At 33.9% G+C, this 52332-nt stretch carries 47 protein-coding genes and 2 tRNA genes; 28 read left to right on the top strand and 21 right to left on the bottom strand.

Translation table 11 applies throughout. The features are described 5' to 3' along the window. Nucleotides 1-183: 183 nt before the first annotated feature. Nucleotides 184-1545 (bottom strand): hydroxymethylglutaryl-CoA synthase family protein, encoded by a 1362-nt coding sequence (locus FLACOL7796_RS12015; RefSeq protein ID WP_173971020.1) that lies wholly within the window; start codon nt 1543-1545, stop codon nt 184-186. A gap of 357 nt (nt 1546-1902) precedes the next feature. Here FLACOL7796_RS12015 and FLACOL7796_RS12010 point away from each other — a divergent pair, with 357 nt between their 5' ends. The 3 genes from FLACOL7796_RS12010 to FLACOL7796_RS12000 are packed head-to-tail and all read left to right on the top strand — an operon-like array spanning nt 1903 to nt 5373. After that, nucleotides 1903-2568: a succinate dehydrogenase cytochrome b subunit gene (locus FLACOL7796_RS12010; protein WP_173971019.1), complete on the top strand. Its 666-nt coding sequence runs from the start codon at nt 1903-1905 to the stop codon at nt 2566-2568. Nucleotides 2569-2579: 11 nt separating this feature from the next. Continuing rightward, nucleotides 2580-4580 carry a fumarate reductase/succinate dehydrogenase flavoprotein subunit gene (locus tag FLACOL7796_RS12005; protein WP_173971018.1) on the top strand — a complete coding sequence of 667 codons (2001 nt, stop codon included), beginning with the start codon at nt 2580-2582 and terminating at the stop codon, nt 4578-4580. Between the two features lie 46 nt (nt 4581-4626). After that, nucleotides 4627-5373, top strand: a complete 747-nt coding sequence (locus FLACOL7796_RS12000) for a succinate dehydrogenase/fumarate reductase iron-sulfur subunit (protein ID WP_083692564.1) — start codon at nt 4627-4629, stop codon at nt 5371-5373. 64 nt (nt 5374-5437) lie between these two features. On the opposite strand, the gene FLACOL7796_RS11995 is transcribed toward FLACOL7796_RS12000, so the two are convergent. Continuing rightward, on the bottom strand, nt 5438-7741 hold the full coding sequence (locus tag FLACOL7796_RS11995) for a family 20 glycosylhydrolase (RefSeq protein WP_173971017.1): 2304 nt from the start codon (nt 7739-7741) through the stop codon (nt 5438-5440). Between the two features lie 191 nt (nt 7742-7932). Between FLACOL7796_RS11995 and FLACOL7796_RS11990 the strand changes: the two genes are divergently transcribed. Then, a complete protein-coding gene (locus tag FLACOL7796_RS11990) occupies nt 7933-8712 on the top strand; it encodes a DeoR/GlpR family DNA-binding transcription regulator (RefSeq protein WP_173971016.1) in 780 nt (259 codons plus the stop codon). Here the strand turns inward: FLACOL7796_RS11990 and FLACOL7796_RS11985 are convergent. The 8 genes from FLACOL7796_RS11985 to FLACOL7796_RS11950 form a co-directional block, all read right to left on the bottom strand. Continuing rightward, entirely contained in the window at nt 8709-9779 is a 1071-nt protein-coding gene (locus FLACOL7796_RS11985) for a dipeptidase (RefSeq protein WP_173971015.1), read from the bottom strand. The two genes, FLACOL7796_RS11990 and FLACOL7796_RS11985, sit on opposite strands and share 4 nt — an antisense overlap. Before the next feature lie 129 nt (nt 9780-9908). Beyond that, on the bottom strand, nt 9909-11024 hold the full coding sequence (locus tag FLACOL7796_RS11980; RefSeq protein WP_173971014.1) for a D-TA family PLP-dependent enzyme: 1116 nt from the start codon (nt 11022-11024) through the stop codon (nt 9909-9911). Nucleotides 11025-11028: 4 nt separating this feature from the next. Beyond that, nucleotides 11029-11676: a bifunctional 4-hydroxy-2-oxoglutarate aldolase/2-dehydro-3-deoxy-phosphogluconate aldolase gene (locus tag FLACOL7796_RS11975; protein WP_173971013.1), complete on the bottom strand. Its 648-nt coding sequence runs from the start codon at nt 11674-11676 to the stop codon at nt 11029-11031. A gap of 9 nt (nt 11677-11685) precedes the next feature. Continuing rightward, nucleotides 11686-12714, bottom strand: a complete 1029-nt coding sequence (locus FLACOL7796_RS11970; RefSeq protein ID WP_173971012.1) for a sugar kinase — start codon at nt 12712-12714, stop codon at nt 11686-11688. Nucleotides 12715-12888: 174 nt separating this feature from the next. After that, nucleotides 12889-13356 (bottom strand): RidA family protein, encoded by a 468-nt coding sequence (locus FLACOL7796_RS11965; protein ID WP_089478791.1) that lies wholly within the window; start codon nt 13354-13356, stop codon nt 12889-12891. Between the two features lie 4 nt (nt 13357-13360). Further along, on the bottom strand, nt 13361-14680 hold the full coding sequence (locus FLACOL7796_RS11960) for a GntP family permease (RefSeq protein WP_173971011.1): 1320 nt from the start codon (nt 14678-14680) through the stop codon (nt 13361-13363). A gap of 219 nt (nt 14681-14899) precedes the next feature. Next, nucleotides 14900-16429: a SusD/RagB family nutrient-binding outer membrane lipoprotein gene (locus FLACOL7796_RS11955; RefSeq protein WP_173971010.1), complete on the bottom strand. Its 1530-nt coding sequence runs from the start codon at nt 16427-16429 to the stop codon at nt 14900-14902. Between the two features lie 34 nt (nt 16430-16463). Next, complete coding sequence (locus FLACOL7796_RS11950) at nt 16464-19619, bottom strand: SusC/RagA family TonB-linked outer membrane protein (protein ID WP_173971009.1); 3156 nt, start codon at nt 19617-19619, stop codon at nt 16464-16466. 234 nt (nt 19620-19853) lie between these two features. Here FLACOL7796_RS11950 and FLACOL7796_RS11945 point away from each other — a divergent pair, with 234 nt between their 5' ends. After that, nucleotides 19854-20621, top strand: coding sequence for a nitrilase family protein (locus FLACOL7796_RS11945; RefSeq protein ID WP_173971008.1), 768 nt, complete (start codon nt 19854-19856; stop codon nt 20619-20621). Here FLACOL7796_RS11945 and FLACOL7796_RS11940 read toward each other — a convergent pair. After that, complete coding sequence (locus tag FLACOL7796_RS11940) at nt 20618-22306, bottom strand: Ig-like domain-containing protein (RefSeq protein ID WP_173971007.1); 1689 nt, start codon at nt 22304-22306, stop codon at nt 20618-20620. The two genes, FLACOL7796_RS11945 and FLACOL7796_RS11940, sit on opposite strands and share 4 nt — an antisense overlap. Nucleotides 22307-22480: 174 nt before the next feature. Here FLACOL7796_RS11940 and FLACOL7796_RS11935 point away from each other — a divergent pair, with 174 nt between their 5' ends. The 5 genes from FLACOL7796_RS11935 (at nt 22481) to FLACOL7796_RS11915 (ending at nt 27091) form a co-directional block, all read left to right on the top strand. Then, the gene (locus FLACOL7796_RS11935; protein WP_173971006.1) at nt 22481-23485 is read left to right on the top strand and encodes a hypothetical protein; all 1005 of its coding nucleotides are present in this window, start codon (nt 22481-22483) and stop codon (nt 23483-23485) included. After that, nucleotides 23445-25817 carry a hypothetical protein gene (locus tag FLACOL7796_RS11930; protein ID WP_173971005.1) on the top strand — a complete coding sequence of 791 codons (2373 nt, stop codon included), beginning with the start codon at nt 23445-23447 and terminating at the stop codon, nt 25815-25817. The genes FLACOL7796_RS11935 and FLACOL7796_RS11930 overlap by 41 nt, the downstream gene beginning before the upstream one ends. 12 nt (nt 25818-25829) lie before the next feature. Then, nucleotides 25830-26234, top strand: coding sequence for a methylmalonyl-CoA epimerase (gene mce / locus FLACOL7796_RS11925; RefSeq protein WP_173971004.1), 405 nt, complete (start codon nt 25830-25832; stop codon nt 26232-26234). Nucleotides 26235-26380: 146 nt separating this feature from the next. Further along, nucleotides 26381-26454: transfer RNA gene (locus tag FLACOL7796_RS11920), tRNA-Ile, on the top strand. A 379-nt stretch (nt 26455-26833) separates the two neighbouring features. Beyond that, entirely contained in the window at nt 26834-27091 is a 258-nt protein-coding gene (locus tag FLACOL7796_RS11915; protein ID WP_173971003.1) for a hypothetical protein, read from the top strand. Between the two features lie 34 nt (nt 27092-27125). On the opposite strand, the gene FLACOL7796_RS11910 is transcribed toward FLACOL7796_RS11915, so the two are convergent. Beyond that, complete coding sequence (locus FLACOL7796_RS11910) at nt 27126-27716, bottom strand: riboflavin synthase (RefSeq protein ID WP_173971002.1); 591 nt, start codon at nt 27714-27716, stop codon at nt 27126-27128. A 57-nt stretch (nt 27717-27773) separates the two neighbouring features. Here FLACOL7796_RS11910 and pdxA point away from each other — a divergent pair, with 57 nt between their 5' ends. The 12 genes from pdxA (at nt 27774) to FLACOL7796_RS11850 (ending at nt 36459) form a co-directional block, all read left to right on the top strand. Next, a complete protein-coding gene (pdxA, locus tag FLACOL7796_RS11905; RefSeq protein ID WP_173971001.1) occupies nt 27774-28823 on the top strand; it encodes a 4-hydroxythreonine-4-phosphate dehydrogenase PdxA in 1050 nt (349 codons plus the stop codon). 106 nt (nt 28824-28929) lie between these two features. After that, the gene (locus FLACOL7796_RS11900) at nt 28930-29481 is read left to right on the top strand and encodes a YceD family protein (RefSeq protein WP_173971000.1); all 552 of its coding nucleotides are present in this window, start codon (nt 28930-28932) and stop codon (nt 29479-29481) included. Nucleotides 29482-29490: 9 nt separating this feature from the next. Next, entirely contained in the window at nt 29491-29685 is a 195-nt protein-coding gene (gene rpmF / locus FLACOL7796_RS11895) for a 50S ribosomal protein L32 (RefSeq protein ID WP_007137315.1), read from the top strand. 172 nt (nt 29686-29857) lie between these two features. Next, entirely contained in the window at nt 29858-30856 is a 999-nt protein-coding gene (locus FLACOL7796_RS11890) for a beta-ketoacyl-ACP synthase III (protein ID WP_173970999.1), read from the top strand. A gap of 23 nt (nt 30857-30879) precedes the next feature. After that, nucleotides 30880-31365 carry an acetyl-CoA carboxylase biotin carboxyl carrier protein gene (gene accB / locus FLACOL7796_RS11885; protein ID WP_083692582.1) on the top strand — a complete coding sequence of 162 codons (486 nt, stop codon included), beginning with the start codon at nt 30880-30882 and terminating at the stop codon, nt 31363-31365. 107 nt (nt 31366-31472) lie between these two features. Then, nucleotides 31473-32822 (top strand): acetyl-CoA carboxylase biotin carboxylase subunit, encoded by a 1350-nt coding sequence (gene accC / locus FLACOL7796_RS11880; RefSeq protein ID WP_173970998.1) that lies wholly within the window; start codon nt 31473-31475, stop codon nt 32820-32822. Between the two features lie 521 nt (nt 32823-33343). Then, nucleotides 33344-33640, top strand: coding sequence for a hypothetical protein (locus tag FLACOL7796_RS11875; RefSeq protein ID WP_065448665.1), 297 nt, complete (start codon nt 33344-33346; stop codon nt 33638-33640). An 85-nt stretch (nt 33641-33725) separates the two neighbouring features. Continuing rightward, entirely contained in the window at nt 33726-34022 is a 297-nt protein-coding gene (locus FLACOL7796_RS11870) for a hypothetical protein (RefSeq protein ID WP_173970997.1), read from the top strand. Nucleotides 34023-34050: 28 nt separating this feature from the next. After that, on the top strand, nt 34051-34341 hold the full coding sequence (locus tag FLACOL7796_RS11865) for a hypothetical protein (RefSeq protein ID WP_173970996.1): 291 nt from the start codon (nt 34051-34053) through the stop codon (nt 34339-34341). Between the two features lie 26 nt (nt 34342-34367). Continuing rightward, on the top strand, nt 34368-34664 hold the full coding sequence (locus FLACOL7796_RS11860; RefSeq protein WP_173970995.1) for a PepSY-like domain-containing protein: 297 nt from the start codon (nt 34368-34370) through the stop codon (nt 34662-34664). Between the two features lie 16 nt (nt 34665-34680). After that, nucleotides 34681-34977 (top strand): hypothetical protein, encoded by a 297-nt coding sequence (locus tag FLACOL7796_RS11855; protein WP_173970994.1) that lies wholly within the window; start codon nt 34681-34683, stop codon nt 34975-34977. A gap of 129 nt (nt 34978-35106) precedes the next feature. Beyond that, a complete protein-coding gene (locus FLACOL7796_RS11850) occupies nt 35107-36459 on the top strand; it encodes a sigma-54-dependent transcriptional regulator (RefSeq protein ID WP_173970993.1) in 1353 nt (450 codons plus the stop codon). On the opposite strand, the gene FLACOL7796_RS11845 is transcribed toward FLACOL7796_RS11850, so the two are convergent. Together FLACOL7796_RS11845 and FLACOL7796_RS11840 are read right to left on the bottom strand one after the other, a co-directional pair. Continuing rightward, on the bottom strand, nt 36456-38897 hold the full coding sequence (locus FLACOL7796_RS11845; protein ID WP_173970992.1) for an ATP-binding protein: 2442 nt from the start codon (nt 38895-38897) through the stop codon (nt 36456-36458). The two genes, FLACOL7796_RS11850 and FLACOL7796_RS11845, sit on opposite strands and share 4 nt — an antisense overlap. 179 nt (nt 38898-39076) lie before the next feature. Continuing rightward, nucleotides 39077-40978 (bottom strand): S9 family peptidase, encoded by a 1902-nt coding sequence (locus tag FLACOL7796_RS11840; protein WP_173970991.1) that lies wholly within the window; start codon nt 40976-40978, stop codon nt 39077-39079. A gap of 284 nt (nt 40979-41262) precedes the next feature. Between FLACOL7796_RS11840 and FLACOL7796_RS11835 the strand changes: the two genes are divergently transcribed. The 4 genes from FLACOL7796_RS11835 (at nt 41263) to FLACOL7796_RS11820 (ending at nt 45471) form a co-directional block, all read left to right on the top strand. Further along, a complete protein-coding gene (locus FLACOL7796_RS11835) occupies nt 41263-42375 on the top strand; it encodes an NAD(P)/FAD-dependent oxidoreductase (protein ID WP_173970990.1) in 1113 nt (370 codons plus the stop codon). Further along, nucleotides 42375-43166, top strand: a complete 792-nt coding sequence (gene mtgA, locus FLACOL7796_RS11830) for a monofunctional biosynthetic peptidoglycan transglycosylase (protein WP_173970989.1) — start codon at nt 42375-42377, stop codon at nt 43164-43166. Before FLACOL7796_RS11835 ends, mtgA begins: the two co-directional genes overlap by 1 nt. Next, nucleotides 43156-44112 (top strand): lipid A deacylase LpxR family protein, encoded by a 957-nt coding sequence (locus tag FLACOL7796_RS11825; protein ID WP_173970988.1) that lies wholly within the window; start codon nt 43156-43158, stop codon nt 44110-44112. The genes mtgA and FLACOL7796_RS11825 overlap by 11 nt, the downstream gene beginning before the upstream one ends. Nucleotides 44113-44265: 153 nt before the next feature. Then, the gene (locus FLACOL7796_RS11820) at nt 44266-45471 is read left to right on the top strand and encodes a hypothetical protein (protein ID WP_173970987.1); all 1206 of its coding nucleotides are present in this window, start codon (nt 44266-44268) and stop codon (nt 45469-45471) included. 183 nt (nt 45472-45654) lie between these two features. Here the strand turns inward: FLACOL7796_RS11820 and FLACOL7796_RS11815 are convergent, their stop codons facing one another. The 5 genes from FLACOL7796_RS11815 to FLACOL7796_RS11795 form a co-directional block, all read right to left on the bottom strand. Next, nucleotides 45655-46434, bottom strand: a complete 780-nt coding sequence (locus tag FLACOL7796_RS11815) for a DUF2185 domain-containing protein (RefSeq protein WP_173970986.1) — start codon at nt 46432-46434, stop codon at nt 45655-45657. Between the two features lie 231 nt (nt 46435-46665). Continuing rightward, the gene (locus FLACOL7796_RS11810) at nt 46666-47694 is read right to left on the bottom strand and encodes an oxidoreductase (RefSeq protein WP_173970985.1); all 1029 of its coding nucleotides are present in this window, start codon (nt 47692-47694) and stop codon (nt 46666-46668) included. A 45-nt stretch (nt 47695-47739) separates the two neighbouring features. Next, nucleotides 47740-48093 carry a hypothetical protein gene (locus FLACOL7796_RS11805; RefSeq protein ID WP_173970984.1) on the bottom strand — a complete coding sequence of 118 codons (354 nt, stop codon included), beginning with the start codon at nt 48091-48093 and terminating at the stop codon, nt 47740-47742. Between the two features lie 14 nt (nt 48094-48107). Beyond that, nucleotides 48108-48515 carry a hypothetical protein gene (locus FLACOL7796_RS11800; RefSeq protein ID WP_232067364.1) on the bottom strand — a complete coding sequence of 136 codons (408 nt, stop codon included), beginning with the start codon at nt 48513-48515 and terminating at the stop codon, nt 48108-48110. A gap of 185 nt (nt 48516-48700) precedes the next feature. Further along, on the bottom strand, nt 48701-49138 hold the full coding sequence (locus FLACOL7796_RS11795; protein WP_173970982.1) for a hypothetical protein: 438 nt from the start codon (nt 49136-49138) through the stop codon (nt 48701-48703). A 290-nt stretch (nt 49139-49428) separates the two neighbouring features. Here FLACOL7796_RS11795 and FLACOL7796_RS11790 point away from each other — a divergent pair, with 290 nt between their 5' ends. Next, complete coding sequence (locus FLACOL7796_RS11790; protein ID WP_173970981.1) at nt 49429-49605, top strand: hypothetical protein; 177 nt, start codon at nt 49429-49431, stop codon at nt 49603-49605. A gap of 5 nt (nt 49606-49610) precedes the next feature. On the opposite strand, the gene FLACOL7796_RS11785 is transcribed toward FLACOL7796_RS11790, so the two are convergent. Next, entirely contained in the window at nt 49611-50981 is a 1371-nt protein-coding gene (locus tag FLACOL7796_RS11785) for a hypothetical protein (protein WP_173970980.1), read from the bottom strand. A gap of 239 nt (nt 50982-51220) precedes the next feature. Then, nucleotides 51221-51294 (bottom strand) — tRNA-Ala (locus FLACOL7796_RS11780). A 137-nt stretch (nt 51295-51431) separates the two neighbouring features. Between FLACOL7796_RS11780 and FLACOL7796_RS11775 the strand changes: the two genes are divergently transcribed. After that, nucleotides 51432-52196 (top strand): enoyl-CoA hydratase/isomerase family protein, encoded by a 765-nt coding sequence (locus FLACOL7796_RS11775; RefSeq protein WP_173970979.1) that lies wholly within the window; start codon nt 51432-51434, stop codon nt 52194-52196. The last annotated feature ends 136 nt before the right edge of the window (nt 52197-52332 follow it).

Raw genomic sequence — 52332 nt, 5'->3', positions numbered from 1 at the left:
AGGTTATAAGGAATATAAAAATGAAAGAAGAGTTATGGTAAATGAAGAAAAAAAATCTGCAGAATATGTTGGAAATAAAGACAAACTACGATAGGGAGTGAAAAATAAACATAAAAAACCCGAAGCAAATTTGCTTCGGGTTTTTATTGGAATTTGGATTTTCTGAAATTTGGAATTTAATTTTTAGTCAATCCATTTATAATATCTCGCTCCAATCAAAACAGGAATTTCTTTTTCGATTCGATCTAAAACCCATTCGTTTTTAGGAGTTCTGATGCTTTGGTTTTGTTCTTTTTTGTGAAGGCTTTCATAAGTTTCAAAACCAATTTCTGTGCTTTCTTCTAAGTTTTCAAAAAGCTTTGTTTTGGCTAAAGCCGATTGCCATTCCGGTTGAATTGTTCCTTCAAAAACTTTCGATTTAGATCCGCTTCCGTAAGCCAGGAATCCAAATTTAGTTCCGGCAACTTCTTGTTTGGTATCGTAATAATGGGCCAAAGTCGATAATAATCCCATGAAAATAGATCCTGTGTAAAGGTTTCCTATTAAAGAAGAAGCCAATTCAGCAGGTTGCAATTTCTCGGTTACAAACTTTCTGTACTCATCAGATTTTCCAACTTCTTTAATTTTAGTTTGATAATCTGCGGGTTCGATATTTTCTGCAATAATTTTATCAGCGTGATCTAAAGCGTAAATTTCAGACAACATTCTGCGTCCCTGAAAAGAATACGGAAGATGCATGATAATGCTGTTCCAGGTATTGTATAAAGTTTCGGTAGTATTTTTTAATTTTTTGAATGAAAAGTAAGCATTACGGGTACGATCCATATAACATTGATTCGAATATTGACCATCAAAAACCGGTTGATCTTTATGAATTTCAATTTCGGCTTCTAGATTATCAAACCAGGGATCGTTATTTTCGTTTTGAGTAATCGCTTCTTTTGAGATAGTTCTGTAAGGTTTGAAAAAATCAAAAACACCTTTTGTAGATGTTGCCCAATTGTCATCAAAAGCAATAATTCTAGGATTCGAAGTTACAAGCATTGCCAGAGCTCCGGCGCCTTGAGTATATTCTCCTGTAGAGTTTAAATCGTATTTAGCAAAATCAGTCGTAACCACAATTGCTTTTTTGGTTGGATTTAATTTTACAAAATCAATGCAGTTTTGCAAAGCGTCAACACCGCCAATACAAGCAAAGGTAAAATCGACAACGTCGCATTCTGCAAGGGAATCTTCTCCAAATTTCTGTTCCATTAAGCTTATTAAGAACGAGCTTATTGGTTTAGAACTGTCGATTCCGCTTTCGGTTCCAACATAAATCCGGCTAATTTCGTTTAAGTTTATTTCGTTCTCAAGAATCAGTTTTGTTAAAGCATTTGCTCCAAAAACAACAGCATCCTGATGAACGTCCGGCAAAGTCATTTTTATTAATCCTAATCCCTTTTCTAATTTTTCGGGTTCAATATTTCTGGCGATTGCCAAAGTTTTTATGGGTAAATGTATGTTGGCTACATCAAAAGAGATAGCGTCAATTCCTGTTTTCATTATATTTTTTTTGAAGCCGATAAAGGTAAAATTATGTTGCGGAATGACAATTTTTTAATCCTATAAAATTGCAATGGAGAGAAACTTTTAAAGAAAACAAATTAAAAGTTTGATTAAAATAGTAATATGACAAACTTTACAAATAAGTTTGCTCGTTATAGCGCGTAAAATCTCGTCAAAAGATGTTTTGAAAAAATCTTATAATAAAATAATTTGGGATAGAGTGCTTTTTATACGTAAAAGTACGTATTACGTAATGTATTTTAAAATCATTATAAATAACAGCGAAATGGTTGTAGTTCTTTGTTAATTGAGTTATTTTTGTGTAATTTTTTAATACAAACTACTTAAACAATTATGGCACAATCTGCACTATTGAATGCTTCCATCTTAAAGAAAGTGGCTATGGCTCTTTCGGGAATATTCTTAATCACGTTTTTAGCGCTGCATGTTTCCTTAAATTTTATTTCTATTATTAGTGAAAATGTTTTTAACGAAGCATCTCACTTTATGGGATACAATCCGCTGATTCAATATGTAATGCAACCAGTTTTGGCAATCGGAGTAATCTTCCATTTCGTTATGGGGTTCGTATTGACTGCTCAAAATACTGCTGCAAGACCAATTGCATATGCAAAATACAACGGAGCCGCAAATGCTTCCTGGAGTTCTAGAAATATGATTATTTCTGGATTAGTTATTTTGGCTTTCTTAGGATTGCATTTTTATGATTTCTGGTTTCCGGAGGTTAATTACAAGTATATTGCAGGAGCTACTCCGGATGCTACAAGGTATTATGGAGAGTTAGTTCATAAATTTCATGATCCAATTCGTACAGGATTGTATTGTGTATCATTTGTGTTATTAGGTTTTCACCTTTGGCACGGATTCGGTTCATCTCTTCAGTCAATGGGGATGCACAACAAGTATTCAAGATTTTTAAGTAAAGTAGGTTATGGTTTTGCAGTTGTAGTACCGGCACTTTTCGTAATTATCGCATTATTTCATCATTTCAATAATTAATATAAATTATAATGGCATTAGATTCAAAAATTCCACACGGCCCAATATCGGACAAATGGACAGATTATAAAGATCATATTAATTTAGTAAACCCGGCAAACAAACGTAATTTAGATATTATCATTGTTGGTACAGGTTTAGCTGGAGGTTCAGCTGCGGCAACTTTGGCTGAGCAGGGATATAACGTAAAAGCATTTTGTTTTCAGGATTCACCTCGTCGTGCGCACTCTATTGCAGCACAAGGTGGTATCAATGCAGCAAAAAATTATAAAGGTGACGGTGACTCAGTTTACAGATTATTTTATGATACTGTAAAAGGAGGTGACTACCGTGCACGTGAAGCAAACGTTCACCGTTTGGCTGAAGTTTCTGCTAATATTATCGACCAGTGTGTAGCTCAAGGTGTACCATTGGCTCGTGAATATGGTGGATTATTAGATAACCGTTCTTTTGGAGGAACTTTGGTTTCTCGTACTTTTTACGCACAAGGACAAACCGGTCAACAATTATTGTTAGGAGCTTATTCTGCAATGAACCGTCAGATTGGTCGTGGTAAAGTAAAAATGTACAACCGTCACGAAATGCTTGACATTGTAATCGTAAACGGAAAAGCGAGAGGTATTATCGCTCGTAACTTAATCACCGGAGAAATAGAAAGACATTCTGCTCACGCGGTAGTAATTGGTTCTGGAGGATACGGAAACGTATTTTTCTTGTCGACAAATGCTATGGGAAGTAACGCAACAGCAGCTTGGAAAATACATAAAAAAGGAGCGTTTTTCGCAAATCCTTGCTACACACAAATTCACCCAACTTGTATTCCGGTTTCAGGAGATCACCAGTCAAAACTGACTTTGATGTCTGAATCATTACGTAATGACGGTCGTATTTGGGTTCCTGCAAAACAAGAAGATGCAAAAGCAATTCGTGAAGGAAAGAAAAAAGCAACTGATTTAACTGAAGCAGAAAGAGATTATTTCTTAGAAAGAAGATATCCTGCTTTTGGTAACTTAGTACCTCGTGACGTTGCGTCTCGTGCTGCAAAAGAAAGATGTGATGCTGGTTTTGGTGTTAACAAAACAGGAGAAGCAGTTTACTTAGATTTCGCAGCAGCAATCAAACGTTACGGAACTGAAGAAGCTTTCGTAAAAGGTTTAGATGCTAACGATGCTACTTTGGTAACTAAATTAGGAGCTGAAATTGTGAAAAGTAAATACGGAAACTTATTCCAGATGTATTACAAAATCGTTGACGAAGATCCGTATACAACACCAATGATGATTTACCCGGCAGTTCACTACACAATGGGTGGAACTTGGGTTGATTATAACTTAATGACTACAATTCCGGGATGTTTCTCTATTGGAGAATCTAACTTCTCTGATCACGGAGCAAACAGACTTGGAGCTTCTGCTTTAATGCAAGGTTTAGCTGATGGATATTTCGTATTGCCTTATACTATTGGAGATTACTTAGCTCCGGATATTAAAATGGGAGAAATTTCTACAGATTTACCGGAATTCTTAGCAGCAGAAAAAGAAGTAAAAGATCAAATCGACAGATTCATCAATAATAACGGAACTCATTCTGTAGATTATTTCCATAAGAAATTAGGGAAAATCATGTGGGATAAAGTAGGTATGGCTCGTAATGCTAAAGGATTAGCTGAAGCGATCGAAGAAATTGCCGCTTTACGTGAAGAGTTTTATAAAGATGTAAAAGTTCCTGGAAGCGCTAACGAATTTAATCAGGAATTAGAGAAAGCGACACGTGTTGCCGATTTCTTAGAGTTAGGAGAATTATTCGCGAAAGATGCATTACACCGTAATGAGTCTTGTGGAGGTCACTTCCGTGAAGAATACCAAACAGAAGAAGGAGAAGCACTTCGTGATGACGAAAACTTTGCATATGTTGCAGCTTGGGAATACAAAGGAAAACCAAGTGATGCAGTATTACACAAAGAACCTCTGGTTTACGAAAACATTAAATTAGTTCAAAGAAGCTACAAATAGTATTTAAAAAGTTGCTATACTTTTTGATACTTAAAACTTATACAAAATGAAACTTACATTAAAAATATGGCGTCAGAAAAACGCCCAAGATAAAGGGGGAATTGTTGATTACCCAATCGACGGAATCGAACCAGATATGTCTTTCCTTGAAATGCTTGATGTTCTTAACGAACAATTAATCAACAAAGGAGAAGAGCCAGTAGCATTTGACCACGATTGTCGTGAAGGAATCTGCGGAATGTGTTCATTATTCATCAACGGAGAAGCGCACGGGCCAGACAGAGGAGTAACTACTTGCCAATTACACATGCGTATGTTTAAAGATGGTGACACGATTTTTATCGAGCCATTTAGAGCAAAAGCTTTCCCTGTAATTAAAGATTTAGTTGTTGACAGAAGTTCTTTTGACAGAATTCAACATGCAGGAGGATTTATCTCGGTAAATACTTCAGGAAATACTATTGATGCAAATACAATTCCGATTAACAAACATGATGCAGATAAATCATTTGATGCTGCAGCTTGTATTGGTTGTGGAGCTTGTGTTGCAACTTGTAAAAACGGATCAGCAATGTTGTTCGTTGGAGCAAAAGTATCTCAATATGCATTATTACCTCAAGGTAAAGTAGAAGCAGTTGATCGTGTTTTAAACATGGTACACCAAATGGATTTAGAAGGTTTTGGTAACTGTACAAATACAGGAGCTTGTGAAATCGAATGTCCAAAAGGAATTTCACTTGAAAATATCGCGCGTATGAACCGTGAATATTTATCTGCAAGTTTGAAAGGATAATTTGAATTACTTTTAGTTTTAAATAAAAAAAAGGTTCCGATACCTCGGAACCTTTTTTTATGCTTTATTCGTAATACAATTGCGAAGCACTTATTTCTTGTTTTTCTTTTCCTTCCTGTTGAATGTAGCATGTTAAAGTCGTTCCTCCAATCTGATCAAAATAACCAATGTTTATTTTATGGAAACCTTTTTCGAGTTTTACAGCTCCATATGCTTCGTTGAGCCAATGAATTCCATCGTTATTTACCACTAATTCATTATCGATAAAAAGCTTCGATCCGTCATCTGAAAGCGTCGAAATTGTATAATTTGCCGTTTCAGGAATAAAGATGTATCCGTTGAATTTTAAGCCGATATAACGCTCTGTTTTCGATTTCCATTTTTCACTGCTTATGGCGCCTTCAAAAATGCCTGAATTAACAGGTTTTGCTAAATCTAAATCCTGAACTTGCTGGAATAAGGTTCCAGTATAATAATCGAATTTTAAACCTTTTTTAGTTGGTTTTATGGCCAAAGCCGATTTTAGTTCCGGATTTCTAACTAATATTTTACTAATAGAACTTCTTCTGCCGCTTGGACTAATCTGAACGGTTTTTATAATTCTGAATTCTCCTTTTGGGATATTTATCGTTACCGGTTTGGTGTAAAGTTCAGCTGTTTCATCTGGATTATATCCATCAATTGTGTAGAAGATTTGTCCGCTTTTGATCGTTGGTTTTAAATCCAAAACATATTTTGAAGCAATTAAAGCTGTTTCATTAGAACCAAAAGGACTCGGAACTTTGTACAATCTTTTTTGTGCTTCCAGTTTTTCTAAATGATATGGAATTTGATTTAAAATGAAATGATTGTAATTTTTATTTTGAGGTTGCGTCCAGGCAATTTCAGCTAAAGCAAATACGCGCGGATAAATCATGTAATTTAATTTCGCCGGACTTGTTAAGTATTCAGACCAAAGATTAGATTGCACACCTATAATATACTTTTGCTCTTCAACGGTTAAACTATCAACAGGTGTTGGATTATAGTTGTACATTTTTTCAACCGTGGTTAATCTTCCAATTGTTAAAGGCTCTTGCGGAGAATATCCCTGGTTATAATCCAGATACAAAACTTGTTCGGGATTCATGATTACATTATGTTTTTGTCTTGCAGCGCTAATTCCGCCAGCTTCGCCTCGCCATGACATTACAGCCGCATTTGGCGCAAGCCCGCCTTCAAGCATTTCGTCCCAACCGAGGATTTGTCTTCCGTTTGCATTCAGGAATTTTTCGATTCGGGTTGTTAAATAACTTTGCAATTCGTGTTCATCTTTCAATCCTAAATCTTTGATTCTTTTTTGACAATTCGGACATTCTTTCCATCTTGTTTTCGGGCATTCGTCTCCTCCAATATGAATGTATTTACTTGGGAATAAAGCCATGACTTCGGTTAGAACATCTTCTAAAAAAGTAAAAGTTTCTTCTTTTCCTGCGCAGAAAATATCATCAAAAACACCCCAATATTCTATCACTTTATATTGACGATCGGGAAAACAGGATAAATTAGGATAAGCCGTAACCGCTGCAGTTGCATGACCGGGCATTTCGATTTCCGGAATAATATTCACATAATGGTCTTCGGCAAATTTTACAACATCTTTAATTTCTTCCTGCGTATAAAATCCTTCGTATGGATTTCCGTCAAAAAAATACGGGAATCTTTCGAATTTATTTCCCACCAAAGTCTGTGCTCTTTTTGAACCTACTTCAGTCAGTTTTGGATATTTTTTTATCTCAATTCTCCATCCCTGATCGTCTGTTAAATGCCAATGAAAGTTATTTAATTTATAACTAGACATTTGTGCGATAAAATCTTTTATAACATCAACGGAGAAAAAATGACGGCAAACATCGAGGTGAAGTCCGCGGTAATCGTATCTGGGCTCATCTTCGATGGTAACACAAGGCAATTTTATTTCCTGATTTTTTGGTTTATTAGGTAAAAGCTGCAATAAACTTTGCACGGCATAAAATAATCCTTCTTCGCTACCCGTAACCGTAATTTTTTTTGGAGTAATAGTTATTTTATACGCTTCTTTTTTTAAAGATACCGATGGATTTTTAGCAATGAATAAAACTTCGATGTTACTTTTTTTATTTGAAGTAGTAGAATTTATAGCCGATTCGAAAATTTGTGCAGTTTTGAGTTCTCTTGCACTGAATTTATTTTTTTCGAAAGTAAATTTTATCTGTCCGTTTAAACGAATGCTATCTCCGGTTGCTTTGTATGAATTGGGAGCAGGAATGATGCTATTGTTTACGAAAGAGGTTTGGGCATTTCCGAAAGAAAAACAAAATATTAAAAAGAGGAATAGGCTTTTTTGCATGGTTGTTTTTTTTGATTTGTTAAACAAATTTAAGGTTTGTAAATTAGTTTGCATTTTTTTTGCAAAATGAATTTATGCTTAAATGTCTTTAAAATAGACGAATTAACTTTTTTATTACTTTGTGTTATAATTTGTTTCGCAATAATATTGCATTTATTGTTTACATTTGTCCATAACAAAAATGAATTTGCATGAGTAATGATAATGAAGTGGTAAATTACACTAAGGAAGAACGTAAAAATCTTATTTTAAAAGAGATAAACTTGCATACTCGTGTAAGTTTTGAAACGCTTTCTGCCAAATTATTTGTTTCAGAAGATACTGTGAGACGTGATATAAATGAACTTGAATCAGAATCTTTATTGATTAAGGTAAAAGGCGGTGCGATGACAAAAGCCTATCACCATTCTTCGGCCAATAATCAAACTTATGCAGGCGAATCCAAACAAATCATTGCGCAAAAAACCTTAGGTTTACTTCATGACGGAATGGTTTTATTAATTGGCGGAGGAACTACAATTCGTGAATTCATCCGTTTAATTCCTGATGATTTAAATCTTACTATTTTTACTGTTACCGTTTTATCTGCGGTTGAACTTCTGGATAAACCTAATGTTAAAATTATCATGATTGGCGGCAGCATTTCATCTTACAGCCAAATGTGTGTGAGCGGCGATGTTTATAATCAGTTGGCGAATATTAAAGTTGATTTATTAATATTAGGAACTAATGCTTTAGATATCGAAGGTGGTTTCTCAGATTCTGATTGGGAAACCGTTCAGGTGAAAAAAGCTATGATTCAGGCTTCTGAAAAAACAGCGATTCTGACTATTTCTGAAAAACTCGACACGGTTCTAAAAATGAAAATTGCCAACTTATCCGAGGTTAATTATGTAGTTACAGAAGTTGATCCAAACGACGAAAAATTACAGTCATATAAGAAGGCAGTTCCAAGTTTAGTTTTTATTTAATCCCAATTTTTCATTAAGAAATTGATCCAGTTTTGGTGAAAGATTTTATTTAAATCTTCATCAGAATAGCCGTTGTTTTTAAAGATCAAAACCAATTTTTGCAAATCGGCAATCGTATCTAAATCATACGGACCTTGTTCTGTACCAAAAGCGCCATCCAAATCGGATCCCACACCAATATGATTGGCATTTCCGGCCAATTGACAAATATGGTCCATGTGTTTGAAAACGGTTTCAAGATTGCAATTGGTACCTTTTGGCGTCGAAACACCTCTTTCCCAATCCGGAACTAGCATCCAGGCATCTAAAGCACCGCCAATAACGGCTCCGCGAGAAATTAATGCTTGAATCATTTCATCGCTATATTGACGATTGTGATCCACCAGACTTCTGCAATTGTTATGACTTGCCCAAACTGGTCCTTGATAATGATCTAAAGCTTGCCAGAAAGCATCATCGCATAAATGTGTTGCATCAAGAATGATATTCAAACGCTCCATTTCTTTTAATAAATCAAGACCATTTTGGTTCATTTTTCCGGTTGCGTCTGTTCCGTTTGCGTAACGCCCGGGTCCATAATGCGCAGGACCAATGGCACGCAATCCGTAATTGTATGCTTTTTCTAAATATGAAACATTAATAATGGAATCTGCGCCTTCTAAACTCAAAATATAACCAATAGGTTTTTTATCGTTTGGAGTTCCATCATTCCATAAATCAATTTGTTTTAAAAGCGATTTTTTATCGGTAATTGCTGTGATTTCTCCGGCTTCTTCCATGGCTTTGTACCACGCAAGCTGCCCTTGAGTTTGTGCCCAGGCTTGTTCAGGAGAATTCCACCCCGGAATAATACTGTCCGGTTTTACAAATCGTGCAATTTGAGTCGCGACTACAATACCAATATTGCCGCGTCGTAAATCCGGAAACGAAACCGTTGCGCGTTCGCGATCAGGTTTGTCCGTCATTCCTTTTTCGAGATGACGCAAAGTTGGTACGTCATTTCTTAAATCTCGATTCCATTCCATTGCATTCATGCTCAGGTCTAAATGGGCGTCTATTATAAACATATTATTTTTTTTAAGGCACAAAGGTCCAAATGCTCAGAGGTTCTCTAGACAAGTGTTATTATGAGGTCTATTCTCTTTCTTCTTCGATCTATTTTCTATTCTTTTTTCTTTATTCTGCTTTTTCTGCTGCTAGATATTAATTTTTCTGCTGCGGGCAACCACTTGCCATTGATTGCAAATTTCATGTGCCGAATTCACGACCTGAACCGAATCGTAAAGGGCGCAAGTAGGGCAAACATGATATGGCTGAGCATAAATGGTATCGCCAATTGCATACTCGTTTTTTCCTCGGTTTTCTATAATTAAATGTTCTTCTGAATGTGCCGTTGGGATTAGGTTTTCATCATTTAAAATGACTAATCTTTTATCGATTGGATTTTCAGAAGCTACGGCTTTGTATCCAATATCAATACAAAAAGTATCACTTGTTGGTTTTGAAATTATGGTTCCAACAATAACCAAAGCCGGCTCAAAATGCTGTTCCGGTAAATGAATCTGGTAATTCGAATCCCAAAAAACAAAAGTTCCGGGACTGCATTCTACGTTTTCCTGAGTGGCATAAAACGGAAAAGTGTTCGATCCGCCAGCGACAATTTTTAATTCGTAACCCAGTTTTTTATTAATCGCCTGAATTTCTTCGTTTATGCTAAAAAATAAATTGGAAGCGGTATCAAATCGATGTTCTAAATCTCCTTTTAAATGACCATCATAAATGTGAATTCCTGCAAAATGAATGTTTTTCAGTAAAACAATTTCATCAATTAAAGCTTTCCAGTTTTTAGAAACCGAAATTCCGGTTCTGTTCATTCCGGTATTTAAATCCAGATAAACGGTAAGTTTAAGATTGTTTTTCTCGGCACTTTCATTTAAGGCTTTCGCCGAATCAAAATTGTCAACAATAGTCGAAAAAGCAACATTTGGATATTTCTGAATCAAGGCAATCCATCTGTCTTTTTTAGCGCCAACAGGTTGATAGGCGAGAAGCACGTCTTGAATTTCATGTATCGCGGCTAATTCAGCTTCGGCAATTGTGGCGCATTTTATTTTACTGATGTTGTAGGTTTTAAACAAATCCAGAATTTCACCTATTTTATGCGTCTTGATGTGTGGTCTTAATTTTTGAGTTTCGCCTTTTACTGCTTCAATCAAGCGCTCAATATTTGCCTGAATACGATCTTCGTAAACGGCTAAAAATGGCGTATCAATGCGGAGTTCGGAATTAATTTTCCACCAATTGTTTTGCATAACTTTAGTTTCTGGTTTTTTCTACAACTTCAATTAAATTTTGAAATGCCTTTAAAGATTGCTCATAATTTAAATTCAAAAGCATTTCTTTCGAAAATAAATTAGAACCAATTCCCACGCAGACAACTCCGGATTTGAACCATGATTTTAAATTGCTTTCTTCGAGCGTTACGCCTCCTGTTGGCATTATTTTCAAATTTGGGAAAGGCGCTCTTATTGCTTTTACATATCCTGGACCACCAATTTTATCAGCTGGAAAAAGTTTTACAATTTCGGCACCTAATTTATTGGCTTGCAATATTTCGTTTAATGTTGCAGCTCCGGGAATCCAATAAATATTATTTTTGAAACAATAATTTCCAATTTCCAGATCTGTATGCGGGCAAACAATGCAATCTGCTCCAAGAAGATGAAATGTTTCGGCATCATCTACACTTAAGATAGATCCAACGGCTATTTTTACATCTAAATTATTTGCTTTTTTAAAGGCTATCATTTGGCTAAAAACTTCTTTAGCATCATTTGCACGAGCAGCAAACTCGATAATTTTAATGCCAGCATCAGCCGCTGATTGCAATACTATTTGGGCTGTTTCAATGTTGATTTGGGTTACTAACGGAAGTACACCTTGCGTTTTTAATATGCTGTACATTTTCTTATTTTATCTATTAATTCTATTACTTGAGCCATTTTTGATGAAATGACTTATTTCGTTTTCATTTGTGATGGCGAAATCTCCGTGAATGCTCTGTTTGATTACGCCACAAGCTGTTGCCCATTCGATAGATTCCTGTCCGGAAAATTTATTCGATAATCCGTATAATAATCCAGCGTTGAAAGCGTCTCCGGAACCAATTTGATCCGTTACCACATGTATTTTGTGTTCTTCTGTCTGATAAAAATTATCATCATGAATTAGTAATCCTTTGTATAAATGCGCCGGCCCATCAGATTTTCTAAAACTCATTGCTAATGTTTTTAGATGAGGCATTTTTACTTTTAATAATTCGAATGTTTTCTGAAAACGAGCTTCATCTGATTCGTTTTTATCGGTTTTGATTCCGAAATAAATTTCAATGGCATCCAAATCAGCAACGGTAATCGTGCTATATTGAAGTAAATCCGGCATGATTTCAGACGGATGTTTTCCGTATTGCCATAATTTGGATCTATAATTAAAGTCAGACGAAATAGGCAAACCTTTTTTATGTGCTGCCAAAATCGCTTCTTTACAAGCCAAACCTGCTTCATGAGAAACTCCCGGACTTATTCCTGACCAGTGAAAGTGCGTAACATCGGCGAAAGCCAAATCCCAATTGATCTGATCTTTTTCGATAGTTGCAAAAGATGAATTGCTTCGATCGTAAATAACTTGTGATTGTCTGATTTGATTTCCGGCTTCGACAAAATACAATCCCAAACGTTCTCCGCCATAAACACATTTTGAAGTATGTACTTTGTATTTCTGAAGTTCGTTTAAGGCGAGTTGTGCCAAATCATTTTCGGGTAATCGGGTAATATAATCGGTTTGAATCCCGAGTTGAGAAAGTAAAACACAAACATTTGCTTCGGCACCTCCAACATGAATTTTTATTTCATTGGCCTGCGTAAATCGGTTTCCATTTGCAACGCTCATTCGAAGTAATAATTCTCCAAAAGTTGCAATTCTAGTTTGTGGTGTTGTATTCATAATTTTTTGTTTTTTGCCACAGATTAAATGATTTAAAAAGATTAAAAATTTTGTTTGCCACGAATTACACTAATTTACACAAATCAGTATGTGAAAATTAATTCGTGAAAATTTGGGTAATTCGTGGCGAAAAAAAATCATTTTAATCTGTGAAATCTGTGGCATAACTTTTTTTTAATATAATTCGAAAACAGCTTCAACTTCAACAGGAATATTGTCCGGTAAAGAACCCATTCCTACGGCGCTTCTTACTCCAATTCCGTTTTCTTGTCCCCAAACTTCGGCAAACAATTCGCTACAACCGTTTATAACGTACGGATGTCTCAAGAATTCGCCATTGCAATTGACCATTCCTAAAACTTTTATAACACGTTTTACTTTATTCAGGCTCCCGAAATTGGTTACAATTGTAGAAAGCATGGTTAATCCGACTTGTCTTGCTGCTAATTTTCCTTCTTCGATATCCATGTCATCGCCAATTCGGCCAATGATTAAGGATTTGTCGTCGTTAACAGGCCCGTGACCTGAAAGATATAAATATTTACCATCAACTAAATACGGTTTATATATTCCTAATGGCTGAGGCGCCGGTGGAAGAGACAAACCAAGTGTTTCAAATTTTTCTTGTGGTAATAAATTCATGATATTAATGTATTATAGAGTTTAAAATAAAAACGAAAATGATTCCTAAAACAGATACTAGAGATTCCATGACGGTCCATGATTTGAACGTGTCTTTTAGGCTGATATTAAAATATTCTTTGAACATCCAGAAGCTTGGATCGTTTACGTGCGAACACATTAAACTTCCTGCTCCTACTGATAAGACTAATAGGTTAGGGTCGAGCCCGGTGGTTTGTAGTAAAGGTAATAAAACGCTTGCAGTCATTAATCCGGCTGCTGTAGCAGAACCTACACAAACGCGTATGATTGCCGCCATCATCCAGGCCAATAAATATGGATGAATGTTTATTTGTGTTAAAGTTGCTACGATAGTTTCGTTTACGCCGCTTACGATCATTACTTCTTTTAAACCTCCGGCTCCACCAACAATTAGAACAATCAAAGCGACATCTTTTATTGCAACGGCATAATCATCCATTACTGATGTGATGCTTCTGTTCATTCTGATTCCTAACGTATAGGTACAAATCAATAAAGAAATCAGCATAATCATACTTGGTTCTCCAACCGTTTTGCAGATATTAACCAGAGTTTCATTTTTAGAAATCATGGGTAATATCGAGGTCAGTGTTAATCCGAAAACCGGAAATAAGGCGGAGAATAAACTAAGAGAAAAACTAGGTCGTTTCCCTTCATTAACTATTTCTTCGACGTTTAGAATTTCATGGTCTGATTCGGTTTTGATGTTTTTGAGTAAATTCGAAAATAACAATCCTGCAATAAATATAGTTGGAATCGCAATGATGATTCCGTAGACTAAAACGAGTCCGATATCAGCTTTTAAAATACTGCTTAAAGCCATTGGAGACGGATGTGGAGGCAAGAAACCGTGTGCTACTGAAAGCGACGCCAGCATTGGAATACCGAGATATACTTTTGACAGTTTAAATTGATGGGCTACTGAGAAGATTAATGGAACTAACAAAACAAATCCAACGCTATAAAATAGTGGTATCCCAACAATAAATCCGGTAATCATTAAGCCAAGGCGAACGTATTTTTTGCCCGTCCATCCCATAACTGTTTTGGCAATAACATTGGCAGCACCTGATGAAACGGTAAGTTTACCAATACAGGTTCCGAAAACAATAATCAAAGTGATAGATCCTAACATTTCGCCCAAACCTTTTTGTACGGTTTGAGACAAAGTTTCTATTGGCAGCCCTAAAAAAAGACCTGCTAATAAAGCTGTTATGATAAAGGCAATAAACGGATTGATTTTAAGCCAAGCTATCTGAATGATTAAAAACGCAATGCATGCCGTAAGAATTAAAATGCTCATTTATCTTTTGTATTATTAACTCCGTTGAGAGTAATTGGTGAAAATTTGATTAAACACATAGAAACATAGTTTTTTGGAATTTAAAAAGGCGTTTCACTTATAATAAATATCATAGCGATATGTGAAATGCGGTTTCATAGTTTTTAATTTTTAATTCTCAATTTTTAATTAAAACTAGGTTTCTATATGTTTAAATAATTATGTCAACGGTTATTATTTTTATTTATCCCACCACATTCTGGTTGTAAAACTATCTTCTCCCTGACGTTTAACCGCTTCTGCTAAGTTAGCTGAATTCACTGAGTATTCGCTGGTTGGGTATTTGAAACGTCTTGGAATTGTGCCATTTGTAACGTTGCCCGGAAAATTTACCGGTGTTAAAACCGGATATCCTGTTCTTCTCCAGTTGGCATAGACTTCCTGTTCGTCTACAAATAAAGCAATATAAATCTGAGTATGAATCTGGTTCATTTTTGCTTCAAAAGATCCCGCAGCATTAAACGGATTTAAGGTTAAATAAGCAGTTGCATCTGTTATAGCATAACTTATTCCGTAGATTCCCATGTTTAAGAAAGAGGCTTTTACACCATTTTCATAAAGATTTTTATCTGTATCTCCGGTATACCAGCCTCTAGCGGCAGCTTCGGCTAAATAAAAATTCGTTTCGGCATTGCTTATCAATACAAGTGGAGCATCATATTTAAAAACGGTACTTTGGTTAGGTTCAGAATAAGTCGCTTGTTCAGCCGCTGTTGGAGCTGTTTTAGTTCCGTTAGGAAAACCTTTTTGAATTGCAAGAGTCGTGTTTTGTACTGTTCCTTGCCAAACACCTGAGTAAACACTAATTCTGGGATCAGCAGTAGATTTTAATAAATTAATAAAAGTTACCGCAAGTTTTCCGCCTTCAACATTTTTTTGACCATAAGAGCCTGCTGTAAAATCTTGTCTTCTCGAATCAAGACCAACAGGATTTCTGTTAAAGTCATTTGGGCCGTCGGTATATTTCATGATCGCATTGTCAGAAGTATTCAGGATTACGCCTCCGGCAATGGCTTTGGTTACCCAAGTTTTTGATAAAGCAGGATCTACTTTACTTAATCGCAATCCTAAACGAAGCATTAAAGAGTAAGAGAATTTTTTCCATTTGGCAACATCTCCATCATAAATAAAATCGGCTTTGCCAAAACTTGGTTTCGCAGGATCTAATGCTGTTGCAGCTTCATCTAATTCTTTTAGTAAATCTTTGTAGATGAATTCCTGAGAATCATATTTTGGAATAAAAATTTGCGTACTGTTTGCTTTTGCAGCTTCTGAGTACGGAATGTCTCCGTATAAATCTGTAATTTTATGATACAAATACGCTTTCCAGATTCTGGCAATATTAAGTCGGTTACTTTCGTTTGGACTATTTTTTAAAGCATCGATTACAATTTGTGTTTCGGCAATCCCGGTTGGATAAGCCTGATTGAAATAAGCCGAATAATAAACTTCGTTGCTTAAATATTTATCTCCCACACCAGAAGCTTCTTTGTATGTAGCATAATGCTGTATCATACCGCCGCATTCTAAAATATTGATTAAGAAATAATTGTTGTTTAAACCGTCCAGCTGTGCTTTACTGAAAACAAAATTCGGGTTTGGTTTATCAACGGAATTTGGGTTAGTATTGATTTCTTCAAAATCATCAGTACAGGATGCCATACTTCCTAAAAGTATTCCTGCGATATATAATATGGTTAACTTTTTCATGTCTTTTAATTTAAAAATTAGCAACTAAGTGAGTTTAAAATTTAACATTTAAACTTAAACCGAAACTTCTGGTTTTTGGCACTCCAAATTGTTCTACACCCTGAGCATTTCCTGCACTAAATACAGATTCAGGATCTACGTTTGGTGTTTTCTTGTAAAGAATGAATAAGTTTCTGGCGATAAATGAAACAGAAGCTCCCTGAAGTTTTGATAATCCTTTGATTCTTTGAATAGGTAAATCGTACCCAAGAATGATTTGTCTTAATTTTACAAAACTTGCATCATATACAAATGTTGATGAAATGTTTCTTAAACCATCATAGTATGTTCTTAAGTTTTCAGGAGCAATTACCATGTCTACAGGATTTCCGTTTGTATCAACTCCTTTTATTGGTAAACCGTTTTCACGACCTTCAAGCGTTAATTTTGTTAATCCCATACGAGTTCCGTATAAATCCGTTCCTGAATATAAACTTCCTCCAAATTTACCATCGATCAAAAAGCTGAATGAGATATTTTTGTATTTGAATTCGTTGCTAATTCCCGCTGTCCAAGGGTGAACTCCCTGACCTAATTCTTCAAGCGGACCTTGCGCGATAGTAGCAGAACCTCCGCTTACATTATAAACTGTATTTCCTTTTGCATCTACGCGAGGTTTGTATCCTTTTATAATACTATATGGGCGTCCAACATCACTTGTTATCGTTACATATCCGTTTACAGAAGTTGCCATTGTAATTGAGTTTAACTGATCTGTAAGGGCTTCAACTGTGTTTTTGTTGTAAGATCCGTTAAAACTTGCGTCCCATGAGAAATTTTCTGAATTGATGATTTTTCCACTCAATAAAACTTCAACCCCTTTATTTCTCATTTTTCCAAGATTCAATAAAGCGGTGCTAGATCCTGAAGCGTTTGAAATCGTAGTTTCGACAATGTCATTTGTTGTAGCACGGTTATAGTAAGCAAAATCAAGATTCAAACGATTATTGAAAAATCCTAAATCAGTTCCAATCTCAAATGTTGTAGAAGTCAACGGACTTAAAGTAGGATTTGGAACTCTTGAACTTGTTGGTCCTTGTAATTGCTGACCGTTGTGTCCGCCCTGAATCATCGAATACGATTGGTTCAATGCATAAGGATCCGGAGTTGCTCCACCCACTTGTGCCCATGAACTTCTTAATTTTGCAAACGAAATAAATTCTGGCATTTTCACAATATCCGAAACAATAATACTTGTTCCTACCGATGGATAAAATACAGTATTGTTGTCTTTTGAAAGCGTAGAAAACCAATCCTGACGTCCGGTAACATTCAAAAAGACGATATTTTTATAGTCGAAATCTGCCGCCGCGTAAACCGAATTTGTTTTTGTTTTTCCGTAAGGATAACTGTAAGTAAGAGTCGATAAATTGCTTATGGCATAAAAATCATCCAATACAAAGTTAGAACCCTCAAATCTTGTTTCGTCTCTTAAATTGGTGCGTGAGTTTACTCCGATTAAAGCATTTAAAGAGAAATTATCAACGATATTTTTCTTGGTATAATTAAGAATTGCTTCAGAATTCAAATTCGATATTTTAACTCTTGAACCTTGAGCATAACCTACAGGATTGTTTAAAGTTGTTTTTGGGATGTATCCAAAGAACTGATAATCTGTAAAATCCTGACCAATTCTACCCTGAAGGAATAATTCTGGTGTAAAGTTTAATTTTACATTCAACATTCCGATAAAACGATTTTTGGTATCGTTGTTTTTAATTTTATTAACCACAAAATAAGGGTTTGTAGCTACCGCAACAGGATTCCATGCTTCTTCTACGCCATTTTCATCATACCCGGGAGCAAGATTTCTAATGTCTACAGTATTTGCAATCATGTAAGTTCCCCAGTTTGGATTTGCCTCAGCATCAGAAACCGTAACTCTGTTATTTGATTTTTCGATATTGTACTGTGCTACAACATCAAATTTTAACCAGTTTGTTAGGTTTACGTTGCTGGCAATATTGATGCTTTTTCTATTAAAATCTGAGTTTGGTACCACGCCCTGATTGTCCATGTTCGAAAAAGAAAGACGTCCTGTCGCTTTTTCATTTCCGCCAGACAAAGCCAATGAATTGATGAAAGTCGTTCCCGTTTCGTAAAAGTTCTTGATATTATTTTTTTGAGCAACGTAAGGTCTCGCTACTCCGTCAAATTGTACCACATTTGTTCCGTCCATTTTAGCTCCCCAAGACCAACGTCCTGCTGCTATAGCTTCGGCTTGTGTTGTAGGTTTTTTTCCAAGTGCTCCAGAACCATATTCATATTGCCAATCTGGTATGATCGATGGCGTTTCAAAAGTAAAAGAAGTATTATAATCTACTCCAATTCCTTTTTGAGCGGCACCTCTTTTAGTCTGAATCAAGATAACACCATTCGCAGCATTCGCACCGTATAATGCCGCTGCCGTTCCACCTTTTAAAACAGTGATGGTTTTAATGTCATCCGCGTTGATAACAGATGTTCCGTCACCTCGGTCAACGTTTATTCTGGTAGATCCTGGTCCGTTGCCAATTCCAGGTAAGTTTAGTTGCGTATTGTCTATCGGTAAATCGTTAACCACATACATCGGCTGGTTATTTCCGTTTAGCGATCCGTTACCTCTTATTACAACTCTGCTTGAACCGTTAGGGCCAGTTGCGGTGCTGCTCACGTTTACACCTGCAATTTTACCTACTAATGCATTAGCGATATTGGTTTCTTTCGCTTTTGTAAATTCAGTTCCTTTTAGTTCTGTTACGGCATAGGCAACAGATTTACTGCTTTTTTTAACTCCTAATGCTGTTACCAAAACCTGATCTAAAACATTTTCGGCAGGTTTTAAGCTTATAACTAAGTTTTGTGTATTGTCTAATTTATATTCTAAAGATGCATAACCCATGTACGTAACGATGATGTGAGTTTCGTTTTCCGGAACATTTAGTTTGAATTTTCCGGTTTCGTCAGTTATGGTAGCTATTTTATTATTGCCTTTTGCATAAATCGTTGCTCCGGCAATTGGCATTCCGTCATCCTGACCAACTACTTGGCCTGAAATTTCTGTCTGATTGCTTTTTTGTTCAAAGAGATGCTTTTTAATTGCAGCCTCTTTTGCATTTGCTGAGAAGATCATCCCCCCAATAAACACTAATGAAATTAGCTTTGTTTTCATAATTGTTTGGTTTTCATGTTTTCTTTTGGTTTTTATTGGCGATCAAATATAAAAATTTATTTTTCACATTTGCATATTTTTTGCACAAAGCGCATATTTTTTGCAATATTTTTTCGTGAAGCATTTTTAATTCTTAAAAGAAGTCTGATTTTTGGCGGTGTTTTGAGAAAATTTTGCAGATAATGCTTTTTTGATAAAAATATATTTTAATCTTAAAATTCGTATTTTTGAAATATGAAAATCGCAATTATACAATCAGATCTTTATTGGGAAGACGCTTCGAGAAACAGAAAAAACTTTGAATCGAAAATAAATCAGATCGATTCTGAGGTTAATTTGGTGGTGCTTCCGGAAATGTTTTCGACAGGATTTACTATGAATGCTGTTGAAGTTGCCGAAACTATGAAAGGCGAAACCGTTTTGTGGCTGCAATCTTTGGCAAAACAAAAAAACTTCGCCATTACGGGAAGTTTGATTATTGTCGAAAATGAGAAGTATTATAACAGAATGCTGTTTGTTTTTCCGTCAGGAGAAATTCAGTATTATGACAAGCGTCATTTGTTTTCGCTTGCGGGAGAAGATAAATTCTATACCAACGGAAATAAAAAAGTAATTGTAGAATATCTTGATTGGAAGATTTGTCTGCAAGTTTGTTACGACTTACGATTTCCGGTTTTTGCCAGAAATGTCGAAAATTATGACCTGCTTTTATACGTTGCCAATTGGCCAAAAGTGCGTACTAATGCCTGGGATTCCCTGCTAAAAGCAAGAGCAATTGAGAATTTAAGTTACGTAGTAGGTGTAAATAGAGTAGGACTAGACGCCAACAATTACGAACACATTGGGCATTCGCAAGCGATTGATTTTCTGGGAAATTTTATTTTAGAACCCCAAGAATCCGAAGCCGTTTTTATCGTTGAATTAGATAAAAAGATCATGCTGGAAACTCGGGAAAAACTCGATTTTTTAAGTGATAAAGATATTTTCGAGATTAAAATCTAGAATGCGGTTCGCTTCTTGGCGTCTTCTTTTTTCTTTTTCTCTATTTTCTTCTTTTCTACTTCGGGACTAAACGGAACGCTTAAATCTATGGCTTGATCTACATCCCAATTCGTTCGTACATCAACTTCTGTTTGGTAGTAAAACACTTCTTCGGCATAGGTTTTATTCAAAAAGTTTCCTGAATCGTACTTTTTGTTTTTATTGTCGTCGTATATAATTCGAATGGTAAATTTGTCGGGAACCATTAAATTAAATTCAAGTTTGGTTTTTCCTTCAGAGTAATCACTTGCATACACAACATCTCCCTTTGCATTAGTGGCTTCAACTATGATAGGAAAACGTTTTACGTTTTGTAAATTCAAAACAAGATTTCCGTAGTCAGAATGTTCTTTGGTGGTTAATTTATAAGCTAAAGTATCGTTTGTCTTTTCATAAAAATCCGTCAAGGCACCCGGAAAAAAGGTAACATTGTATTTTTCGACCGGTTCTTTTTTAAAGTCTACATATAGCTTTTGTTCAAATTCATTGTATTCTGTGGTAAAGTCTACAGCAACAGAATCTTTATTGACTAATCTGATTTTTGATTTATCAAATTTAACCAATGGTGTTGAGGATTCTAATGTAAAACGGTCTCTGAAATTAATCACTCCGTTTTGTAATGCAGTAATATTCAGAGTATCTTTCTTTTGATCTTTTACTTTAAAAGAAAACTTTTTGTTGTAATTGTCTTTGCTTACTTCCAGCGATAATGAATCTGCTTTTATAGGTTTGTACCAAATTTGTAAGGAATCTTTTTTAGGAAAAGCCGTCACGATAGTTTCTAAAACTTCATTATTGTGTTTAAGAACAATTTTAGGTTTAGAAGTTTTAAAATCCTGTTTGCCTTCATAAGGAAGATATAATCTGTTTCCTGATGCCTGAATAGGTTTGAATGTTTTAAGCGGAAGTACTTCTTTAAACAATTCTAATTCAAATATAGTATCGTTTGGAACTGTGATATAATGTTTAAGAAATCCAATTTTATCATCTTTTGGATTGTATCTGTTATTACCGCCTTTGTCTTTCAATGCAACCAATAGATATTTTCCGGCTTTTAAATTTTCTAACTTAAAAGTTCTTAAACTATCCAAAGTATTGGTAATATATCTCGGGCTTTGTTTGTAAATTAAAGAATCTTTAAAAGTGTCATTTACCTCATAAAGCATTACAGAAACAAAATTGTCTACATTTTTTTCGTAAGCATCTTTAATTTGTCCGCTAATCGAAAGCGAGTCAATATATGGTCCTGTTGAGAAAATGTATTTGAACTGATTGATGGCGTTACCTTCATTATTGTCCGCAATACTTTGCCCGAAGTTAAAGCTGTAAGTTGTGTTGGGCTGTAAAGTATCTTTTATTTTTATCGTGATAACTTTACTTGCAGTTGTTGGTAAAATCAACGGCTCATGTTTCATCGGAGGCGAAATAATAAGCTGTTTGTTCAGGTTTTTAAGCTTTACATATTCATCAAATCCTAAAATGATTTCATTACCTTCAAAATTAGTGGTCATGTTTTTTGGAGAACTGTATTTTAAAACCGGGGCAAGAGTGTCTTTTAATCCGCCGGTAATGCTGCCTCGCTTGGCGCAACTCAACATTAAAAATACCAGTAAAAATGAAATATATCTGAAGTTGTTTTTCAACATAATGTTTTCTGAATTTGATTGCACAAAATAACGATTATATTTGCTTTAATTGAAATTTTTTATCCATTTATTAGGATTTACAGCTTTCATTTGTTTCTCTATTTTTTTTGAATTTGAAATCATCGCCATGATATAATTTCTTACTTTTGATTTCAAATATAATTTTTCCCAGTTTTGACAAAAAGATTTTTCGTTGGTTTATTATTCCTTTTACTGATTTCTTGTGGTAAAAATGAAAAGCCAATCGTAGCTTTTTATTATTGGAAAACCATTTTTAAATTATCTCCAACAGAGAAAGAAGTTTTGCTGGATAACGAAGTGAGTAAGCTTTATATTCGCTATTTTGATATAGGTTTGCATCCCCAAACTAAAGAACCAATCCCAATAAGTCCTATTCGTTTTCAGGAAAACAGCAATGCTTTTGATATTGTTCCCGTAGTTTTTATTCAAAATAAAGTCATGCTGTTGCCTAATCTTGATATTGATGATCTGGCTCAGAAAACAATTCGTCTGGTTGAGGAAATCAATGCAAAGAATAAAATTTCATGTCAGGAGATTCAAATAGATTGTGACTGGACTTTAAAAAGTAAAGATCATTATCTTAAATTTATTGAACGATTTAAACAACTTTCGCATAAAAAGCTTTCGTCAACAATTAGATTGCATCAGGTAAAATATTTTAAGAAAACGAAAATCCCAAATGTCGATTCCGGAGTTTTGATGTATTATAATATGGGAACGATTGCGCCAGATGCTGAAAACTCAATTTACAGTAAAAAAATCGCTGAAAGATATCTTGAGAGTTTAAAAAAATATCCGTTGCACCTTGATTTTGCTTTGCCAATTTATTCATGGGGAGTGCATATTAGAGATCAGAAAGTAATTGGTTTGCGGTCAAAACTAAATGTTAGCGAACTGGAAAAAGATTCTAATTTTGAGAAAACAGGAACCATTTTTTTTAAGGTGAAAAAATCCAATTATAAAAATGGCATTTTCTATGAGGAAGATGACTTGCTGAAAATAGAAGCAATTTCTGCAAAAGATTTAAAAGAGATGGCTAATGATTTAGATGAAAATCTGGTACAGGCTCCAAGAGAAATTATATTTTACGATTTAGACGAATTCAATATTAAAAACTATGAAAAGAATATTTTTAAACAAGTTATTTCTTGTTTCTAGTGCTGTTTTACTTTTTGTATATGGTGTTATTTATGCTTGTGGAGGAGGAGATGACTGGGATTTATTTGGTTACAACTCTAATTTTACACCAGAAACATTTACGGATAAATCGTATTCACCGCTTTTTTTATCAGGCGCTATTTTTTATGGAATTGGTTTTGATACCGAGCACAACTCGCGTTTCAATAAAAATATAAAATCAGATTGGGCAAATTATCTAAAAGGAAAAGTTGATACTACAACCGTAAGTTATTTTCTAATTGGAGAAGAAACGACAAGATATTCTTCAGAGAAAAAAGTACCTCAAAATAAAACAGATATTTCGCAACTTCATGTTTTCTTTAAAAATAAAAAAGAGAATCCAACTTCATTAAAATGGGGTAAAAAGATTGATTTAAAAGATGCTAAAGTAAAAAGCTTTGTTGAGTTTTTGTATTTGGCACAAAAGATAGAAACGGTATCTATTAATAGTGATTATTGGAGCTATGATCCTGTTGTGGCCAAAACTTTTAATGATTTAAAAATGATTCAGTCTATAGGGAATGTTTACAATACAACCGCCGATTCATTTTTAAAAAACAGATATTGGTTTCTTACTATGAAAGCTTATTTTTATAGTAGTAACAAGAAAAAAGCAATTGAATTTTTTAATAAAACAGAAGCTTCTGTAGTAAAAAACACCTTGTATTACCGAGCGCTTGCGTATGTTGCAGGAATAAATCATCAAGAGAAAAAATATTCGACTTCAAATTATTTATATGCGCAGGTATTTGATAAATGTCCTGAATTAAGAGTTGTGACAGCGTATAGTTTTCATCCGCAAAATGAGGCCGATTGGAATAAGTCTCTTGCAATGGCAAAAAGTAATAAAGAAAAAGCAGCACTTTGGGCAATTCATGGTTATTATAAAGATGAAACTCAGGCGATCGGAAAAATTTATGATTTAGATCCAAAAAGTGAGCACCTTAATTATTTACTAACCCGATTGGTGAATAATCAGGAGCAAAGCATCAACAATTCATTTGAGGTAAAAACAAATGCTGACGATTATAATTCGCCTGTTGTGAAACAAACAGTTGCCGAAAACAGAGAGGTGAATAAAGCTAAAATGAATGCAAAAGCTTTCGATTTAGTAGCTAAAATTGCGGCAGCGGGAAATACAGAAAAACCATATTTATGGGATATTTCACTGGGATATTTACAGACTTTGAAAGGTGATTATGCTGCTGCAGACAATAATCTGAATAAAGCGGAGAAAACCATGCCGAAGACTGAGCTGGCAAATTATCAATTGCGTTTGCTTCGTTTTGTGAATAACATGAGTAAAATAGATAAGCTTACAGATAAAAACGAAAAAACGATTTTACCCGATTTGAATTGGTTATTTCAGGAACTTCCAAAAACGTATAAAGGTCAGGAGTTTCGTTATCAAAATGCAGCACAATGGAGCAAGAACTATTTGGCTACATTATATAGAGCAAAACAAAATCCTGTAATGGTAGAATTGTTTGGAGGTGATTCTCATTCTAATTTGTATTATTGGGGAGGAGGAAATGCCTTTTATGATGATGAAAAGAATTTGTTAGATATGAAAGGATTTTTGGCTAAGCCAAATAAAACCGAAATTGAGAAAATTGGAGCTGGAATTTATTATTTGAAATTAAAAGATATTAATAATTTTCAGGCAGTTCAGGCAACATTCAAAAATAAAATTTCTGAAGCGATTACTTTTATTCAACAAACAGATTCGGTTCAGTATTATACTTTTTTAGGAAATCCGTTTAACGGAAATATTAAAGATTGCCACGATTGTGATCATTCGGCGCCACAAAAGAAGAAATACTCGCAACTTGAATTTTTGAATACGGTAAAAGCAATGCAGGATAAACTGGCTCAAAAAGAAGATGTTTATACCAATAGTTTGTTGTTAGGAAATGCGTTTTATAATATTAGTCATTTTGGAAATGGAAGAACTTTCTATGAAATTAGTATTGTAGGTTATGGTTCGAATCCTTATTCATTTAGAGATTCAATGAAAAAAATGATTACCAATTGTGATGTTCCTAAAATGTATTATCAAAAAGCTTTTGAAGCGGCGACTACAAAAGAACAAAAAGCAAAATGTATTTATATGCTGGCAAAATGTGAGCGTAACGACTATTATAATAATAAGTATAATGATCTGAAAAATTGGTGGGAAGCAAATGATGATAAAATTAATTTTATTGCCTGGAGCGGTTTTAAAGCTTTAAAGAAAGATTACTCAGATACTAAATATTATCAGGATGTAATCGCCGAATGTGGTTATTTTAATACGTATGTTAATCAGTAAATTATTTTTAAGATGGTAAATAAAATTGAACATATCGGAATTGCGGTTAAAAACATGGAGGATGCTAATATTTTGTTCGAAAAGTTATTAGGCGTTCCTTCCTATAAAGAAGAAGAAGTTGAAAGTGAAGGAGTTCTGACTTCGTTTTTTCAAACCGGAACTAATAAAATTGAACTTTTGATGGCAACAAATCCCGAAAGTCCTATTGCTAAGTTTTTAGAAAAAAAAGGAGAGGGAATTCATCACATCGCTTTTGACGTCGAAGATATTCATGTTGAGATCGAGCGTCTAAAAAACGAAGGTTTTGTGTTGATAAATGAAGCTCCAAAGAAAGGTGCTGACAATAAATTAGTGGTTTTTTTGCATCCAAAAAACACAAATGGCGTTTTGGTTGAGCTTTGTCAGGAAATTAAATAAAAAAATATCTTTTAAAGAAGCGAAATAAGAGGTTGAAAATCAATTATGTTCTAAAAAGACTGACTATTATTTGAAATTAATTAGAAATCATATCCCAAAATATTTGGAGTGAATTAAAAATAGTAGTAATATTGCATCCTCAAACCGGTCCTATAGCTCAGCTGGTTAGAGCACCTGACTCATAATCAGGTGGTCCCTGGTTCGAGCCCAGGTGGGACCACATAAAATGCCTTTACAGAAATGTAAAGGCATTTTTTTTTGATTTTTTTTAAATGAATTATTTTGTCTGAAAAATCTTTAATCTGTTGTTCGTTAATTAATTAGTTGTTTTTCTAAGTTAAAAATCATTTGTGTTGGAGTTTTAAATTGTAAAATAATACGTAGATAATTAAATGAAAAATTGCTTTTTTTTGGGTCTATTCTTACGTTAAAAAGTAATTTTAGGTTTTTTTGCTCTTTTTTACTTTAAATCTTGTTTTTTTACAAAAAACATATACTTTTGTCAAATATTTGCATCTAAGCCCCTGTTTTTGTGCGAATTATATTAAATTTTAATAAATTTAACAATCTACCTTGCTGTAATGCAGCATGTTAAAATTATGAAGGGAATAAGAATATTTTTTTTGTCGTTTTTTATTGTTTTAGTTTCGATATCGAGCATTAAAGCGGAAGTTCATCCTCCTAAACCCGAAAGGGCAGTAGCTGCGGGAGGGTTAGATGATGATGGTGATCCTATTCCCGTGCCAGGCCCTGTTCCAGTTTCGATTGATAGAGATATTTTTTTTTTATTGGGTGCAGGGTTAGTTTTAGGTCTTACTGCTGTTTATAAAAATAAAATAAAAAAAGCTTCAATGTAAATTGAAGCTTTTTTTATGAAATTAAATTTGAGTCTTATTTGTTTATTGAGTAAAGTCTCGAAATGTATTTTCCAACTACATCAAATTCCAGATTTATTTTACTTCCAACTTCGAAATTCTTAAAATTTGTATTTTCGAAAGTGTACGGGATAATCGAAACGCTAAATTCGTTTGTTTTAGAATTTACTACTGTAAGGCTAACCCCGTTCACTGTTATTGAACCTTTCTCGATAGTAATGTTGCTGAGGTTTCTGTCGTATTCAAAAGTGTAATTCCAGCTTCCGTTTGCTTCTTCGATCTTGATGCAGGTTCCCGTTTGGTCTACGTGACCTTGTACAATGTGTCCGTCAAGGCGATCACCAAGTTTCATGCCTCTTTCTAAATTTATAATATCACCAACTTTCCAGTCGCCAATATTTGTTTTCGAAATGGTTTCTTCGATAGCGGTAACGGTATAAAAGGAATCTTTTATTGCGACAACTGTCAGGCATATTCCGTTGTGCGAAACGCTTTGGTCTATTTTTAATTCGTTGGTAATAGAAGCTTCTACTGTTACGTGAAGATTGCTTTGGTCTTTTTTTATTTCGTGAATCCTTCCAAGGGTTTCTATAATTCCTGTAAACATTGTTGTTTTATTTTACTAAATTTGCACATCAAAATTAGTAATAAATAACCTGAGCTCATGAATAAAAAAGCAGAAAATATAATTGTTGGAATTTCAATTGGAGATTTAAACGGTATTGGAAGCGAAGTTATATTAAAAACATTCGAAGATTCTCGCATGTTAGAAATGTGTACGCCGGTTATTTTTGCCAATGCCAAAATACTTTCTTTTGTAAAAAAGAGCTTTACTTCTACAGTTCAGTTTCATGGTGTCGATAAATTAGATCAGGTTGTGCCAGGGAAAGTAAATGTATTTAATCTTTGGAAAGAAGGAGTAGATATTAATTTAGGTACAAACGATGAGAAAATTGGTGAGTATGCCATTAAATCATTTGTTGCGGCAACGAAAGCTTTAAAAGACGGTTTGGTTGATGTGTTAGTTACAGCTCCAATCAATAAATATAATATTCAGTCAGAAAATTTTAAATTTCCCGGGCATACAGATTATTTAGATCAGGAGTTAGAAGGAAATGCATTGATGATGATGGTGCAGGATAATTTGAGAGTTGGTTTATTGACGGATCATGTTCCTTTAAGTGAAGTTTCTTCTCATCTAACAGAAGAATTAATTACTAGAAAAATTGAAACTATTAAAAAATCTTTAATTCAGGATTTTAGTATCGTAAGGCCAAAGATTGCTGTGCTAGGATTAAATCCGCATGCTGGTGATGGTGGTGTAATAGGAAAAGAAGATGATTTGGTGTTAAAACCTGCTTTAAAGAAAATATTTGATGCCGGAACGATGGTTTTTGGTCCTTTTTCTGCTGATGGCTTTTTTGGAAGCGGTCAATATGAGAAATATGATGCTATTGTAGCAACTTATCACGATCAGGGATTAATACCTTTTAAAACATTGTCTTTTGGGAAAGGAGTTAATTATACAGCAGGATTAAATAAGATAAGAACGTCGCCGGATCACGGCACAGCTTACGATATTGCTGGAAAAGACATGGCGGATTTTAATTCATTTAAGGAGGCGGTTTATCTTGCAATAGATATTTTTCACTCGCGTAATCAGTATGAAGAGATTACTCAAAAACCTCTTAAAATAAAAGAAAAACAGTTATAAACAAAAAAAGGTCAATAAGATTATTAGTTTTATAATAATTTTATATCTTTGCACCCCAATTCAGGTATCTGATTTTTAGATACGAGGTGGTGAAATTGATGTTGAAATGAGCAAAACAAAAGAATTTTTAATTCCTTTCATAGGGTTAAAGCTAGGAAAACACCATTTTGAGTATCAAATAAGTAACGTGTTCTTTGAGAACTTTGATTACGACGAATTTCAAAGTTCGGATATCAAAGTGGGTTTAGTTTTAGATAAGAAGAGCAACATGTTAGAGTTGGAATTCAAACACAAAGGAACTGTAAATGTACCTTGTGATCTAACAAGCGAAGATTTTGACTTGCCTTTAAAAGGTAAAATGAAATTAATTGTTCGCTTTGGAGATGAATTCAATAACGATAACGAAGAGTTGTTGATCTTGCCACACGGAGAGCATGAAATAGATGTTGCACAATACATTTATGAAATGATTGCGCTTTCGGTGCCGCTAAAACGAGTTCATCCAGGAGTAAAAGACGGAAGTTTGCAAACTGAAGCCTTAAAAAAACTAAATGAGCTGACAATAAACAAAGTCAAAGAAGAAAAAGAAGAGAGTAAACAAGAAGAAGATATTGACCCGCGTTGGGACAAATTAAAGAAACTATTAACGGATAAATAATATAGTAAAATGGCACATCCTAAGAGAAAAATCTCGAAAACAAGAAGAGATAAGAGAAGAACACATTATAAAGCTACTGTAGCTCAAATCGCTACATGTCCTATTACTGGAGAAGCACATTTATACCACAGAGCTTACTGGCATGAAGGTAAAATGTATTACAGAGGGCAAGTTGTTATCGATAAATCTGTAGCGGTTGCTTAATACGTTTTTGTAAATGATACTAGAACTCTCACATAGTGAGAGTTTTTTTTGTTGGTTATAATTTTCTTTTTTTAAGAAAATATATACAAATTCATTTCGTTTTTTTTTGTAATTTTCAAGTCTTTTAAAAATTTTTCAAATAGTAATATTTGAAACGAAATAATAGAATATAATGAATACAATCACAGCCGCAATTACCGCTGTTGGAGCTTATGTTCCTGACTTTGTACTTTCGAACAAAGTATTAGAAACAATGGTCGATACCAATGACGAATGGATTACTACTCGTACTGGAATTAAAGAAAGAAGGATTTTAAAAGATGCTGATAAAGGAACATCGTTTCTTGCTATAAAAGCAGCACAAGATTTAATTGCGAAAGCAAATATTGATCCTTTAGAGATTGATATGATTATAATGGCAACAGCTACAGCAGATATGCCGGTAGCCTCTACAGGAGTTTTTGTTGCTACAGAAATTGGAGCTACAAATGCATTTGCATACGATTTGCAAGCGGCCTGTTCAAGTTTCTTATACGGAATGTCTACTGCTGCAGCTTACATTCAGTCAGGAAGATATAAAAAAGTACTGTTAATTGGTGCTGATAAAATGTCATCAATTGTAGATTACACAGATAGAGCAACTTGTATTATTTTTGGAGACGGAGCGGGTGCCGTTTTATTCGAACCAAATTATGAAGGTTTAGGTTTGCAAGATGAATACTTACGAAGCGATGGTTTAGGACGCGATTTTCTTAAAATTCCTGCCGGCGGTTCTCTAATAAGAACTTCAGAAGAAACCGTTAAAAACAGACAACACAATATTATTCAGGACGGAAAAACCGTTTTTAAATATGCTGTAACTAATATGGCTGACGCCAGCGAATTGATTTTGAAAAGAAACAATTTGACTAAAGATGACGTAAACTGGTTGGTGCCACATCAGGCAAACAAACGTATCATTGATGCTACAGCTGGTAGAATGGAGCTTGAAGATTCTAAAGTATTAATGAATATCGAAAGATATGGTAATACAACTTCAGCAACATTGCCGTTGGTATTAAGCGATTTTGAGCACAAGTTCAAAAAAGGAGATAATATTATTTTTGCCGCTTTTGGTGGTGGATTCACTTGGGGATCTATTTACCTAAAATGGGCTTACGATAAGAAATAAATTAAAACTAAAAACAAATCATTATGGATTTAAAAGAAATTCAAAACCTAATCAAATTTGTAGCAAATTCGGGAGTTGCAGAGGTAAAGTTAGAAATGGATGATGTAAAAATCACTATCAGAACAACTTTAGAAGGAAATGTAACTGAAACTACTTATGTACAACAATTGCCTGCTCAGGCTGCATTGCCACAAGCAGTCGCTCCTCAACAAGCTCCAGCTGTTGTAAACGTAACTAGCGAAGCATCTGTTCAAGCAGAAGATTCTAAATTCATTACTATTAAATCTCCAATTATTGGAACTTTCTATAGAAAACCATCTCCGGACAAACCAGTATTTACTGAGGTTGGAAGTACTATTTCTAAAGGTGATGTTCTTTGTGTAATTGAAGCAATGAAATTATTTAACGAAATCGAATCAGAAGTTTCAGGTAAAATTGTAAAAATTCTTGTTGACGATATGTCTCCTGTAGAATTTGACCAACCTTTATTCTTAGTTGATCCATCATAAATAAATTTAGATTTTAGATTTTAGATTTTAGAAGGATTCACAATAGTTTTGTTAATCATCTAAAATTATCTAATTATCAAATTGTCTAATTATCTAATTAAAGTAAGATGTTTAAAAAAATATTAATTGCGAATAGAGGAGAAATTGCACTTCGTGTAATTCGTACATGTAAAGAAATGGGAATCAAAACTGTAGCAGTTTACTCTACAGCCGATGCAGAAAGTCTACATGTTAAGTTTGCTGACGAAGCGGTTTGTATTGGTCCTCCTCCAAGTAACTTATCGTATTTGAAAATGTCAAATATTATTGCCGCTGCAGAAATTACAAATGCAGATGCAATTCATCCAGGTTATGGATTTCTTTCTGAGAATGCTAAATTCTCAAAAATATGTCAGGAACACGGAATAAAATTTATTGGTGCTGCTCCTGAAATGATTGATAGAATGGGAGATAAAGCTTCTGCAAAAGCAACAATGAAAGCGGCAGGAGTTCCATGTGTACCAGGTTCAGATGGATTATTAGAATCTTTCGAACAAACACAAAAATTAGCTAAAGAATTTGGTTACCCGGTAATGCTTAAAGCAACTGCTGGTGGTGGTGGAAAAGGAATGCGTGCTGTCTGGAAAGAAGATGAATTATTGAAAGCTTGGGAAAGCGCACGTCAGGAAGCTGCTGCAGCATTTGGAAATGACGGTATGTACATGGAGAAACTTATCGAAGAACCACGTCATATCGAAATTCAGGTTGTTGGAGATTCTTACGGAAAAGCATGTCACCTTTCTGAAAGAGATTGTTCTGTACAACGTCGTCACCAAAAATTAACTGAAGAAACACCTTCACCTTTCATGACAGACGAATTACGTACTGCAATGGGAGAAGCTGCTGTAAAAGCTGCTGAATTCATTAAATACGAAGGAGCTGGAACAGTAGAATTTTTAGTAGACAAACACAGAAATTTCTACTTCATGGAAATGAATACTCGTATTCAGGTAGAGCACCCAATTACAGAACAAGTAATTGATTACGATTTAATTCGTGAGCAAATTATGGTAGCTGCCGGAATTCCAATTTCAGGTAGAAACTATTTACCGGAATTACACGCTATCGAATGTCGTATTAATGCCGAAGATCCTTATAATGATTTCCGTCCTTCACCAGGAAAAATCACTACACTTCATATGCCGGGAGGTCACGGAGTTCGTTTAGATACTCACGTTTATTCTGGTTATACAATTCCACCAAATTACGATTCGATGATTGCTAAGTTAATTACAACTGCACAATCTCGTGAAGAAGCAATAAGCAAAATGCGTAGAGCTTTAGATGAATTCGTAATCGAAGGAGTTAAAACTACAATACCTTTCCATAGACAATTAATGGATGATCCAAGATACATTGCAGGAGATTATACAACTGCATTTATGGATACATTTAAAATGAAACCTATAGAAGAATAATATAAAGGCTGTCAATTTTGGCAGCCTTTTTTGTTTTATGTGGTTTTCGTTTTTTCTAGTTTATATTATATTACACTATTTGTTATTCCGTAGGGATATTTGATTGGTAGAAAATCAGAATAGTGAAATTTTGGCATTGTGTCCTGTAGGGACACTTGTTTCGTGCAAATTAAATACAATTTTATTTATTTATAAATCAAACGTTCCTATGGCTAGCTAAATTAAACTTGCTACCAAACAGAAATTTCTACGGAATGATTACTTCTTAAATAACCCGATATGCATTTAAAGCTTATCGGGTTTTGTTGTTAAATATGTTGTGTAAACACTATTTGTGTATACTTTTTATACAGTATTTCATAAAATTACACAGTTATTTATAATTCTATTTTTTGGCATAACCGAATTAAATGCTTAAATTACAGGGTTTTATGTGGTTGTTGAGGCGACGTTTGCGTTACGGCATAATAATTTCATTATCTAAAGCGTAAACAACTATTAATAATTAAAATATACACATTATGAAAAATCTATTTTTATCAGCCGCAATTGTTTTAGGAAGTTTAACTTCATTCGCTTCAACTACTCCTATTACAAATACTATCGTAAAAACGATTTCTATTGAAGACGAATACACAGAAATCAAATTAGAAGAATTACCAGCTCCAATTGCTGAGTCTTTGAAAAAAGCTTACCCGGATGCTGTAATTACTAAAGCATATAAAAACGAAAAATCAGAATATAAATTAGATGTTACCGTTGGTGACAAAGTAGGAAACCTTTTTGCTAACGCAGACGGAACCTGGATTAAAAAATAATCAAATTAAATTTTAGATGCTCATCTCATGTAGATTCAAATAAGCAATACTAAAATAAAATTAACAATATTAAAATATAACTATTATGAAAAATCTATTTTTATCAGCCGCAATCGTTTTGGGAGGTTTAACATCATTTGCTTCAACTTCTCCAATTTCAAATACAATCGTAAAAACAATTTCAATTCAAGACGAATACACTGAAATTAAGTTAGAAGAAGTGCCAGTTGCAATTACAGATGCTCTTAAAAAAGCGTATCCCGATGCAGTACTTTCTAAAGCATACAAAAATGCTAAATCAGAGTATAAACTAGACGTTACAGTAGGTGACAAAGTAGGATCTCTTTTTGCTAACGCAGATGGATCTTGGATTAAAAAATAATTAGAAACTAACTATAAAAACTATCACTATGAAAAAGTTAATCTTATCGGCAGCTATCCTGTTAGGAGGGTTGTCAATGCAAGCAGGGAATGTAGCCGTGACAAGTTCAATGGTTCAATCAGTAAACATTCAGGACGAATATAAAGAAGTTGATGCCGTACCGGCAGCTATTAAAACAGCGTTAGACGAGGCTTATCCAGGTGTAAAATTGGACAAAGCTTATGTTAACGAAAAAAAGGAGTATAAAATAGAGATCACTGTTAGAGGTGAAAAGTCTACTGTTTATACAGATGCTACTGGTAAAATTCTTAAAAAATAATTAAGTAACCCATAAAAACTATTATTATGAAAAAGTTAATCTTATCAGCAGCAATCATTTTAGGAGGTTTGTCAGTTCAGGCAGCTAATCCTGTAGTAAAAACTTCAATGACTCAGTCAGTGACAGTTCAGGATGAATTTACTGAAATTGGTGCAGATGCTGTTCCGGCAGCAGTAAAGTCAACTATCGAAAAATCTTTTCCAAAAACTAAGCTTGAAAAAGCCTATAAAAACGAAAAGAATGAGTACAAGTTAGAAATCTCAAGTGGTGACAAAAAGTATACTGTATTTACGGATGCTTCAGGAAACATCATCAAGAAATAATTAAAAAGAGAGCAACATGAAAAAGTTAATCTTATCAGCAATAATAGTTTTAGGAAGCTTGTCTACTTACGCAAGTATGTCGACAACTTCAGAACAAGCTATGACGGTTGTTTCTGCTCAGGCAGAATATACAGAGGTGAATGCAGATGCTGTACCACCTGCTGTAAAAACCGCGCTGCAAACTGCTTATCCGGGTGCAAAACTAGACAAGGCATTTGTAAATGAAAAAAAAGAGTATAAACTCGAAATATCGGTTGGTGACCAGAAGGCTACTGTTTTTTCAGATGTCAATGGCAACTGGTTGAAGATATAAATTAGGTGAATTTAGATTTATGTTTTTGGTGAAAAAGAGATTGCGATACGCAATCTCTTTTTTTTTGCATAATTTTGTGAAAAGACAATTTTAATAGTCTTATTTTAGCAAAAAAGTCCCTAAAAACAAATGCCAAAGATATTACTCATAGAAGATGATATTTCGTTTTGCAAATTATTAGAAAAATTTCTGGTAAAAAAAGCATACGAAGTAACCATTGCTTTCTCTGCTGCGGAAGCAAGATTAGCAATCAAAAAAGAATCATTCGATTTAATTTTGACAGATCTTCGCTTGCCTGATTCTGACGGTATTGGGCTAATGACTGAATTTAAAACAGCTTATCCTGAAATTCCTGTAATTCTTATGACAGGATATTCAGATGTAAATACTGCGGTGAAAGCTATAAAAAATGGTGCTGCAGATTATATTTCAAAACCTTTTAATCCAGATGAAGTTTTATTGGTTATTACCAATGCTTTAAAATCTTCAGAAGCAGAAGAAGAGGAAACTCCGATAAAAGAAAAAAAAGCGACAAAAAAGCCAGCTGCAAATACTGAAAATGAGTTTGTAAAAGGAATTTCGGTTGCATCCAAAAAATTATTAGATCATATTCATTTGGTAAGTCCAACAGATATGTCGGTTTTAATTATTGGAGAAAGCGGAACCGGAAAAGAAATCATTGCCAAAAGTATTCATCAGCAAAGCTTAAGAAAAAATAATAATTTCATTGCGGTCGATTGCGGAGCTATTCCAAAAGAATTGGCAGCGAGTGAATTCTTTGGACACTTAAAAGGATCTTTTACAGGAGCCATTAGCGATAAAATGGGGTATTTTGAAGCCGCTAACGGAGGAACTCTTTTTTTAGATGAAATTGGGAATCTTTCATATGAAAATCAAATACAGCTATTAAGAGCGCTTCAGGAACGTAAAATCAAACCCGTTGGGAGTAATAAAGAAATTAACGTCGATATACGCATCATAACAGCTACAAACGAAGATTTGCGCGAAGCAGTTAAAAATGGCGATTTTAGAGAAGATTTATACCATAGAATCAACGAATTCTCCATTCAGTCTCCATCATTAAAAGACAGAGACGAAGATCTAATGGTTTTTGCCGATTATTTTTTAGAAAAAGCCAATCAGCAATTGAACAAAGATATCATAGGATTTTCGCCGGAAGTAGTGACTATTTTTCAAAATTACAATTGGCCTGGAAATTTACGTGAACTTCAAAATTGTGTCAAACGTGCTACGCTTTTAACTCAGGGCGATTTTATACAAAGTGATGTGCTGCCGGTTGAATTTTTTCAAATTCAAAAGCAACAAACCAATAATGGTGATTTCTCATTATCAGAAAACGAAAAAGAAGCTATTATTCACGCGTTGTCAAAAGCACAAAATAATAAATCTGAAGCGGCAAAATTGCTTAAAATTACCAGAAAAACACTTTACAATAAATTAAAGCATTATAATATCGATTAAGCGATTTCTTCCTGTAAAGCCTTAAAAAGTACATCTGTTTTTGATTTCAAAACTTTAAAAATATCGGCTAAATCAGAAGTGTCAAGATCCTTATTTTCTAAGACTTTTAAAATTTCGCCAATCTCACGTGCCTGAATTTGTTTGAACATAGGCGCAATTCGATGTGCGATCGAGTTAATTTCGACGGTGTTTTTTTCGATGATTGCGCTTTCTAAAAGATTCAGGTTTTCAGAACTACTTTCGATAAAAGATTTCAAAACTTCTTTTAATGCAGTTGTATCATTGCCTAAAAATTCTTTCAGGGTTTCGACAGAATACAATTTAGAACTCGTTTGTTCGTCGTTTTCGTTAATTGCCACACTAGGCAAAGTGTCATTCTCTAAAATAAGATGAATGGTCTCCAGTAATATTTTAGGCGAATAAGGTTTTTGTATTACGGTTGTAAAACCTGCTTCGCTATAAACAGTTGCATCAAGATCGGTTCTTCCGGTTAAAGCAATTACGGGTTGGTTTTTATAAGTTGAATATCCTGAATTTTTTAATTTTTTCAAAAACGCGAAACCATCCATTTCCGGCATTTGTATATCTGTAATGATAAAATCAAAATTCGTGTTCTGAACCGCTTCTAAAGCTTTTATGGCGCTATTAAAAGATAAAACCTGATGTTGTTCCTGCCTTAAGACCCCGCTAGTCAAATTCAAAAGATTGATATCGTCGTCTAAAACGATAAAAGTTTGTTTTTTGGTATTACGAACAATCGGTTTTTTGACTTCGGGAACTGAATTTGTACTATTATCAAACTGTAACGGAAGCTCAACTTCAAAGATACTTCCTTTACCAAAAGTACTTTCCAGTTTTAAATCTCCGCCTAAAATCGAAATTATTTTTTGGCAAATAGACAGTCCAAGACCAGTTCCTCCATATTTTTTTTCTATGTTTTCATTCGCCTGAGCAAACTCCTCAAAAACTAATTTCTGATTTCCTTTTTCGATTCCAATTCCGGTATCTTCAATTCTAATCGTAAAAAACTTATCATTGTCAGTTACGTAGCCACTTATTTTTATAAAACCTTCTTCAGTAAATTTATAGGCATTTCCGATAATGTTACTCAAAATTTGTTTTAGTCGAAACGGATCACCAACAATTCTCGTGTTCAGTTTTTCATCGACATTAATAATAAGATCAATGTTTTTATGTTTGTAAACGGTTTGTATGCTTTTTGCAACTTCATCGATAATTTCAGGTAATAAAAACGGAACTTTTTCAATCGTAATTTTTCCGGCTTCAATCTTAGAAAAGTCCAGTAAATCCTGAACCAATTGCGTAATATACTCTGATGAATTTTTGATGTTTTTTATGAAATACGATTGTTTTGTATTGACATCAGAATTGCCCAAAAGCTCAGAATAGCCTACAATTGTACTCAAAGGTGTTTTTAAATCGTGACTTACCGTCGAAATTAATTGTTCACGGCTCTTCAGTAAATTCTTAGTTTTGAAATTCGCAATTTCGAGTTGTTTCTTATATACCTGAGATTTTGAATAATCACTCACAATTAAAATCGAGAAAAACAACGTTAAAACCAAACCAACGATAGCCGAAACGGTGACAATTTCGTTGACTTTTTTAAGGGATTTTTCTTTTAATGAATTGTTTTTTATCGAGTTGATGATAATTTCCCTTTCAATAATTCGAAGCACTTTTCGAAGTTGGTCAGAAATGGCAATTTCGTTTTTCAGTAATTTATTTTCTTCAAAATTTAGCGATTCTTTCTTCTTTTCAGCCTTCAGTTTTACGTTGCTCAACAGTTTTTTAGAATTGGCCAAAATCGAATCAGAAGCTTTTTTACTCAATGTATTCGTGCTGTCATCCGGAATATTCTGATTCAGATAATCAACATATTTTTGAAGCACATTTCGCTGATAACTTCCTAACTGATTGGGATTTTTATTAAAATCCTGAAGCTCTAACTTTCTAAGCTTAAACTCCATTTTGGTAATTTCATCGATAGCCGTATTTACAGAAACTTCATCCTCGGCCTTATTTTTTATTGTTTTTAATTGTTGGATATTCTTTGTTTTTTCAGACAGCAAATAAGTTACGCTATCCAATAAAGTCTTTTGGTATTGCGTAGTAACGATTTGTTTTAAAGTATCGATTCTTGATTTTAAAGAATCAGTTTCGATTAAGTAATTTTTAAAATCTACTTCAGAGTTGTTCTGAATTGTTTTCCTGGCTAAACTTTCCGTTTTATAAACATTCGAAAACAATTTACTTACCCTAAGAATTTTCGTTTTTTCGAAAGCAATTTTATTTTCTAATTTATTGTAAACCTGATTTTCAGAATATAAAAACCATCCAACAGTAACCACCAAAGCCAGTAATGCGACATAACTGAATAAAACTTTGAGTGCGGTATAACTTTTTTTGCTCTCCATAGATTGTTATTGTGGGGATTGGGAAGATTTGCGACGGGAAATTGCTGCAATTTATTCAAATTTTCTGTTTTAGAAATACAAATTAATGCTAATATTTTACATAATTAAAAGGTCTAAAAAGCAAAATAGCCGCAGATTATATAAATCTACGGCTATTTTTTATGTTGAAATTGTTCGGATTAAAGTGTCTCGTCTAACCATTTAAAAAATTCACCTTGCCAAACCTGAGCATTTTGCGGATGTAAAACCCAGTGATTTTCATCAGGGAAATACACAAATCTACTTTTGATTCCTCTTAATTGAGCAGCCTGAAAAGCTTCTTGTCCTTGCCCGATTGGCACACGGTAATCTTTTCCTCCCTGGAAGATTAAGATTGGTTTATTCCAGTTTTGTACCAAAGTTGCAGGGTTAAAAGTAGTGTAAGCTTTTTGCGCTACAGCATTGTCTTTTTCCCAGTAAGGACCACCAAAATCCCAGTTGTTAAAGAAAACTTCTTCAGTAGTTCCTAACATACTTACTGTGTTGAAAACTCCATCGTGAGCGATAAAAGTTTTGAAACGGTTTTTATGAATTCCGGCTAAATAAAATACAGAATATCCACCGTAACTTGCACCAACGCAACCTACACGAGATTTGTCTACATAGTTTTCTTTAGATACATCATCAATTGCAGATAAGTAATCGTCCATAACTTGTCCGCCCCAATCTTTACTAATTTGTTCGTTCCATTCAACACCATGTCCTGGCATTCCGCGACGGTTTGGAGCTACTACTACATAACCTTTCGCAGCCATTAAAGAGAAATTCCAACGGAAAGAATACGATTGTGTTAACGGAGATTGTGGTCCTCCCTGACAAAATAATAAAGTTGGATATTTTTTTGTAGCATCAAAATTTGGAGGTAAAATTACCCAAACCAACATTTTTTTACCATCTGTAGTGGAAACGTAACGTTTCTCTGTTTTACTTAACGCTAATGTTTTGTACGTTTCAGTATTTACATTCGTCAATTGTTTCCAGCTATTTTTCTTTAAATTAAAAGAATAAATTTCAGGAGCGTGGTTCATATCATTTCTTGTCACGATAATATCATCGCCAGCAAAACCAACTAAATCATTAACATCAAAATCTCCTTTTGTTAACTGACGAACTGTGATTGCAATTCTGGTCAATCCAGGAAAGTTTACAGTAAATAATTGTTTTGTACCATCAACTGCAGCAACAAAAAACACGTTTTTACCATCTTTACTCCAGATAAAATTATCTACAGTTCCGTCCCAGTTTGCTGTTAAATTCGTTTTGATACCTTTAAACTCAACAATAATATCATTTTTATCCGCTTCATAACCGTCACGTTTCATTTGTAACCACGTTAAATTTCCTGTTGGAGAAAATTGCGGAGCCGTATCATAACCCAAGTTTCCTTCGGTTCTGTTTATTGTTTTTTGAGTTTCTAAATTGTACTCGTAGATATCAGTATTGGTAGAAATTGCATATTGTGTTCCTGCTTTTTTCTTGCAAACGTACAAAATGCTTTTTCCGTCAGGAGACCAGATATAATCTTCGTCGCCACCAAAAGGTTTTTGCGGAGAATCGAAATTTTCACCTTTCAGGATGTCAATTCCTTTAGCACCGTCTTTATTTTCTTTATAAAAAACGTGGTTAAATTTACCCTCATTCCAGGTATCCCAATGACGATAATCTAAACCATCATAAATTTGAGCATCAGATTTGTCTAGTTTCGGATAAAAATCTTTACCTAAAACCTTGTCGATTTTTACTTCTTCATTGTACACTAAAAATTTTCCGTCAGGCGAAACATTTTTGTCTGCCAGGATCTCTTTTGTGTCTTTAATTTCAGTTGCATTTCCACCATTTACAGAGATAATGTAAAATTTAGAAGACGATTTGTTTTCCTCGATCGAAGGAGTCGAAACCTTAAAAACAACATTTTTCGCATCTTTTGAAAGTCCAAGTGCACTCACTCTTCCTAGTTTCCATAACAATTCTGGCGACATTACGTTCTGCCCGATAGCGTTTAAACTCATCATTATTAAGGTTGTAAATAATACTTTTTTCATAATAAAATTCTAATATTCGTGGGGCTAAAAATACAACTTTTAAATTCCATTTTTTAAATTCCAAATTCCAATTATTGTTAAAGTTTTCGTTTTAAATTCCAATATAAAAAATCAAATTCCAAAACGGTTTAAGAAATATTCTGCCACGAATTCAAGAACTTTTATTGTAAATGATTCTCAAAAAATAATAATTCGTGAATTCGTGGCGATTAAAATCAAAATCAAAGTCTTAAATTTATTTCCTGAATTGGAATTTAAAATTTGGAATTTATTTTAAAACAAAGATGGAACTAAGCTATTGGGAATTAAAAAACTGGTTTACAAATATTGATTATACCATTGTAGGCAGCGGTATTGTTGGTTTGCATGCGGCATTACGCTTACGCGAAAGATTTCCTGGCGCGAAAATTCTGGTGTTAGAAAAAGGAATGCTGCCACAAGGCGCCAGTACCAAGAATGCGGGGTTTGCATGTTTCGGAAGCCTTTCTGAAATTTTGGAAGATCTAAAAACACATTCAGAAGAAGACGTAATAAATCTCATCGAAAAACGTTGGAAAGGTTTGCAATTGCTTCGAAAAAGTTTGGGAGATTCTGCAATAGATTTTAAGCCTTACGGCGGATATGAATTATTCCTGAAAGAAGATGAAAGCGGATTTAATGAATGTATTTCGAAATTACCGTTTATCAATGAAATTTTAAAACCACTTTTTAAATCTGATGTTTTTTCGAAAGAAGTGGATAGATTTGGGTTTGAGAATATTGAGGAGTATTTAATCTTTAATCCGTTTGAAGCACAAATAGATACCGGAAATATGATGCAGGAATTGCTAAAAAAAGCGATTTCTGAAAATATTTTAATCCTGAACCAACAAACCGTAACGTCCTATGCCGATTTAGGCAATCAGGTCGAAATTGTATTGAATAATTTTAGTTTTAAATCTCAAAAAATACTTTTTGCAACGAATGGTTTTGCGAATTCGATAACAAAAGGCGCTGTGCAACCGGCGAGAGCGCAGGTTTTAATTACAGAACCTATTCAGAATTTAGATATAAAAGGTACTTTTCATCTCGATCGTGGTTATTATTATTTCAGAAATGTTGGTGACAGAATTTTACTTGGCGGAGGCCGAAACCTTGATTTTGAAACCGAAAACACAATAGAATTTGGCCAGACGAAAATTGTGCAAAATAAATTGGAGGATTTACTTAAAAATGTAATTTTACCAAATCAGGATTTCCAGATTGCCCATCGATGGAGTGGCATTATGGGAATAGGAAATAGTAAAAATCCTGTTGTGACTCAATTGTCTGAAAACGTGTTTTGTGGAGTGCGTTTAGGCGGAATGGGTGTCGCAATTGGGAGTTTAATAGGAACAGAATTAGCAGATTTAATATAATGGGAGTAACCAAAAAACCGATACCAAAAACAACAACCGCAAACAAATCAACCGGTACCAAACCAAAACCTAAAACAACACCAAAAAAAGGCAATCGCTCTTTTGGTGAAAAAGTAAAATGGTTTTTTATTAAATTATGTTTATGGTTCTTCGGGATCTCGATCGCGTCTGTGGTATTCTTTAAATATATTCCGGTACCTTTTACGCCTTTGATGCTCATTCGTGCCATCGAAAATAAATTAGATGGTAAAGAAGTTTTCTTTGATCACGATTGGGAACCAATTGAAAAAATCTCGATGAATTTACAAAAAGCGGTAATTGCCAGTGAAGACGGAACTTTCTTAAAACATAATGGTTTCGATTTTAAAGCACTTCAAAAAGCGTATAAGAGTAACGAACGTGGCCGCCGAATTCGTGGTGGAAGTACAATCTCGCAACAAACCGCCAAAAATGTCTTTTTATGGCAGGGAAAAAGTTATTTCCGTAAAGGTCTCGAAGCTTATTTTACTGTTTTAATCGAAGTAATCTGGGGCAAAGAACGTATCATGGAAGTATATCTTAATAGTATAGAAATGGGCGATGGTGTTTACGGAGCTTATGCCGCAACTGAACATTGGTACCGTCGTGATGCCTCAAGTTTAACACCAATGCAAGCCGCAGGAATTGCAGCAATATTACCAAACCCAAGAAAGTTTAAAGCGACAGGTTCTTCTAGTTATATTAACAGAAGAAAAGAGAGAATTGTACGCGAAATGCGTGCAGTGGGGAAAATAAACTATCATGCGAAATAAAAAGATATTTATTGCGCTTTTTATATTGGCGTCGACTTTGACTTTTGGACAGGCAAAAACAGCAGAAATTGGTTTTATAACCGATAATGATTTGTACACATCATCTAAAAATGATATGTATTATACCAATGGTTTAGAGCTTTTTTACCGTTTTCTATCTAAGAATAACAACGAGAAATTCAATAAAAAAATAACCGAATTCAGAATTGGGCAATACATTTATAATCCGAGGTTTATAAATGCAGAAGCGGTTACCATAAATGATCGCCCTTTTACAGGATATCTTTTTGCCGAAGCGGGTAGAAGCTTTTTTTATCAAAGTGAATCTGTTTTAAAAACCGATTTTCAGTTGGGTTTCATGGGACCGAATGCTTTAGGAAAAGAAACTCAGGAAAGTTTTCATCACATTATTGGGTATAAAGAAGTTTTTGGCTGGGAAAACCAATTGCATAATGCTTTTGCCGTTCAGGCGCATGTAATGTATTCGAAAAAAATGTTTCCGTCAAAACACAATGATTTTATAGATCTTCATTTTCAGTCAGAAGCGAATTTTGGGACTATTTTTACAGGAATTTCTACAGGATTTCTAACCAGAATAGGTTTTAAAAAATTACTTCCAATTTACGATTCGAATTTGCATGATGCCTCGATAAGTTTTCAGCCGCAATACAATATCAGAGAATTTTACTTTTATGCAATGCCAAGCGTAAACTATCAATTTTATGATGCGACGATTCAGGGAAGTATGTTTAGCAATACAAGTCCGTTAACTTTCGATCTTGAACCGCTTCGTTTTAATGCTGAGTTTGGTTTAAAGTACAGACACAACAATTTTAATATGTCGTATTCATTTATCTATCGAGGCAGAGAATTAAGGGATCCGGAAACCAATACGAATTCGGGTTATTTTTACGGATCGATACGATTTGGGTATTTGTTGAAGTAGTTTTTTTAAGTCGCTAAGGTTCTAAGTTGCTAAGAAACTAAGATTTGGGTTGATGTAAATAAAATTAAACTTTAAGATGTAATATAGTTGGCTTGAAATTTGATTTTTTGACCATGCTGGTTTTTAGATATCCATTAATCAATAATGCCCAATATGATAAAAAAGTTAAATCGATTAGCGCATCCTGTTTTTCTTGTTTCGTTATTTATTCTTTTTTTAAATGATCTGATATTAAAAACGGTCTTTCATAATTACCTCACCGGAAAATTATCTGATTTTGCAGGACTTCTTGCTTTTTCGTTTTTTTGGAGTGTCCTTTTTCCAAAAAGAATCAAAGAAATTCATATTGCTGTTGCTTTATTTTTTGTTTTCTGGAAAAGCCCTTTTTCAGAAGATTTTGTCCACTTTTTTGGTTTATATCGCGTTGTAGATTTTTCAGATAATATCGCTTTGGTAAGTATTCTGGTTTCATTTTGGTTATTAAAGCAAGAATCTGTTATATATAAAGTTCATCCTGTTTTTCTAAAATTAATTTTTCTCCTTTCTTGTTTCTCTTTTATTGCTACTACTCAGAAACCTGGTCCTTATAGATTTGAAGATGATTTTGTTCATTTGAACCTCAAAAATGAAAGTAATAAAAAAATAGTGCTTCTAATAGATTTTAAATTTTCTGAAGAAGAAATTACATTTTATAAAAATCAGGAGATTAAAATGGCTCTAGCCCAACATAAAAACTTTATTAGTGAACACGGAGAAGAATATAAATTAGCTGATGATCCATCAGATTCGGTACGGATTGTAAAGGAAATAAATGATGAATGGCTGTTGCGACAAAAAAATAATATTGTAGATCCGATTGTATTAGATAAAGGAGCTGAACAATATTTAGTATTGCCTTTGCATAATAAAGACACCGTAGTAGGTTTTCCTAAAGATTTTAAAATTTCAGTTTTAGATAGTAATTGGAAACTCCTAAAAAGCTATAACAAAAAGACCTTTTTTGATAAAACTGAAAATAAGAAATTAAATGAATTCTCCAGAAGAGAAACTTTTAATTTTACTTTTGGAAAGAAAAAAGAACCATTAAATATTGCTGATTCTTACGGTAAATGGGAATCCCGAGGAAAAGGCGATTTTAAGAAAATAGAAATCAATGCGGATTATTTTGTAGACGATACCAACGGTAAAGTTTATGACTGTAGTTACAAAAACGATTCTCTTTGGGTACATTATTCCCGTACTAAATGGTATTTGGGTATCATTAAAAAAGCAGCAAAAGATAGCCTTGTAATTTCCTGGGACAGCAAACCTGATTTGATTTATCTTAAGTCTAAAAAGCCTACAGTTTTGGGGCGTTAATAAAATAAGTAGTGTTTTTAAAACGACTATTCTATCAAATCAAAAAAAGCCACTCTGTTTAGAATGGCTTATTTTAATTTTATTTCAAATATTAATTTGAAACTATTTATCTTTTAATATTTTTTCTAAATACTCAACTTTCTTTTTAGCCTGAACCAAGAGCGTTTATAAAAACTAAAACTACTATTTTAGACTCGATGGAAGTAATTTAATGTTTTTCCAAGTATTTAATGCCCAGTCAAAATCTGCTTTTTCATCAAAATAGAAAGCGGACTGAATTACTTCTTTGTCGATTATAGAGAAGCCAAAAAGGACAAAATATGTTTTTCGTTCATTATTTTCTTCTATTATATAACCTATTCTTGAAGCTTTATTATCAGAAAACTCAAATTTGTCTAGTGTTTTAGATTTTGTCTGATCTCTATTTTCAATGTCTTGTTTCTGTTCTTCATAAAGTTCTTCTTTGTTTTTCTCTGAATTCCATATGATTAATCTAATAGATTTGTCTCCTGTAGTATAATATAAGGTCCCATCTTCTTCAATTGTTCTTTCAAAGAGGTTGTTGATCTCAATTGTCCAATCTTCAGTAAGTCTATGAGTGGTCATATAATCATCTTCCAGTTCAAAATCAGTAACTTTGTACCATTCAGAATCATCTTTTTCTCTTTCGTAAACAGAACCAACTCCTTTTAATAAAATATCCTTAAGTGAAGGATCTATTTTTAGAATGGTTGAAGGATTGTAGATGCCGATGTTTTCAGGATCATCATTGTATTCTGGAGATTCAAATCCTGTAAAAATCCTCCAGCCGCTATCTTCGGGTCGTGTCCTTTTTTCGCGATATAAGAATCCGGGTTTAATGTTTTTATCGACAACCATTTTCGATACCATAAGTCCTCCAATTGGCGGAAAGTCATTAAAATTATCTTCTTCTTTGTTTTTCTTCTTTTTGAAAAATTTCATTTGATTTTTCTTAGATTGATAAAAATTACTAAAATTTTGATAGAAATATTTTTAAAAAATTATCCAATAATAAAAATAGCTCTTATAAAAACTAAAACTTCTAATCTAGCCCCGATGGAAGCGGTATCCTTTTTATCCGCTTTTTTTGCGGATAAAAAGATATAGCTGAGAGCGGGACAAATGGTCTTTTTGAAAACATTACTTCTGCTCCTGATTATTTAGATTATTGATTTAATGTCGGTTATCGCATTGTAGAAAAATCTCTTCGTTCGATTTGTCAATAATTGAAATACCAGGGCAACCGAAAGACATGTATTCGAAACCAAAAATTACCTGAGGTTTATTTTTAAAAAGTTTCCCAGTCCATTGGTTAATGGCATCGTCGCCTTCTTCATAATTTAACGGAGCAGGAGAGGTGCCTTCGCTTTGGGTGTAAAGCTTTTCGATGATAATATCTTTCGTTTTAGAATCGACAACCAAAAGGCGTCTGCCATAAATTGTTTTATTGCTTTCGAGGTAGTCTTGTAAAAAATACTGATAGCTTTCGGTCTTGTAGGAGTAGGTATTGCCGGCAACTTTGCCTTTTAGCAATATACGATCTTGATTTTTTATTGCTTTTGAAGGATAATCTTTTTGGGCAATTTTTTTCCAGGCAATTGCTTTTAGAGGTTCTTTTGAAAACGGATTTTCTTTGCCTACATATACTAAGGCATCTCTATAATATTCGCTGAATCCGTTTAAATGTTTCTTTCTGATTTCAAACCCAATCATAAAATCGTATTGTTGGTACGGCCAATCTTCAGCGGAAGAATAACCATCTAACATTGCGGCGGTTTTTAGATTTTTTACTGCGAAAGAAATATGTTTGTTTTTAGCATAATCGATAATAAAAACAGAATCGGTTTCGGATATATTGGTTTTAGTTAAAAATCTTTTTCTGTGAATTTTATCAAAGGTGAAGTATACAGCATTGTATTTTCCGATTTTTTCGATGTTGGGTAAAGCAAGCGTGTCTTTTTCGTCGTTTATAGGATAAATATCCGAAAGGGAAACAAAAGCAACATCGCTACTGTCTTTTGGGATAATCGTAAACAAATTGATGCTTTCTTTTCTTGTACCTTCTTCGGGTTGAACGGAATCGTTTTGGGCAACTGCCGTTTTGGTTAAATTGGTTTTATTGGTTTCGGTTTCTTTTTTGTTGTTGCAGGATAATAGAAAAAGAAAGGAAATGCTAAGTAGTGTAGATACTTTAAAATTCATAAATAAAATTTTGGTTTAAAAAAATATGGAGATTCTTAGATTGTTTTATTTTGAAATTACAATTAGAAAAAATACGATCGATACGAGTAATAAAACGAATCCTGTAGTAAGTAATATATCGTCGTGCATGGTGCCGAAGCTTTTTTTGGCGAGGTAAAAACGATTGATCAGCATTCCGATTTCGTAGCAAATCAAAAAAGCGATTATGGTTAATAAACCGTACATTTTTGCTAATCCTCCGCTTCCGTTAAATGCGCCTTCGTGGGCAAACCAACTTATAATAAGGGCTAACGGAACTATTAACAAAGTCGATTTTATAAGTAACGGACTTCCCTTCCAGAACAATAATGCAATTAATGCTATTATAGGTAGTAGTAACCAGCGAAGTAATAGTGTCATATTGTTTGGTTTGTTTAGTTTGTTTTTATTTTTAAGACTTCCCCGTTATTTTTATTGAAGGTAATGGTTTTATTTGGACCTCCGTAAAACAATGTAAGAGTTAACGTACTGTCGGTTTCGTGATTGAAAATGATGTCTTTTGCTGTTCTGATTTTTATATTTAAGTTATCATTCATAAGTTGATAATCGGTGCTTTTTAATATTCTTTTTTCCAGAAGGCCATGTTTTTCTATTACTTCAAGCCATGGTGGCGCCATTGCGCTATAGCTTACAATTTGTGCCCTGTATTTTTCGTTCAGATTTTTATCTATCATTAATCCTAATGATGTAGTCGAAAGTATCCATGCATAAAAAGGCATCATTAGAGGTAAGATGCTAAGTATGATGGCTAATATAATTCCTCCTAAAAGTAATTTTGCCATGATTTTTTTCCAAAATATCACAATTACTGCAAAGCTGGTCAAAAACCACAACCAATATAGAACGACGTCGCTGTAATAGCCTCGTAAACTAATAAGTCTATTGAAATAGAGCAGACAATCTAAGGCCAAGAGAGAGCTAAGGATGAGATAAACTCTTAAAATGATCCTCGATTTTTTGTTTTGGTTCATAGCTTTTTTGAGATATAATTTAAAGAAAAAATTGCAGCAACTGCTAAAACCAAAATAGGTAAAATTGAAACGGAAAAGGTATAGTAAAGTTCTTCTTTGAAAGTATAGGTGCTCCAGGATGATTCGCGATCTACAAAAATGGTATAATTCCAGAAAAACCAAACTGAGATTAATATTATGGATTGAATTGTGACTTTTAAATATTTGTTCTTAATGAAGCCAAGAAAAAGAAATACAATCGTTAAAAAGATAGTGGTAAACAGCGACATTAGATAAGCATCGTCAAAAAAAGAAGCGTCGGGATTGCCACTTGATATTTTTCCGGAAAAATGACCAACAGCCCAATAAATTTCTAAAAAGGTACTTATAAAAAATAGCAGACCAATTGATAATGGTTTTTTTAAGTTTTTAAGCATTGTGTTTTTTTGGAGCATGTTTGGTGTTTTATTGCTTGAAAATTTGAAAAGGCTTAAAACAAACGGCCTTTATAAAATTTAAATATAAAAAAGATTTCTGACAAAAAACAAAACTTCTAATCTAGCCCCGATGGAAGCGGCATCCTTTTTATTCGCTTTTTTTTGCGAATAAAAAGATATAGTGTACAGCGGGACAATTGGTGTTTTGAAAACAAAACTTTTGCTCCTGATTTTTATAATGCTAAGGCTTAACCTTTTGGTAATATTCTGTACGTTTAAAATAGTAACTTTATTAAAAAATTAGCGTTATGGAAATCAATTGGATAATAATAGCAATTGTAGTTGCAGTTGTAATTGTTTTAATCGTGTTTACCACAAAAAAGAATCAGAAAGAAAAAAAGAAGCTGACAGATTTATTAAATAATGATTTTAAGAAAGCTGAAGAGGAAGATTCTGATTTTGATAATAACGCGGGTGAACGATAAAAGGTTTATTTTATTAATTTAAAGAGCTCTTCGATCGTTGAGTTTTTTTGATTCAATACAATTAGCTGACTTTTATCGTCTAACAGAATTTTGTTTGCAAATTCCTGATTGGCATTGACTTTCCAGTTTTTTAGTTCTGTAAATTCGCTTTTTAAGAGTTTTATTTTTTCGGAATTGTTTTTTGAAATGATTATCACTTTTGTGAGTGATGTTTTTTTCATTTTTTCGATACTGCTTTTTGTAATTTCATATTCTTCTTCGGTTCTGGAGCGATAACGATACAATTTTCTGATGGCATTTATATCTTCTGCGTTTTCAGTAAGAACATAACGATAACTCATGATATTATTAAGTTCATTGATCCATTCAGGAAAGTTTGTTTCATAAAGGCTGATATAGTTGTCAATGAAATTTTTGTCCATAGGTTTCTTTTGATCGATATATGCTGTAACCAATGGATAAATTTGCTTTGCCATCAGGTTGATATATTTTTTATTATACCAGTCTCCGGAATCTATTTGGCCATCTAATTTTCCGTATACATAACCGTTTCCTAATGCTGTTGCCAGGGCTTCATTCATAAGTTGATAGGCATAATTACTGCATTTTGATTTATTTTCTTTAAAATAGCGATCAATATCTGTTTTTACGGCAAGCGATTGTTCGTCGTAAATAATGTGGTAGGTTTCGTGTAGCATGACGCTAAACAAATCTTTATGCGATTTTAGGTCGGTTTGTACAGCGCTTATAAAATTGTTGCAAAATGCTTGTGCTGTAAAACCTTGCGAATTGGGCAGCGGATAAAAAGCTATTTCGAAAGGAATTGAATTGTCCCAGCCCGAATTATAGAATAACAAACCTATTTGAAAATAGTTTTCGATAGTATGTTCGTTCGAATATTTTGTGATTTCCTCAACTTGTTTTTCGAATTTTTCTTTATTGGGGTTGTAAATTAGTTCGTTGTAAATTGGGGTAAACTCTACAATACTTTCGGCAAAGTCACTCAGGGTTTTACTAGGAATAAAACCTATAGAGCGAAGCTTGAATTCTGTTAGATTATTGGTTTCGATGAGGTTTTTTTTCACGAGATCCTCTGTCTGCATCGTCTTTTTTGACCCAAACGGATATTCATCAAATGGATAACTGTAGTAAATGTTTAATTTGTCGAAATTAGAAATGATTGTTCTGAATTTCTCTGTATTGTATTTTGATTTTTGGAATTCGGTTTTGAAAACATTTTCAGGATAATTTTCGGAAAGATTTTGTAGAAAAACAAAAACAGCCAACTGTTCAGAATATTTAATTTTAAAAGTTGCTTTTTGAGCAAATGCTAAAGTCGTTAAAAATAAAAGTGAGATTAAAAATTTATTTTTCATTCGGTTTGTTGGTTTATGTTAGTGGTTGTGTGTTTTATGTTGCTTATAGTTAAATATAGACGAATTGTTTAAAGGATTGTTACAGAGGTTAAATTAAGATAATTTAATGAAACGTAAGAAGTTAAGTTTTATCTTTTGTAATAACGGGCCTAATTGAAACAAGTTTTGTAGTGAAAAGGTTGTAGTAGAAATAAAAAAAGTCTATAAATACTAGGATTTATAGACTTGATATTTTTTTGTGGAGAATATCGGATTCGAACCGATCACCTCTTGCCTGCCAGGCAAGCGCTCTAGCCAAATGAGCTAATCCCCCTTTTTTAGTGAGCTTTAAGAACTAATCCCTCAAAGCGATAGCAAATAAAGTCAATTAATTTTCAAAAAACAAATTTCAAATCGGGTTCAGGTAAAAATAGTTGTCAAAATTGTAACTTTACGATCAAATCTATTTTTATGAGTTTAGAAAATCAAAACGGTTCTTTACAAACTATTTTCAATAATGCAGTTGCAACAGTACAATTTGGCCATCCGGCGAGTAATTCTTTTCCAAGACAATTGTTGGATCGCCTAACTGCCGAAATTAATTCTTTAAGTCTTAATGAAACAGTTTCGGTTATTATTTTACAAAGCGAAGGAACCAAAGTTTTTTGCTCCGGAGCTTCGTTTGATGAGCTTTTACAAGTAGAAAACGAAGTTCAGGGAACAGCATTTTTTTCAGGATTTGCTCATTTGCTAAATGCCATGCGCAATTGTTCTAAACTTATTATTGGTCGTGTTCAGGGAAAAGCCGTTGGCGGAGGTGTTGGTATCATATCGGCTTGCGATTATGCTTTGGCGACGCCCGAAAGTGCAATAAAATTATCTGAATTGGCAATTGGTATTGGTCCGTTTGTGATCGAACCGGCTGTTTCCCGCAAAATAGGAAAAGCAGCAATGGCTGAAATGACTTTGGCAGCGCACGAATGGAAATCGGCCGAGTGGGCATTAAATAATAAATTGTTTTCTGAAATTCATACTGCAGAAAATCTTGATAATGCAGTCGCTAGTTTTGCTCAAAAATTAAGTTCTTATAATCCCGAAGCTTTGCAAGAAATGAAGAAAATTATTTGGGAAGGAACTGAACATTGGGAATCTTTACTAATCGAACGGGCTGCGATTACAGGAAAATTAGTTTTATCTGATTTTTCGAGAAAGGCTTTGACGCAGTTTAAGAAGTAACGGTTTTTTTAGCCTCAGTCTCGGTCTCAGTTTTCAGTGCGATAGCTTTGTCAAAGTTTTAAACTTTGACAAAGTTGTGATTTTGTAAGGGCTATTTCTTAAAGTAAATAAAAAAGAAATTTTCAAATATAAAATT

It is taken from the genome of Flavobacterium bizetiae (assembly GCF_902804475.1).
GTDB lineage: Bacteria > Bacteroidota > Bacteroidia > Flavobacteriales > Flavobacteriaceae > Flavobacterium > Flavobacterium bizetiae.
Note: the sequence above shows the minus strand (reverse complement) of the source record. Positions and strands in the feature narration are given on the sequence as shown.

What these genes read in the sequence shown, in the direction of transcription:
- FLACOL7796_RS11855 (WP_173970994.1), top strand. Translation starts at nt 34,681, where the DNA reads ATGAAAAAGTTAATCTTATCAGCAATAATAGTTTTAGGAAGCTTGTCT.
- FLACOL7796_RS11940 (WP_173971007.1), bottom strand. Translation starts at nt 22,306, where the DNA reads ATGTTGAAAAACAACTTCAGATATATTTCATTTTTACTGGTATTTTTA.
- FLACOL7796_RS12015 (WP_173971020.1), bottom strand. Translation starts at nt 1,545, where the DNA reads ATGAAAACAGGAATTGACGCTATCTCTTTTGATGTAGCCAACATACAT.
- FLACOL7796_RS11960 (WP_173971011.1), bottom strand. Translation starts at nt 14,680, where the DNA reads ATGAGCATTTTAATTCTTACGGCATGCATTGCGTTTTTAATCATTCAG.
- FLACOL7796_RS11795 (WP_173970982.1), bottom strand. Translation starts at nt 49,138, where the DNA reads ATGCTCCAAAAAAACACAATGCTTAAAAACTTAAAAAAACCATTATCA.
- FLACOL7796_RS11865 (WP_173970996.1), top strand. Translation starts at nt 34,051, where the DNA reads ATGAAAAAGTTAATCTTATCGGCAGCTATCCTGTTAGGAGGGTTGTCA.
- FLACOL7796_RS11945 (WP_173971008.1), top strand. Translation starts at nt 19,854, where the DNA reads ATGAAAATCGCAATTATACAATCAGATCTTTATTGGGAAGACGCTTCG.
- FLACOL7796_RS11970 (WP_173971012.1), bottom strand. Translation starts at nt 12,714, where the DNA reads ATGAATACAACACCACAAACTAGAATTGCAACTTTTGGAGAATTATTA.
- FLACOL7796_RS11965 (WP_089478791.1), bottom strand. Translation starts at nt 13,356, where the DNA reads ATGAATTTATTACCACAAGAAAAATTTGAAACACTTGGTTTGTCTCTT.
- FLACOL7796_RS11800 (WP_232067364.1), bottom strand. Translation starts at nt 48,515, where the DNA reads ATGGCAAAATTACTTTTAGGAGGAATTATATTAGCCATCATACTTAGC.
- FLACOL7796_RS11775 (WP_173970979.1), top strand. Translation starts at nt 51,432, where the DNA reads ATGAGTTTAGAAAATCAAAACGGTTCTTTACAAACTATTTTCAATAAT.
- FLACOL7796_RS11790 (WP_173970981.1), top strand. Translation starts at nt 49,429, where the DNA reads ATGGAAATCAATTGGATAATAATAGCAATTGTAGTTGCAGTTGTAATT.
- FLACOL7796_RS12010 (WP_173971019.1), top strand. Translation starts at nt 1,903, where the DNA reads ATGGCACAATCTGCACTATTGAATGCTTCCATCTTAAAGAAAGTGGCT.
- FLACOL7796_RS11930 (WP_173971005.1), top strand. Translation starts at nt 23,445, where the DNA reads ATGAAAAGAATATTTTTAAACAAGTTATTTCTTGTTTCTAGTGCTGTT.
- accC (WP_173970998.1), top strand. Translation starts at nt 31,473, where the DNA reads ATGTTTAAAAAAATATTAATTGCGAATAGAGGAGAAATTGCACTTCGT.
- FLACOL7796_RS12000 (WP_083692564.1), top strand. Translation starts at nt 4,627, where the DNA reads ATGAAACTTACATTAAAAATATGGCGTCAGAAAAACGCCCAAGATAAA.
- FLACOL7796_RS11860 (WP_173970995.1), top strand. Translation starts at nt 34,368, where the DNA reads ATGAAAAAGTTAATCTTATCAGCAGCAATCATTTTAGGAGGTTTGTCA.
- mtgA (WP_173970989.1), top strand. Translation starts at nt 42,375, where the DNA reads ATGGGAGTAACCAAAAAACCGATACCAAAAACAACAACCGCAAACAAA.
- pdxA (WP_173971001.1), top strand. Translation starts at nt 27,774, where the DNA reads ATGAATAAAAAAGCAGAAAATATAATTGTTGGAATTTCAATTGGAGAT.
- FLACOL7796_RS11870 (WP_173970997.1), top strand. Translation starts at nt 33,726, where the DNA reads ATGAAAAATCTATTTTTATCAGCCGCAATCGTTTTGGGAGGTTTAACA.
- FLACOL7796_RS11910 (WP_173971002.1), bottom strand. Translation starts at nt 27,716, where the DNA reads ATGTTTACAGGAATTATAGAAACCCTTGGAAGGATTCACGAAATAAAA.
- FLACOL7796_RS11825 (WP_173970988.1), top strand. Translation starts at nt 43,156, where the DNA reads ATGCGAAATAAAAAGATATTTATTGCGCTTTTTATATTGGCGTCGACT.
- accB (WP_083692582.1), top strand. Translation starts at nt 30,880, where the DNA reads ATGGATTTAAAAGAAATTCAAAACCTAATCAAATTTGTAGCAAATTCG.
- FLACOL7796_RS11990 (WP_173971016.1), top strand. Translation starts at nt 7,933, where the DNA reads ATGAGTAATGATAATGAAGTGGTAAATTACACTAAGGAAGAACGTAAA.
- FLACOL7796_RS11815 (WP_173970986.1), bottom strand. Translation starts at nt 46,434, where the DNA reads ATGAAATTTTTCAAAAAGAAGAAAAACAAAGAAGAAGATAATTTTAAT.
- FLACOL7796_RS11850 (WP_173970993.1), top strand. Translation starts at nt 35,107, where the DNA reads ATGCCAAAGATATTACTCATAGAAGATGATATTTCGTTTTGCAAATTA.
- FLACOL7796_RS11840 (WP_173970991.1), bottom strand. Translation starts at nt 40,978, where the DNA reads ATGAAAAAAGTATTATTTACAACCTTAATAATGATGAGTTTAAACGCT.
- mce (WP_173971004.1), top strand. Translation starts at nt 25,830, where the DNA reads ATGGTAAATAAAATTGAACATATCGGAATTGCGGTTAAAAACATGGAG.
- FLACOL7796_RS11820 (WP_173970987.1), top strand. Translation starts at nt 44,266, where the DNA reads ATGATAAAAAAGTTAAATCGATTAGCGCATCCTGTTTTTCTTGTTTCG.
- FLACOL7796_RS11785 (WP_173970980.1), bottom strand. Translation starts at nt 50,981, where the DNA reads ATGAAAAATAAATTTTTAATCTCACTTTTATTTTTAACGACTTTAGCA.
- FLACOL7796_RS11995 (WP_173971017.1), bottom strand. Translation starts at nt 7,741, where the DNA reads ATGCAAAAAAGCCTATTCCTCTTTTTAATATTTTGTTTTTCTTTCGGA.
- FLACOL7796_RS11890 (WP_173970999.1), top strand. Translation starts at nt 29,858, where the DNA reads ATGAATACAATCACAGCCGCAATTACCGCTGTTGGAGCTTATGTTCCT.
- FLACOL7796_RS11875 (WP_065448665.1), top strand. Translation starts at nt 33,344, where the DNA reads ATGAAAAATCTATTTTTATCAGCCGCAATTGTTTTAGGAAGTTTAACT.
- FLACOL7796_RS11980 (WP_173971014.1), bottom strand. Translation starts at nt 11,024, where the DNA reads ATGCAAAACAATTGGTGGAAAATTAATTCCGAACTCCGCATTGATACG.
- FLACOL7796_RS11810 (WP_173970985.1), bottom strand. Translation starts at nt 47,694, where the DNA reads ATGAATTTTAAAGTATCTACACTACTTAGCATTTCCTTTCTTTTTCTA.
- FLACOL7796_RS11975 (WP_173971013.1), bottom strand. Translation starts at nt 11,676, where the DNA reads ATGTACAGCATATTAAAAACGCAAGGTGTACTTCCGTTAGTAACCCAA.
- FLACOL7796_RS11955 (WP_173971010.1), bottom strand. Translation starts at nt 16,429, where the DNA reads ATGAAAAAGTTAACCATATTATATATCGCAGGAATACTTTTAGGAAGT.
- FLACOL7796_RS11900 (WP_173971000.1), top strand. Translation starts at nt 28,930, where the DNA reads ATGAGCAAAACAAAAGAATTTTTAATTCCTTTCATAGGGTTAAAGCTA.
- FLACOL7796_RS12005 (WP_173971018.1), top strand. Translation starts at nt 2,580, where the DNA reads ATGGCATTAGATTCAAAAATTCCACACGGCCCAATATCGGACAAATGG.
- FLACOL7796_RS11805 (WP_173970984.1), bottom strand. Translation starts at nt 48,093, where the DNA reads ATGACACTATTACTTCGCTGGTTACTACTACCTATAATAGCATTAATT.
- rpmF (WP_007137315.1), top strand. Translation starts at nt 29,491, where the DNA reads ATGGCACATCCTAAGAGAAAAATCTCGAAAACAAGAAGAGATAAGAGA.
- FLACOL7796_RS11915 (WP_173971003.1), top strand. Translation starts at nt 26,834, where the DNA reads ATGAAGGGAATAAGAATATTTTTTTTGTCGTTTTTTATTGTTTTAGTT.
- FLACOL7796_RS11845 (WP_173970992.1), bottom strand. Translation starts at nt 38,897, where the DNA reads ATGGAGAGCAAAAAAAGTTATACCGCACTCAAAGTTTTATTCAGTTAT.
- FLACOL7796_RS11985 (WP_173971015.1), bottom strand. Translation starts at nt 9,779, where the DNA reads ATGTTTATAATAGACGCCCATTTAGACCTGAGCATGAATGCAATGGAA.
- FLACOL7796_RS11835 (WP_173970990.1), top strand. Translation starts at nt 41,263, where the DNA reads ATGGAACTAAGCTATTGGGAATTAAAAAACTGGTTTACAAATATTGAT.
- FLACOL7796_RS11950 (WP_173971009.1), bottom strand. Translation starts at nt 19,619, where the DNA reads ATGAAAACAAAGCTAATTTCATTAGTGTTTATTGGGGGGATGATCTTC.